Origin of the sequence: Chelatococcus sp. GCM10030263 (assembly GCF_042666455.1) — a bacterium.
In the GTDB taxonomy this organism is placed as follows: domain Bacteria; phylum Pseudomonadota; class Alphaproteobacteria; order Rhizobiales; family Beijerinckiaceae; genus Chelatococcus.
In genome coordinates, this window is sequence record NZ_JBHTDB010000002.1 from 907,343 (window position 1) to 962,972 (window position 55,630).

Here is a 55,630-nt window from a genome sequence, read left to right on the forward strand (position 1 = left end):
GGCCTGGAGAACATCACCGGCGGGCGGATGATGATCGGCAACCGTGTCATCAACGACGTGCCGCCGAAGGAGCGGGACATCGCCATGGTGTTCCAGAATTACGCGCTCTATCCGCACATGACGGTGGGCGCGAACATGGGCTTCTCTCTGAAGCTGCGGAGGGTGCCGAAGAGTGAGACCGAGGCCCGAGTGAAGCGGGCGGCGGAGATCCTCGACCTCTCGCATCTTCTGGAGCGGTTTCCGCGCCAGCTCTCCGGCGGCCAGCGCCAGCGCGTCGCCATGGGCCGGGCGATCGTGCGCGACCCGCAGGTGTTCCTGTTCGACGAGCCGCTCTCCAACCTCGACGCGAAGCTGCGCGTGCAGATGCGCACCGAGATCAAGGAGCTGCATCAGCGGCTGAAGACCACCACGGTCTACGTCACCCACGACCAGATCGAGGCCATGACCATGGCTGACAAGATCGTCGTCATGCATGACGGCGTGGTGGAGCAGATTGGCGCGCCGCTGGATCTTTACGACCGGCCCGCCAACCAGTTCGTCGCCGGCTTCATCGGCTCCCCCTCCATGAACTTCATCAAAGGGAAGATCGAGAGGGACGGCTTCAAGGCGGACAGCGGAATTGTCCTGCCCATGAAGACGGCGCCGGAGAGCGAGATCGGCAGGTCCGCCGTCTACGGCATCCGGCCGGAGCACTTCCGGGCGCGTGAGGGTGGTCTCGCCATGGAAGTGGCGGTGGTGGAGCCGACCGGCTCCGAGACCCTCGTCATCATGCGGTCGTCGGGGGAAGAAATGACCTGCGTGTTCCGCGAGCGCGTGCTTCCAAAGCCGGGTCAGATTATCGAGGTACAACCGGACACCGATCTGGTGCATCTCTTCGACATGAAGAGCGGGCAAAGATTGCATTTTTCATGAACGCGACCGCGCGTTCGCATCAGGGCGAACTATGACATCCAACGCTCCCGCCGACTCGGATTTCTATGCCGGGCAGGATCTGTTCGAAGGGCGCAGGCCGCGCTCGCTGACGTCCGCGATCTTCGACCGGCTGCGGACCGATATCCTCACCTGCCGGCTGACGCCGGGGGAGAAACTGCCCGTCGCCGCTCTCGCTCAAGCTTTTAATGTCAGCCTCGCGGCGGTGCGTGAGGCGCTCTCCCGCTTGGTTGCCGACGGCCTCGTGCTCGCGGAGGATCAGCGCGGCTTCCGGGTGAGCCCCATATCGGAGGCCGACCTCGAGGACCTGACCCGCACCCGGATCGAGATCGAGGCCCTGGCTCTGCGCAAGTCCCTGGAAGAGGGCGGCGACGCCTGGATCGCAGATGTGCGAAAGGCGTGGGACGACTTGCGCAACGTCGACTACATGGACCCCGCCGATCCGACACGTCACAACGAGAATTGGAACCTGCTGCATGACAGGTTCCACCGCACCCTGACCCAGGCCTGCGGCATGGTCTGGCTGCTCCGCTTCCGCGATTCCCTCCACGAGCAGAGCGAGCGTTACCGGCGTCTCGCGCGCCCCGCCGGCCTCTTCACGCGCGATCCCTATTCCGAGCACGAGAACATCGCCAAAGCCGTTTTCTGTCGTGATGTCGACACGGCGGCGCTCCTTCTGAAGGAGCATTTTACCAAGACCATGGAACTAGTCCGCGCAGCCGGAAAGGCAGAGAATTCAAGATTCCATCTCCCCGTAAATTCGGAATTGCCAGAAAGGAAGCGACGCAAACCGATGCGGGAATGATAGAAATACAGATTCTTAGTGTTAGCCGTGGAATTTTATAGCCGGACGATACAATAATATATATTCAACATCATATAATATCCTGTCCGTGTTGGATGGGATAATTTAATTCTTTCTAGAAGATGCTGTCCGGGCCTAAACTTACGTTGCTGTCCCGGTCGAGCTTCACATCCGCGTCGCACGTCTTTCCAAAAATGCATTTCCTCCTGGCGATGCCGGTGATCGGATGGATCGCGGGAACCAGAGTACTGATCATCCAGAAATTTCAACGAGAGACGAAATGAGAACTGACGTATTCTTGTAGCCGTGAACAGATTAAGAAGATGCTGACCGCACTTGACGAGTGCGGGTCCGCAAGACGTGCGTCGAAGCCTCTCGCAGCCGATCAATATCCTCGCTTCATATAAAGGGAGCGGCAAGCCTGTGTCAGCGATTGCCAGCATGTTTTCACAATCGTTCTTCCACGGAACCAAGGCCGATCTGAATCCCGGAGACCTGATCGTCGTGGGCTATCAGTCCAATTTTGCCGAAGCCAAGCCGCTATCTTGGGTATATTTTACCGGCACGCTGGATGCCGCGATCTGGGGCGCTGAGTTGGCCGTCGGCAGTGGGCGAGAACGGATTTATGTCGTGGAGCCAACCGGGCCGATCGAGGACGATCCCAACCTGACGGATAAAAAGTTTCCCGGAAACCCGACGCTGTCCTATCGCTCCCGCGACCCAGTGCGAGTCATCGCCGAAGTGACGAAGTGGCAAGGGCACCCGCCTGAACAGCTACAGCAAATGAAGGACGGTCTCGCCCGTTTGAAAGCGGAGGGTGCCAATATCATCGATTAACGTAATTGCAGAACGGCGGCTTCCTGCGTGAACCCCTCGCTACGCTCCACCGGTTTAAGTCATTTGCTCGTAGCTCTATTTAAGAGGGGTATTAAGGGGAATAGCTCAAACATAGCTGTCCGTTTCGTCGCTCTCCGCTCGCCAGACATCCTCGTATAGCGTCGGTGGCAGCATTCCGGCAGCGCGCCGTGCGACCCCTCATTATTCCACCGCCGCCCGCAGGGGGGTATCGTGTGGCCGAGCCTTGATGAAATCGATGAACGCCCGCAGCGGTGCGGGCGCGAGGCGATGGCCCGGATAATAGAGGAACGGCCCCGAGAATCGCTGCCACCACGGCTCGAGGACGCGCTCGAGCGCGCCGCGATCGAAATAGGGGCGGAGCCAATCCTCGAACAACGACACGATTCCGATGCCGGCGACGGCTGCTTCGACGACGAGGTCCGCGCCCCCGCCGGCCACCACGGTCAGCGGTGCCGGCGGATCGACCCGCACGACCTCGCCGTCGCGTTCGAACTCCCACGGCGCCATCGTGCGCTTCGCGAAGCGGGTGCGCAGGCACGCGTGGCCCAACAGATCGCGGGGGTGCTCCGGCCGGCCGTGGGTGTCGAGATAGGCCGGCGACGCGGCGGTCGCGAAACGCTGCTCGCGCGGCCCGATCGGCACTGCGATCATGTCCTGCTCCAGCCGCTCCTCGTAACGGATGCCTGCGTCGCAGCCGGCGGCAAGCACGTCAACGAAGCTTTCCTCGGTGATCACCTCCAGCCGGATATCGGGATAAGTGGCGAGGAAAGGCGGCACGATCGCGGGCAGCACCAGCCGAGCCGCACTGACTGGCACATTGAGCCTGAGGGTGCCCGCTGGCCTGTCACGGAAGCGATTGACCACGTCGAGGGCAGCTTCCATCTCGGTCAGGGCCGGGCCGAGCCGCTCCAAAAGGTCTTTGCCGACTTCGGTGGGGACGGTGCTGCGGGTCGTGCGGTTGAGCAGTCTGACCCCGAGTTGAGCTTCGAGCCGCCGCACCGCCTCGCTCAAGCCCGAGGCGCTCATGCCGCTCGCGCGCGCGCCCTCGCGAAATCCGCCGGCGCGCGCCACGGCTACGAAAGCATTGAGATCACTCAGTCGACTTGCGCTGTTCATGATGCCGCACAACCTGTACGGATTGTACTGGATTATCGCGCGCTCCGGCAACGCCTATCTGTGCTGCAGAGGAGATCGATCATGACCAATATCGACAAGTCCGGCACATTTATTCTCGGCGATCGCACCGTGAAGCGGCTCGGTTATGGAGCCATGCAACTGGCGGGGCCGGGGGTATTCGGCCCGCCCAAGGATCACGATGCTGCCTTGGCCGTGCTGCGCGCTGCGGTGGCGAGCGGCGTGAAACACATCGACACCAGCGACTTCTATGGGCCTCACGTCACTAACCGGCTGATCCACGAGGCGCTTGCGCCCTATCCCGACGATCTCGTCATCGTCACCAAAATCGGCGCCCGGCGCGGTGCCGACGCATCCTGGATCCCAGCCTTTTCAGCGGAAGAGCTGACCCAGGCGGTGCATGACAACCTGCGCAATCTCGGGCTCGATGCCCTGGAGGTGGTCAACCTCCGCATCATGTTCGGTGTGCACGGCCCCGCCGAAGGGTCGATCGAGGCGCCGCTCACCGTCCTGGCCGAGCTTCAGCGGCAGGGCTTGGTGCGTCATATCGGGCTGAGCAACGTCACCCCTACGCAGATCGCCGAAGGACGCAGGATCGCCAAGATCGTCTGCGTGCAGAACCAGTACAATCTGGCGCATCGGGCTGATGACGCCCTGATCGACGATCTCGCCCGCGACGGCATTGCCTATGTGCCGTTCTTTCCGCTCGGCGGCTTCAATCCGCTGCAGTCGTCCAGCTTATCCCACGTTGCCCAGCGCCTCGGGGCGACGCCGATGCAAGTCGCGCTCGCCTGGCTGCTTCGCCGCGCGCCCAACATCCTGTTGATCCCTGGCACCTCGTCCATTGGACATTTGCGCGAGAATCTCGCGGCGGTCGAACTCGATCTGCCGGACGAAGCGATTGCGGCGCTGGATGGCGTTTCGGCAAGCACCGTCTGATTGAGCCAGTCACCGCGTGCTCCCTGCACGCGGCCTCCGGCGATGCTGGTGTTCGACCATGTCGGTCCCACGTGCAACTGTTGCGCACCCTAGCGCTCGACTGATGGCATGCCGGCCGATCGACAGTGGCATCTCCCAGTCCTCCGGATGACCGGCCGATCAGAGTAGGTTACGCTGCGCCCGGCTCGGAGGCCCCATGATCACCCTTTATTCCTACCCTGAACTCTTCGGCGTCGCCGACAACAACGGCTACGGTCTCAAGGTATTTGCGTTCCTCAAACTGACCGGCGTGCCGTTCATCCATCAGCATGTCTTCGACGCTTCGGCGGCGCCGCGCGGGCAACTGCCCTATATCGTCGATGACGGAGAGACAATCGGCGACAGTGGCGCGATCATCGCGCATCTGATCGAAAGAAATGGTCTGTCGATCGACGCCGGGCTGATTCAGGCGCAGCGCGATACCGGCCATCTCATCACGCGCATGCTCGATGATCTCTACTGGGTCATGTCTTATTCGAGATGGAAGGACGAGCAATTCTGGCCGGCCTTCCGCGACGCCTTGCTGCGGCAGCATCCCAGTTTGACGGAAGAGAACCTGCGCAAGGCCAAAGAATTCAATTCTCAGCGCTATCACTACCAGGGCATTGGCCGCTTTGCCCCCGCAGCCGCCTATGCGCGCGGGACCGAGGATCTCCAGGTGCTAGCCAATCTCATCCCGGAGGACACGTTCCTGTATGGCCCGAAGCCGACCAGCATCGACGCGGCCATCTACGGCTTCATTGCCAATGTCTACTTCTACCCCATCGATACGCCGCTCAAACAATTCGTCACCTCGCACGCCAATCTCGTCCGTCATTGCCGTGCAATCCATGCCGCAATCGGAGGCTCTCACGCGGCAACCGCCTGAGAGCATGCGCGGGCCTTGCCAAGCCAACGGTACACGGCGACCCGCTTCGCGGCATGAGCCGCGCCGGTGCCGCCGTGTGCCGAGAGTGTTTCAAGCGCAGCTGATCAGCAGCGGCGGACTTGCCGGTAGACCACACGGCCGTTCGGGCGCACGATACGCTGGCGAACGGTCCGGCAGCCGCCGCGATAACCGCGATAGGCCCGGCCATAGGCAGGAACGCCGCAGCGCCGAACGGTGCGATAGACGACGCGGCCGTTCGGCCGGACGGTGCGAATGCGCCGGGTGACGCAAGCCGCCTCTTGGATCATGGGATTGGCATTGTGAAACTGCTGCCACTGAACGGGAGCGGCCTCAGCTTGCGGGGCATGGCCAAAGACGAGCAGGATCGCCGCGGCGATTGCCGCCAGGATGGGAAAACGCATCATAGGGTCCTTTCTAAGCTGACCTATGCCATAACGGCATACCGGCGAGTGCAGTTCCGGAACACGCCGATCTTCGTCAGCGAACTCCTGAGACACGCCCGACGCTAGGCGAAATGCGACGGCAGGGCGATAGCTCATTGTAAGCCACTCGCCTCCCTAGAGTTTCGGCGTTGCCGGCCGACGCGGAGGCAGGGCCAAGTCCGCGGCGATTCGATTGCGGTGGTGTATGCGACGGTCACAATAGCCGGGCGGACACAAAAAAAGCGGGGCGCCAGCGTGTAGGGGGTTAGTCGGCCTTGCATTCAGTGGCCGCTCGTGACCCGTTCGTCCAGGTTGCCAGAGTGCCCTTGCCGCGCAGCCCCGATTTCTGGTTCGTGTACCAGAAACCGTCCGCCGCCATTTGCTGCGTGAGCGTCGCCGCCCCGGCGGTGCCCTTCACGCTGACGCGCGCCATGTTGCGGGCAAAGTCGACATGGAGCTCCGTGCCGTCCCGGCAGGTATAGGTCGCGGTGACCGCGGCTGCCGGAGCCGTGGAGAGGCCGAGCACGACGGCGACGGCGGGTATGACAGCGTGCTTGTACATCGACTGGTCCTCTCGGCTTCACGTCCCTGATCTTTCTATCCCGAGCTGAGCCCGAGCGGGACGGAAGCGCAAGCCGGAATTCGCGAGCGGCGAGCCCGCGCCTGAACCACTGGTCTCAGGCGTCCTCGAAGAACTGCGACCGGCGCGTGTCGGCATAGGTCCGGAAGCCCTCGCTTGCATCGAGCCGCGCGATGATCTCGGCGTCGGGCGCGCGGGTGCCGTCGAGCGCCGTTACTACATTGGCCCTCAGCTGCTCGGCATTGTCCACGCCGACGATGATCGTATCCGGACGCTGGTGCACGACCCAGGCGAGCGCGGCGGCTGCCAGACGCGCCCGATCCGTCAGGCCGATGCTGTCGCCGATGGTGAAGAGCTCGCTCTTGAAGAAGACCTCGCGCGCAATGACGCCGAGCCCGAGCTCCCGTGCCCGTGGCACGACCGCGCGCAAGCCGGCCTGCTCGCCGAGACTGAGGTCGAGATTAACGGCGTCGAAGGCGCCGGAATTGAGCTCTGCGAGATAGAGCCTTTCGCCGGAAAAGGAATCGGCGACCGCAAAGCGGATCAGGCCCTCGCGTCGCAACCGCGCCAGGTTGTCGGCGAGACGCGGAAGATAATCGGGTGTCTCGTCGATGGAATGCTTCAGCAGACCGATGTTGAGAAAATCGATCGTCTCACGGCGAAGGAGCCCAAGCGAGCGGACTACCTCCGCGCGCATGAGCGCGAAATCGAGCATCTTGCGATTTCCGGGGTCGTAGCCGTAGCACATGCCCTCCGGTCGGGTTTGCACATAGACCGGAAAGGGCGGCGGCATCTCGGCCAGATTGCGGCCGAGCGCCTCCTTTTCCGAATCGATGGTGACATCGAAATAGTTGATGCCGAGATCGTAAGCCGCCTTCAGGACCTCGCGCCGCCGCGGACCGCCGAAGCCGGGCGCGATGAAGCCCGGCGTCACCGCCTTGGCCATGTCCTCGTTGAAGCCGCGCGAGCGGCCGTCGCCGAGATATTCATGGCCGCCGAGAGCGATCTGCGAGACCTCGATGCCGGTCTTGCCGAATGGAACGTAACGCATGAGTTCGGATCTCTCCTGAGCGCAAACAGTCCTTCGCTGCCGGGGCGCAAGGATTACGCAGACGAAGCGGTGGCGTCGGCCGCTACAGCGCCTCGCGCAGCAGGCGCCGATAGTCATCGGCATTGGCCGCCTTCGGATTGGTGGCGTTGGTATGATCCTTGGCTGCAAGCTCGGCGGTTCGGTCGAGCACGCCTTCGGTGACGCCCATGGCCGAGAGGCTCGCCGGCATGTCGAGCCGGCGGTTGAGGTCCTCGATGGTGCGGGCGAGGTCGGCATCCTCGGGCAAACCGAGCGCTGCGAGAATGCGCGGATATTTGTGGCCGACCGCATCGGCATTGAAGCGCAGCACCGTCGGCAGCAGCACCGCGTTCAAGGTGCCGTGGTGCAGCGACAAATTCTCCAGGCCACCGAGCGCATGGCTCATGGCATGGACGGCGCCGAGCCCCTTCTGGAAGGCGAGCGCGCCCTCGAGCGCCGCCATCATCATGTTCCAGCGCGCGCCGCGGTCCTGGCCGTCCTGGGTTGCGCGTTCGAGCGAGGCGCCACAACGCGCGAGCCCGTCGAGCGCGATGGCATCGGCCGGCGGATTGACGGCATTGGCGAGATAGGTCTCGACGCAATGGGTGAGCGCGTCCATGCCGGTGGCGGCGGTGAGCTTCGGCGGCAGGCCCAGCGTGAGCTCGGGATCGCAGATCGCCATTTTCGGGAAGAGATAGGGGCTGACGAGGCCGAGCTTGCGCCCGTCGTCGAGGATGACGATGGCCGCCCGGCCGACCTCGGCGCCGGTGCCCGCCGTCGTCGGCACGGCGATAACCGGCGGCATATCGGCCGTGATGCGCGCGATGCCGCCTTCGACGGCGGCATATTGGCCGAGCGGGCCGTCATGGGTCGCCATGAGCGCGCAGGCCTTGGCGAGATCGATAGGCGAGCCGCCGCCGATCGCCACGATGCCGTCGCATCGATTGTCGCGGAAGAGCTGCAGGGCCGCCCGCGCGGCGCGCTCGGTGGGGTTGGTTGGCGTGTCTTCGAAGATTGCCGCCGCCGGCATCTTCATGGCCGCCTCGGCCCGATCGACGAGGCCCACGGCACGCACGCCGCGATCGGTGACGATCATCGGCCTGGCGATGCCGAAGCTCTGCAGGGCGCCGGCCAGTTCCATGATCGCGCCGAAGTCGAATTTGACGGTCGTCAGATAGGATATGGTCGCCACAGCCATGCCGGTTTCCTCGTGAGTGAGCACGATCGGCTTGCCGACGATCGTGCTTCAAGTCGTGTTCTGGGGATATGCTGGCGATATCCCCGCCCGCCGAGATCCATAACTCACCCGCAAGGACGATGTAAGCGGGCAGAGGCCGGGCGTCCGAGCCGGCTCCGGCTAATTGGGTTGCGACGCCAGCCAGGCCCGATACATCGAAAGATGCGCTTCATCGGGCGGATAGCGGCCCCGGATGCCGCCGCCTTCCTCGACCTTTTGCCGTACCCATGCGTCGAGCCGTTCTTTTTCGAGCGCCTGCTCCACCACCTCGGCGACGAGATGGGAGGGAATGACGACAACACCGTCCTCGTCGGCGACGACGAAGTCGCCCGGGAAGACCACCGTGCCGCCGCAACTGATCGGCAGCTGTATGTCGATGGCCATCAGCGAAACGGGGCTCGGCGGTGCCGCAGGACCGGCGCAGAAGATCGGCAGCCCCATCATGCGCAACTCCTTGACGTCCCGCATGCCGCCATCCGCGACCACGCCCGCGATGCCGCGCTCGATGAGGCAGGCGGTGAGCACGTCGCCGATGCCGCCCACCGCACTATTGCCCTGCATGTCCATGACAAAGACATCGCCGGGGGCGATCTCTTCGGTTGCCTTGAGCATGACGCTGTTCGGATTACCGAGATCGGTGGCGACGTTGAGGTCCTCGCGCTGCGGCACATAGCGCAGCGTGAAGGCCGGGCCGGCAAAGCGGCAGTTGTCTTCCCTGAGGGGCCGTATATGGGAGATGGCGCGCGACCGCATTCCGTATTTCTTGTAGAGAATGCCGGAGACGGTCGCGCTTGGAACCTGCTTGAGCAGATCCAGCGTCTTCTGATCGAGAGTGGCCATTTGATATCGTCCTTTGCTCGACTGATCCGTCTGCGCGAATGCTCGCGGCGAGCTCGTCGCCACGGGCGTCCTGCGCGAAACGTGAATCCACAGAGCCTCGGGCTGCCGGAAGCAGCCGCGGGCAGGGGGCTGGCTTATTGACGCGACCGTCTAGCCTCGCCATAGGCGCCGGTGCCGACGTCGATCAGCTCGATGCGATAGCCATCCGGGTCGTCGACGAAGGCTATATGCAGCGTTCCGAATTTCACCGGCCCCGGCTCGCGGACGATTGTCACGCCGTCCGTCCGCAAGCGCTCGCAAACGCCTTTGATGTCGTGTACGCCGATCGCGAGATGGCCAAAGCCCGTGCCGCGTTCGTAGCTCTCCACGTCGTAATTATAGGTGAGCTCGATGATCGGATCGGTGAATTCGGACCCGTAGCCCACGAACACATTGGTATACTTGCCCTCGGGAACGTCTTCTCGCCGGAGAACCTTCATGCCGAAGTGGCGGCAGTAGAAGTCGATCGACCGTTCGAGATCGCCGACACGCACCATCACATGCATGAGCCTATAGCCGCGCGTAGCGGCATCGGACGTCGTCATTGCCAACCCCTTGAGTCGCGGGCAGACGGCATCGCCCGGCCGTCGCCGGACCGCCTCACCCCCTGAAACGAAAGCGTGATCCGCACACCTCCCGCTCGAGCCGCTGCGCGAGCCTCAGATCAGTTTATATTTGAACAGATCATTGGGGCTCGACTCTGTCGCGCTTGGGGAGTTCTGTCAATGAACTTCATCGCGGGAGACCGGCAAGAACGCATATCAGGTCTGCAGAGATCTCGGAAACATGAGCCAAATGTGAGCTTTGCTCTCCCGATTGCGACGTATTGACAGCTCATTCGGGAGTGGTCAGTATAGCAGTCAACAAAGCAAGACTGTTCACATATGAACAGATCGGCGGTGTGCCGGATGGGAGTGAGGCGTGGCGTCGATGCAGCACGTGCGAAGTCCGGGTGAAGACCGTTGCGCTTCGTTCTCGGCTGCGCGGGGCCTGCGTGCCGGGCTTGGTCGCCTTGGTTGTCGTTTCGCCAAGGCGAGGGTTGCGCTTCCATGGCCGCGGAACTGCTCGATAACAACCAACGGGAGGATACGCATGTCGAATGAAGGCGCGGCTTTTCGCCGATACAGTCTCCTGGCTGCGACAATCGCGGGTGGCCTGTTCATCGCCCATGCCGCTGTGGCAGCCGAAGTCAATTTCTGGGTGACGGAGCCCGGAAAGGAGCGGGCCATCAAGCTGGTCAAGGAGTTCGAGGCGGCGAATCCGGATATCAAGGTCAATCTGCAGAGCAATCCTTATGGAGGCCTGCAGGGCAAGGTTCACGTCGCATTGCGATCCGGTATTCCGCCTGACCTCGTCGAGGTGCAGACCTCCTGGCTCAGCCCTTATGTGGCGACGGGCAAGCTCGAGGACGTGACGGAGGTTATCACCAACAAGATTCCGGTGAGCGATTTCATCGAGGCGCCAATCAGGAACTCGACCTTCGACGGCAAGATCTATTCCCTGCCGTTTCAAGCCGAGTCGCTCGCCATGCTCTACCGCAAAGACCTCTACCGGGAGGCGGGGCTCGATCCGGAGAAGCCACCGGCCACATGGCCGGCCTTCATCGAAGCCGCCAAGAAGCTCACCCGCACACGCGCCAATGGCCAGGCGACCTTCGGCTACGGCATCGCCGGGGGTGGGCCCGAAGGAGAGGGCAATGTTCTCTATCGCGCGCTTCCCTATATGTGGATGAACGGCGGCGGTATTCTTTCCGACGACTACAAGAAGGTAGTCGTCAACAGCCCCGCGAGCGTTGCGGCTGTTGATTTCTACACGTCCATGTATACGACGCTGAAGGTCGCGCCGCCTTCGACCTTGGAAAACGACGGTCTGGCGCTGCGCCGCCTGTTCATGGCCGGGACCATCGCGCAATATCAGGGCACGCCGACCGAGATCGAGCGCCTCGACAAGGATGCGCCGGGGCTCGATTATGGCGTCGCCATCATGCCGCATCCCGAAGGAAAGCAGACGGCGGCGCTCCTCGGTGGCTGGGGCTTCATTCTGCCGAAGGAAGCGAAAAACAAGGAAGCCGCCAGGACGTTGCTGGCCTTCCTGGCAAATCCGGAAAGAATAGGCTTCTATACGCGCACCTTTCCGACGGTGAAGGCGGCGCTCGATCTTCCCCGCTTTGCCGATCCGCGCCTCACGGCGTTCAAGGAAATGCTGAACTACGCCCGTCCGCAGCCGCCGATAGACAGCTGGGCGCGCATCACCAGCATCTTCTATCGCAATATACAGGAGATCTTGGTCGGTGGATCCACGCCTCAGCAGGCGATGGATAAAGCCGCCGAGGATATTTCGGCGCTCGTCAAGTAATGGGCACGAAGGCGCTTTCCGCTGCTCCTGCCGACGTGCGGGCGCGTCCCCTCGCCAAGATCGTGAGGGCCCTGATGCTTCGAGCGCAGGGCTTTCTATTCGCGCTTCCCGCCCTTCTGCTCCTGGCGATCTTCATCGTCTATCCGATGATTTCGACCGTCCTGATGAGCGTGACGGATGCCAGTGGCGGTTTCACGGGACTCGAGAACTACACGTCGATGGTGACCTCCAGTACGACGTCGCGCGCCTTCACCAACACGATCTTCTATGTCGGGCTGTCGATCATCTTTCAGATGGCCCTCGGCACCGCAGTCGGTATCGTCCTGAATGAGACTTTCTGGGGGCGGGCGCTGGTGCGCTCGCTCATGCTCATCCCTTGGCTCATCCCCGGCATCGTCGCCGCCATGACCTGGGCCTGGATGTTCAACACCGATTTCGGGATCATCAATTATGCCCTGATGCAACTCGGGGTCATAGCCCACCCCGTGGGCTGGCTGACGAACCCGTCGACGGTGCTGCCGGCGCTCACGGCGGTCAATATCTGGAAGATGTTTCCCTTCGTCTCCATCATGGTTCTGGCCGGCCTGCAGGCCATTCCCGTTTCGCTCTATGAGGCGGCGCGCGTCGATGGCGCCAATTGGTGGCACGAGATCCGTTACATCACCCTGCCGGGCCTCAAGACGATCTTGAGTTCCATTACGTTGCTGCTGCTCATTGCCGGCGTGAATTCCATCACCATCATCTATGCGACGACGAAGGGAGGTCCCGCGGACCGCTCGCTGATCACCTCGATCCAGATCTATGTCGAGGCCTTCCAGCATTTTGATTTCAATCGGTCGAGCGCCCTGTCGGTTATGTTCTTTTTGATCACCACGGTGTTTATCGTGGCCTACATCCGCAATTCTTCGCGCCAGCAACTAGGATGACGACTATGAAGGCGGGCTCGCGCAGCATCTGGATCTACGGGCCGGTGGCGATCATCGTCTTCATCACGGTCTTCCCCTTCCTCTGGATGACGGTGTCGTCGTTCAAGCTGCAAGTCGAGCTCTATAGCCTGCCGCCGACATGGCTGCCGGAGATGCCGACATGGCAGAATTTCTCCAAGGTGCTCTTCGAATCGAACATCCCGCGCTACTTCGTCAACAGCTGTATCGTCTCGATCGGATCGACGGCGCTTGCCCTCGTCTTCGCCATTCCTGCCGCCTACGGCTTTGCCCGCTTTAGCTTCCGGGGAAAATCTCTGTGGCAGGTCTTCGTGCTCGTCTCTCATCTTCTGCCGACGGCGGCCTTGATCGTGCCGCTTTATGTGCTTCTCGGCGCGATCCAACAGCTGAACACGCTGGTCGGCCTCATTCTGGTTTATCTCGTGCTGACGTTACCCCTCAGCATCTGGATGCTGACGGGCTATTTCAAGAGCATCCCGGTCGAGCTCGAAGAGGCGGCGATCATCGACGGCGCTTCCCGCTTCGGCGTGCTCATGCGCATCATGTTGCCGCTGTCGCTGCCCGGCATCGTGGTGATCGTGCTTTACGCCTTTGTCGCCACCTGGAACGAGTTCATCTTCGCCTTGAGCTTCGCCACCGACGTGCGGGTGAAGACCCTGCCGATCGGGCTCGCCGAATTCTCGACGGAATACGACACGGACTGGGGGGCGATCATGGCGGCGTCGGTCATCATGACACTGCCGATTGCGGCGCTCTTCTTTGGACTGCAGCGGCTCTTCGTCGGCGGGTTGATGTCCGGTGCGATGAAGGGCTGACCCGCTTTCCAGCAGATTTCTCATCGGGGCTTGCGGCCCCGTCCACCGTCCTGGAGACCGAACGATGAAGATCTCGAAGCTGACGCCTTGGTTGGTGCGGGCGGAAGGCACCTACTGGGGGGAGTTTCTCTTCGTTCAGGTGGAGACGGACGAAGGCGTGACCGGCTGGGGCGAGGTGACATCCTCCTCGCATCTCGCCAACCGGGCGGTAGCCGGCATGATCCGCCAGCTCAACGATCTCCTCATTGGCGAAGATCCGTCCGAGATCGAGCGCCTCTGGCACAGGATCTTTCGCCAGTACACCTACATGGGCAGTCGCGGCGCCACGAGCCACAGCATCAGCGGCATCGACATCGCGCTGTGGGATATTCGCGGAAAGGTGCTCGGCCGGCCGGTCTATGACCTCCTCGGCGGCAAGCTGCGCGACGAGATCCTGCTTTACACCCACCCCGATCAGACGAAATTCACCGACAAGGAAGGCGTGGTCGCCGAGGTGACCGCGCTCGTCGAGTCCGGCCACACGGCGTTGAAGTTCGACCCCTTCCCGCATCTCGGCGGGCTGGCGCAGCGTCGGCGCGGCTATCTCGACGGCGAGCTTCCGCGCAAGGCCGAGCGCATGGCGGCCGAGCTCACGGCGCTCATTCGCGAGACGGTCGGGCCGGACGTCGAGATCCTGATCGACGCGCACGGCCGTTTCAATGTGCCGACCGCTATCCGCCTCTGCCGCACGCTGGAGGACGCCGGCGATATCGACTGGTTCGAGGAGCCGGTGCCGGTCGAGAGCTACCATGCGCTGAGGCAGGTGCGCGAGAAGGTCAATACGGCCATAGCCGTCGGCGAGCGCCTGCATACGCGCTGGGAATTCGTACAGATCTTCGAGAATGAGCTCGCCGATTACATCATGCCGGACGTCACCTGGACGGGCGGCATCACCGAATTCAAGAAGATCTCGACTATGGCGGAGGCTTATTACCTGCCGATTTCGCCCCATGACGCGGCCGGGCCGATCAATGTGGTCGCCGGCGCGCATGTCATGATGACCGTGCCCAATTTTTACCGGCTGGAAACAGCCCATTACGACCTTTCCAGCTACAACCGCTTCATTACGACGCCGCTCGACGACAAGGGCGACCAGCTCCGGCTTTCGGAGGCACCGGGGCTCGGCATCGAGATGGATATGGACTTTCTGCGCGGCAATGTCATAGACGGCTTCGGCGGCTGAGAGGCTGTCTGGGCCTATTCATCGTCTCGACGATTGTCGAGAAGGGGCTATTCCGCGGTGGCAATCGTAATGGTGGTAGACGGTAAGGACATGCCCCAGTCCGATCAGTTGGATGACAATCTCGAAAAAAACCGGGTGCCAGCCATCGATCGCATGATGGACATGCTCGAGCTGGTGGAGCGCCGGCTGGAGGGCGCAACTATCCGCGAACTCAGCGAGACCTTGGGCCTGCCTCGCTCCACGGTCTACCGTATCCTGAACACGCTGGAGCTGAGGGGCATGGTCCGCCGCAGCGTGGTCGGCACCTATATGCTGGGGCCGCGGCTTCTCGCCTTCGCGACCAATGTTGCCGACGCGGGCGGCTATGAGATCGCCGATATTGCCGCCTCGCATCTGGAGCAGCTGTCGGAGGCGACCGGCGAAGCGAGCAAGATCTCTGTCCGTGACGGCGATGGCGTCCTGGTCGTCGGCCGTGCGCGCGGGCCACGCGAATATAGCCTTTCCATCAAGGCGGGCCGCCGGTTGCCCTTCCACGCGGGTGCGGCGAGCAAGGTGCTGCTCGCGCATCTCGAAAAGGGTGAGATCGACCGGCTCATCGCTGGCGAACTCACGGCTTATACGACCCGCACCGTCACCGACCCGAAAAAGCTCGTGGCCGAACTGCGCAAGATCAGGCGCCAGGGCTGGGGCTTCGATAATGGCGAATATTCCAACGGCGTCTATGCCTATGCCGCGCCGGTGCGCAACCGGGTCGGTAAGGTCGTGGCGGCCGTCTCCGTGCCTTTCTTGAACGAACCGGACATGGAGCGCCGGGAGCGGCTAAGGCTCGCGGTCATCGCCGCAGCCGAGGCGATCTCCGCTGACCTCTGAGGACCGTCTCACGCCGCAGATGTGACTGCCGCCGGCTGGAACATTCGCTGGCGGGCTTGAGTTTCACCCCGGTCCAAGCGCGCCGGCGCCATTGCCGGCATTGCTGCGCTTCGGCCATCAGGGAGACCCACCATGCGATATCCACTGCTGATCGGAGCCGTGCTCGTTTTTGCCACCAGCGCGGCCTGGGCCCAGGACAGATCCCGCGACTATGATGATGACCATAACTCCGCCTGGAGCGATCGAGACTCCTCCGATCGCGGCTGGAGCGAAGGACGCGGTGACCGTATGGGCGATCGGATGGGATATGCTCATCGATATCACGATCGGCGTTCGGGAGCGGCCAGCTTCTATGTGCGCAGCGGCGACACCCGGCTCGCCGTGCGCTGCGATCAGCGGGAATCCATGCGCTCTTGCGTCGACACGGCCTTGATGGTCCTCGACCGTGTTCGCACACAGGCCGGCGCCGCGCCTTCCGCGGAGCCCGCAGCCCCGCCGGCAACCAGCCCGCCTGCGCAGCCGCGCTGAAGGGGGCGGGACGAGCCGATAAGGCGGATCAGTCAAAAAGAAAGGGGAGGCCTAAGCCTCCCCTTTGCCGTTCGGACAACTGAGACCCTCACACGGGGTCGTTGACATGGACCTGGATATGGTTCGCCAACAGTTGCACGCCGCTTTGGTCGTAGGCGGTCAAAACGATATCGAAATCGCCGCCGCCGTAGCCATAAGGCTGGATGCCGGCCATATGCGGGTCCGTGTCGATCGCGTCTTTCAGGAAGTCGAAGCCGAAATTGACTGAATTCTGTGAGACATGCGGGTTCAGGCCGTCCTCATCTGCGATGAGAGGGTCTGTACCCAGCAGCCAAGGCGTGCTGCCGGCCGCCCCGCCCAGGTCGAAGGTGAGATAGTCCGTTCCCTGCGTGGGGTCGACGTCGATCTTGAGCTGGAAGTGATAGTCGTCCAGCGTCTCGCTGCGACCGTTCAGCCCGGTGAGGGCTGCAAAGTCGAAATTCCATGCCGCGCGACCTAGGTTGTCACCGTGCATGCCGTGCACGCCATCCTGCTGGTGGCCTGCATCGACCGTATAACGCGTCACGCCGTTCTCATCTGTGACGCCGGGAACGACCTCGGCGCTCGTCCGGTAATGAACCTTCAAATCGAGCTCGATCCCGAGGCCGTCATGCCGCGCCACATCGTAATGGTCAGGCATGTTGCCGTCGCCGAAGAGCATTTCGCCGCCCGATGTACCCGATGGATCGACCGTCGCGCCATGGGTCAAGGAGACGTAGTCCGGCCGTGCGATGCCGTGATCCCAATCATAGGCTAGGACGGCGCGATGGGCCTGTACGTCGCTCGCAATCCCTGAATAGACCGGGCGGTTTTCAACCCAATCCGGCATCAGATCTCTCAGCTGAGCGGCCGTATCGGGGTCGAATTTGCGGATATCGATGCCGGCGTCACCGCCGTTCGCCAGCAGATTGTCGTGCAGCGACTGATCGCGGCCGGTGCCGAATTTGGCTGTGAATTCGGTCAGCGGTGCGCCGCCGTCTTCGAGGTAATGCGCATATTCGGCCGCCAGCTTGATGAAGGCGATATTGACAGCTTTCGCGGCCGCGCCGAGCGTGTCCTCGCCAAGGATGGCTTGGCCGAGATGGGTGCTGTCGCTATAGCCGTGGCCATTGGCGGTGTCGTTGTTAAAGAGGGCGAGATTGCCGTTCGGAAGCCCGGCCAGAAAGGTGTAGAGGTGATCGAGAGCCCCCCATTTGGCGATGATGGCATCGCCTTCGGTCCCGTTGACCTCGAGATGCACGCCCTCACCGATCGCGATCCCGGCCAGATCGACATTGGTGCTGGCACGGCCGCTGGCCGAGGCCTCGGTGAAGGTCACGCCGGTCAGATTGATCGTACCCTGGCCGGTGACCGCATGGAGCGGCAAGCCCGCGCCGAGGAGCTGGGCATCGACCTCGATGGCAGCCCCCGCGTCGAGATGAACCGTATGCACGCCCAATAAGTCGATCAGATTGAAGGTGCTGTGCCGGTTGTCCAGTGTCACGACGAGCTGCGGGCCATCGATTTGGAAGTGGTAGGCGCCGGCCATGGTGAAATGGAGGGTGCCGTTCTCCAATGTGGCGATCGGGGCGACCAGCGGAGCATGCGGCTGGTCGAGAATGCCGTCGGCCGCATCCTGGACGATGTCGCGGAGATTGGCCTCGCCGACCGTCTTGAACTCTTCGGATGTGAGGAAGGCCTTGGCGATCTGGTCTCCGGCGAGCTTGCCCGCGGCGAGTTGCTCGGTCCAGTACTGCAGTCCGCCCGCATCCGGCTCGCGCCCGAGAAGGTTCTGGTAGAAGAGCTTGACCAGCTCCTGCGGCGGCAGGTCGGGGCCGCTATCCGGATGTTGGATATGGAACTCGTCGGATCTGACGAAGGTCTTCACCAGCTCATCGAAGCTGATCTCGCCGCTGCGGTATCGCGCCGACCAATAGGTCAATCCCTCCGCGTCGGGTGCCCGGCCGAAGGCAGCCTGATAGAGCGCTACAAGCGGCAGGGTCAGGTCGTGCAGCTTGTGGTATTCATCGCTGTTCAGAAAGTCGGCTCTGATGTGGTCGAGCGGATTTCCGGATTGGTAGCGACCGATCCAATAGTCAACTTCGCTTTCAGAAGGCGTGCGAAGTAGAAGACTTTCATAAAAATCAATGACCTGCAATCTTGCACTATCTGACACCGTCAGCCCCCATCATATGCATGGACGCTTTCCGCGCCCGCCGCACCCTAGTTGCGTTAACGTGCAAATTCAACCGTGGTAGCGTATGTAATTAACCATACAACGTGTCGGTGAAAAAATTACCCGATGGATTTCCGGGGGATGGCAGCGTATATTACCTCACGCAACCCGACGGTTTGGTCCGTGTACAGAATTAACTATTCAAACTAGAGGGGTTTCGTCGGTCCGACGGCCTTCGGTTGCGGGAGTGGCCCATGGGGTTGGCCGGGTGAGGCTGAGAGGCCTCTCGTCCGCCTTCAGATGGCGCCGCTCGATGGTGCTGTTCCGGGAGGGGAAGCATGACGGACAAGCTCTTCGGGGGTGCGATCCCCGAAATCTACGATCGCCTCTTGGTCCCGCTCATCTTCGAGGTCTATGCGGCCGATCTCGCCGAACGCGTGGCCGCGCTGAAGCCGCAGCGCGTGTTGGAATTGGCCGCCGGGACGGGGGCGCTTTCACGCGCCATGGCGTTGCGGCTTTCGCCGGCCACGCGGATCCTTTCGACCGACCTCAACCAGCCCATGCTCGATCGCGCCGCCGCGCGCCAGAACGGCGATGGCCGCATCGCATGGCAGCAGGCCGATGCTCTTGCGCTGCCGCTCGAAGATCAAAGAATAGATCTCGTCGCCTGCCAGTTCGGCGTGATGTTCTTCCCCGACAAGGTGAAAGGCTATCGGGAGGCTTATCGGGTCTTGCGGCCCGGTGGTCATTACATCTTCAACGTCTGGGACCGGATCGAGGAGAACGACTTTCCCCGCTGCATTACTGCAGCCTTGCAGGCTGTCTTTCCGGACGATCCGCCGCGCTTCATGGCGGCAATCCCGCATGGCTATTTCGATACCGGCAGGATCCGGGACGAGTTGACAACCGCCGGCTTCACCGAGATCGCGACCGAGACGGTCGCTCACAAGAGCCGCGCGAAATCCGCCGATGACGTGGCGATCGCCTTCTGCCAGGGCACGCCGCTGCGCAACGAGATTCTGGCACGGGATCCTGATGGTCTCCACAGGGCGACGGAGGCTTCAGCCCAAGCGCTGCGGCGGGAATTTGGAAGCGGTGCGATCGAGGGCCGTATCAGCGCCCATGTGATTTCCGCCACCCGGCCGTAACATCGACGGATCGCTCGCCCGCGTCAGCAATGAATGACGGTTGCTGGAGGTCGGCGCGTGCGAAGGCGCCAGTGCCGATCCGACGCAGGGATCGGCACGCCTGGTCGTCATCCTCGGACGACCTCCGATACGTCTCGGGAATGAGCGGCTATTCGAGAGGCTCTTCCGGACCCCAGCCCATCCGGCCCGCATGCCCCTCGATTTCCTCGCGGACTGCGGTGAGCGCAGCTTGCAGCGTCGCGACCTCCCGAAGCATCTCCGGGTCGAGCGCGCCACCGCGCGCCGCGAGGGCTTCGACGGCCCTCAATCGCGCGGCTTCGAGTTCCGAACGAAGCTGGTGAACGGGCATGGATTGGGTCATCGGATGGCTCCTTTGGTCACTTTCGTCCTAACCCGACGGCGTCGCCTGCGGTTCCGGGTCGCTGGTCATCAGGCGGGAGCAGGGCGCACGGTCGCGACGACTTCGCCCCCCATTCTCGTGTCGCTATGTGGGATTGTGTGGGAGTTAGTGAGGTGTTATGTGTGGATATGGCGGTTCGAAGAAGCTGCATAATGAGGAGGAAACGCAATGTTGCGCCGCATTTTCCTGGGACTGATCGGTAGTTGCGCGCTCGGCCTCGCCGCCGGCCCCACTATCGCCCAAGACAAGGTCGTGACCATTCGGCTCGCGAGTGCTTTCGACCAGGGCACCGACATGATGCGAGCGGCCAAGCGCTTCGCCGATCTGGTGAACGAGCGCAGCAAAGGCGCGATCGACGTCAAGATCTTCGCCGGCGGCCAGATGGGCGGCGAGAAGGATAATCTCGAGGCTCTGAAGCTCGGCGAGATCGAGATGGCGGTGTTCGGAACCTATCCGATCGTCTCCCTCGCCCCGAAATACTCCTTCTTTGATGCGCCCTTCGTGTTCCGCGACAAGGACCATGTCTACAAGACTTGGGACGGCAAGCTCGGCAAGGAAGTGCGCGACATCTTTGCCAAATCGCACGGCATTCATACCGTCGGCATGATGGGCCGCGGCTATCGCCATCTCACCTCGAACACCCCGATCAACAGCGTCGACGATCTGAAGGGCATGAAGCTGCGCATGGGGCAGTCGAAACCCTTTATCGATGCCTTCACCGCGCTCGGTGCCGTCGTGGTGCCGATCGCCCTGCCGGAACTCTTCACGTCCTTGAAGCTCGGCGTCGTCCAGGGCTCCGATGGCCCCTACGACCAGATCTATACGTTCAAGCTGCAGGAGGCGCAGAAGTATATCGCCGTGACCGGCCATCTCTATGCCACCTCGCTCTGGCTGATGAACGACGACTTCTACGAAGGCCTCACGGAAGATCAGCGCAAGATCGTCGATGATGCGGCCAAGGAAGCGCTCGCTTACGGCGACGAACTGTCGGTTGCCAGCGAGGAGGCGCTTGCCGAGAAGCTCAAGGCGGCCGGCATGCAGTTCACCAAGCCGGACTATGCGCCGCTCATGGCGAAGGCCAAGCCCGCGCTCGACAAGCTCTTCGCCGAGCTCTGGTCGGTGACGAGCGCCGACGAGATCGCCCAGATCCGCTGATTGGCGCAAAGGCGAACGACATGGCCCTGTTCAACCGAACCTTGGACATCATCGCCGCGCTGCTCTTCGCGGCGGCCCTGGTATTGGTCAATCTGCAGATCGTCTGTCGTTTCGTTCTGTCGGTCTCGGTGCCCTGGACGGAGGAGGTGAGCCGGCTCGTCTTCATCTGGCTCGCCTTCCTGGGCGCCAGCATCGGCGTGCGCGAGGGCTCCCTCATCGTCATCGACACCCTGCCGGAGATCGTCGGTCGACGCTGGCAGACCGTGATGGCGCCGCTCATCCGGCTCGTCAGTCTCGCCATCATCCTATTCATGTTCGCGGCGAGCATCCCGCTCGTGCAGTCGGTCTGGCCGACGACGCTCGCCACGGTGGACTGGATCTCGAACGGCTGGGCCTATCTCGCCTTCACGGCGAGCTTCGCCATCATGGTGCTCTACAGCGCCGCGCCCTTGGTGAGCGATGCCAAGCGCCTCTTCGGCGGAGCGCGCTGATGGTCGGCCCCTATGTCGTTGTCCTGCTGGTGATGTTCATCGCGGCGGTCCCTGTCGCCTTTTCGCTCGCCGGCACCTCGATCATCATCACGCTCATCGAGCGCGGGGTCGGCTTCAACCCGGCCTTCATGGTGCAGAAGGCGGTCTCCGGCATCGATAACTTCATGCTCTTGTCGGTGCCCTTCTTCATCTATGCCGGCAAGGTCATGAATGTCGGGGGCGTCACTCACCGCATCTATGCCTTCGCGAAATCACTGGTGGGCTCGCTGCGCGGCGGGCTCGCCCAGGTCAACGTGGTCGCCAGCATCATCTTCGCCGGCATGACAGGCACGGCGGTGTCGGAGGCAGCGGGTCTCGGCACCGTCGTCATGAAGTCGATGCGCGAGGAGGGCTACAAGGAGGACTTTTCGGTCGCGGTCGTCGCGGCGTCCTCGACCATCGGGCCGATCATCCCGCCGAGCGTGCCGCTCGTCATTTATGCGCTCATGGCGAATGTCTCGGTCGGTGGCATGTTGATGGCGGGACTCATCCCCGGCCTCCTCATGGGCGGCGCGCTGATGCTCTGGATCGCCGTGCTCGCACGGCGCAAGGGCCTGCCGAGCGGCGCTCCCTTCAGCCTGCACACCGTGTGGTCCACCTTCAAGGACGGGTTCCTGCCGCTGATGACTCCCGTCCTGCTGATCGGCGGCATCGTCTCCGGCGTCTTTACGCCGACCGAGGCGGCTGCCATCGCGGCGCTTTATGCGACCTTTCTGTCGGTTGTCGTCTACCGGGCGGTGAGCCTGCGCGAACTCGCCGAGATTGCCCGCTCCACCGCGGTCGACACCGGCGTCATCATGCTCGTCGTCGCCATGGCGATGATCTACGGCTATCTCGTGACGCGCGCCGGCCTCACCGACGCCATGGTGCAGTGGATGGCCGGCATCTCGACCGATCCCATCGTCATCGGCCTCATCATCATCGGCTTCCTCTTGATCGTCGGCTGCTTCCTGGAGGCGACGGCGGCCATCATCATCCTGACGCCGGTGCTCCTGCCCGTCATGCAGGCGAGCGGTCTCGACCCCATGCACATGGGCGTGATCGTCGTGCTCACCATGATGATCGGCCTGCTCACACCGCCCTTCGGCATGGTGCTGTTCGTCTTGAGCAGGATCTCGGGTGTGTCCCTACACCGCATCGTGGTTGCGGTTCTGCCCTTCATCGTGCCGCTTCTCGTCGTCGACATCCTGCTTCTCTTTTTCCCCGTTCTGGTGCTGCTCCTGCCGCGCCTCGTGATGTGATTTCCCGAATTGTGATTTCCCATGGACAAACGATGACCCGTATCGCTCCGACGCTCCGCCCCCTCGCACCCGCCCTCGCCGCGGCGGAAAAGGGCGGCTATGCCCTCGGCTCCTTCGCGCCGCGCTACACGAGCATGATCCGCCCCGTGCTGCGCGGAGCAATGAAGACCCGCTCGCCGCTCATCGTGCAGATTTCCCAGCGCGAGCTTGAGCGCTACGGCGTTACGCCACGCCAGTTCGCCGACGCCTTTTTCGAGGCCGCGGAGAAGGAAGGGCTCGACGTGCCGGTGGTGCTCCATCTCGACCACACCTTCGAGCGGGAGGTCGTTGAAGCCGCGATGGATGCGGGCTTCACCTCCGTCATGATCGACCAGTCGGCGAAGCCGCTCGAGGAGAATATCGCGGTCACCGCCGAAATCGTGCGGGCGGCCCATGCACGCGGCATTTCCGTCGAGGCCGAACTCGGCAAGATCGGCACGACCGATTTCATCGAAACGGACAAGGACGAGGAGCATTTCACCGATCCGGAGGAAGCCAAGCGCTTCGTGGCGGAGACGGAGGTCGATGCCCTTGCGGTTGCGGTCGGTACGCTGCACGGCCATTACATCACACGCCAGCCGCGGGTGGATCTCGCACGGCTCGAGGCAATCCGCGCGCTGACCCCGGTGCATCTCGTCCTGCACGGCGGCTCGGGCGTGCCGCCGCATATGATCCACGCCGCCATCCGCATTCCCGGCGGCGGCGTCAGCAAGGTCAACATCGCGACCGATCTCGAACATGCGATGCTGACGGCGCTCGGCCGCACCGAACGGCTGACGGACGAAGCTTGCCGGTCCTTACCGGAGACCGAACTGAGGCTCGCCGCCGATGCGGTGGAGCGTACTGTGGCCGAGAAGATCGAGACCTATCTCCTGAGCGCCGGCCGAGCTTGAGCGGGGCACACGTTCGGCCGAAACTGATGGCGGACTTTCGAGGAGATTCGCCGACATGCTGAGCGCTGAGCGAAACCGCCTGTTGCGGCGCCGCCTGTTCGAGCGCGGCAGCATCCGGGTGTCCGAGGAGGCGCGCGCCTTCGGCGTCTCCGAGGAGACGATCCGCCGTGCCATCAAGCTGATGGCCGCCGAGGGCATCGCCGATCCCGTCTTCGGCGGCGCGGTGCTCAAGCCCTCGACGACGCTCGCGTCGCTCGGCATTCCGCCCGTCGACCAGCGCGGACAGGTCGAGGAGAAGGCGAAGGCCGCCATCGGCGCGGCGGCGGCGGCGCTTGTCGAGCCCGGCCAGGCGCTGATCATCGACGCGGGCACGACGACGCTCGCCTTCGCCCGTTGCCTGCGGCAGCACCGGCGCCTCACGATCATCACCAATTCGATCCCCGTCGCCCATCTTGCCGCTGACATTCCGGAATCGGTCACCTATGTCGTCGGTGGCAAGCTCGTGCCGGGCTCGCTCAGTATGATCGGCCCGCAAGCGCAGCGCGACCTCGCCCAGGTGAGCGTCGATTGGGCCTTCCTGGGTGCGGCGGCCATCGACGTCGACCGCGGCTTCACCAGCGCCGATCCCTACGAGGCGGAGGTCAAGCGTGCCATGATCGCTGCAGCGCGCCAGACGGTGATCCTGGCCGATGCCACCAAATTCGGGTCGCGCCGCTTCGCGACCTTCGCCGGCGCTGGCGACGTCGACCGGCTGGTGACGACGCCGAATGTGCCCGAGGAGGCGCGCAACTGGCTTGAGGCGACCGGCACCGTCGTCAGCATCGCAGCGCCCGCCCTGGAGGAGACCCTCGCATGAACGAACCGCGCATCGGCATCATTCATACCTCGCCCGCCACAGTCGATCTCTTCGGCCGGCTCTTGCGCGAGGCGCTGCCGTCCGTCCGCGTCGTCAATCTCCTCGACGATTCGATCCTGCCGGAGCTCGCCGCCAACGGCGGGGATCTGTCCACCGTCGTGCCGCGCTGGAGCGATTATGCCCGCATCGCTCGGGAGCGCGACGTCGACCTGATCTTGAACGCCTGTTCGTCGGTGGGTGAGGTCGGCGCCATGGTGGAGCCCACGGTCGGCATTCCGATCGTCCGCGTCGACACCGAAATGGCGCGGGAAGCCGTGCGGCGCGGCTCGCGCATCGCGGTGGTCGCGACGCTTGCCACGACGCTGCGCCCGACATCCGACCTCCTGGTAGAGACGGCCGAGGGCCTTGACCATGCCGTGACCATCGAGCGCGTGCTGGTCGACGGTGCCTATGAGGCGCTGATGCGAGGCGATCAGGCAGGCCATGACGACAAGATCCTCGCCGCCTTGAGCCATGCCGCCGAGACGAGTGACGCCGTGGTGCTGGCGCAGGCCTCCATGGCGCGCGTGGTGCCGCGGTTGCCGGCGGAGGCTCGGGGCAAGGTGCTGGCGAGCCCGCCTTTCGCGGTCAAAGAGGTGCTGAGCCGCTTGTCGCTGCGGCCTCAGGCCTGATCGTGGAATGGCGCCGGCGCGGCGCCCGAGTGGAAAAAGAAATGTCCGGCAAGCGTGTCGTTTCGGTCGGTATCGCCGTCCTGGACAAGATCTTCGGCGTGCCGGACATTCCCTCCCAGCCCATCAAGATCTTCGCAAAGTCCTACGGTGAGATCGGCGGTGGTCCGGCCGCGACCGGATCGGTTGCGATCGCCCGGCTCGGCGGGCGGGCCGAGCTCTGGGCGCGCGTCGGCGACGACGCCGTGGGCATGCGGATCATCGAGGAACTCGCCGAATGGGGCGTGAAGCCGCGCGTCCGGCGCGTGCCGAACGCGAAATCCTCCGTGTCCGGCGTTCTCATCGATGATCGCGGCGAGCGCCTCATCATTTCCTTCAGTGACGATGCCCTCGATCCCGATGCCTCCTGGCTTCCTCTCGGCGAGATCAGCCGGGCCGATGCCGTTCTCGCCGACACGCGTTGGCCGGATGGCGCGGAGGCGGTGCTCAAGGCCGCCCGGAATGCGGGCGTGCCTAGCGTGCTCGACGCCGATCTCGCCCCCGAGGAAGTCGCTCAGAGGCTGGCCCCTTTAGCCGACTATGTGATCTTCTCCGCGCCGGCCCTGGCGCGCTTCGCGGGCCGACCGGACGCTGCCGACCCGGCAGACGCTTTGGCGGTAGCACAAGGCCGCTGTTCCGGAACCGTCGGTGTCACAGTCGGTGCAGAGGGCTTTCGCTGGCTCGAAGCGGGCGAGCTGCGTCACGCGCCCGCACCAAGCGTCACCGTCATCGACACGCTCGGGGCGGGCGATGTCTTCCACGGCGCCTTTGCGCTGGCCATCGCCGAGGGCGCAAGCGTTGCTGAAGCGGCGCGTTTCGCCAATATGGCGGCCGCTTTGAAATGCACCCGGCCGGGTGGCCGCGCAGGTATCCCCGACCGCGCGGAGGTCGACCAGGCGCTCGGTTACTGACGATCGTCATCGTGATATTACATTTGTGTCATCGAAAATTCATATGTAAGCTGCATAGCCAAAGACAGGCGTGGGCCGCGCGGGCGGCACGCGCCGACCCGCGCCAACGCGGGCGAATCGAGGAGGTGCCCAATTGGCCCGTGTTCTGCAAATCTCGGACACGCATCTCAGTCCGACGAAGCGCCATTTCGTGGAGAACTGGGCGCCGCTCCGGGCTTTCATTGACGAGATGCGGCCGGATCTGATTATCCACACCGGCGACGTCACCGTCGACGGTGCGGATCAGGACGAGGACATCAGCCATTGCGCCGAGCTCCTCAGCGACCTTCCGGCGCCCGTGCTCGTCGTGCCCGGCAATCATGATGTCGGCGAACCCCTCCACCCGCATCAGCCCGTGAACGGCGAACGTCTCGCCCGCTGGCGCCGGCATTTCGGCGAGGATTTCTGGTCGCGCGACATCGAGGGCTGGCGCCTCATCGGTCTCAATTCCATGCTCTTCGGCAGCGGCGAAGCCGACGAGGCGCGCCAGTTCACCTGGCTCGAACAGGCGATGCGCGACGCCGGACCCCGCCAGCTCGCCTGGTTCCTGCACCGCCCGCTCTTCATCGGCGCGCCCGGTGAGGGCGATATGGGTTACTGGTCGGTGAGCCGGGAGCCGCGTGCGCGCCTCATGACGCTCCTGCGCCAGCATGCGGTGGCGCTCGTCGCAAGCGGCCATCTCCACAAGGCGCACGACGATCTGCGCGACGGCACCCGCTACATCTGGGGCCCGTCCTCCGGCTTTGTCGTCGGGCCGGCGCTGCAGCCGGAGATGGCCGGCACATGCCGGCTGGGCGCGGTCGTCTATGACTTCGACGGCAAGGGCATGACCGCCGAGATCAAGGACGTGGGCGGCCTGAAAACGCTCTGGATCGACGACGTCATCCATGAGGTTTATCCGCCGCGACAGGCGGCCTGATCGCGGCCTGATCGCGGCCTGCCGGGGCGAGGGGACCCTGGCTTGAGAGAAAGCGGGGGAGGCGGACGGCACGCGGTCCGTTCGCATAACCGTGGGCGGAGAGCGCCCGCCGGCGACGCGATTCAGCAATGGGACGTTGCAAACGATGTCAGCGGTCGACCTCACCTCCATCACCAAGTCCTTCGGCGCGACGAAGGTTCTGGGTGGCATCGACCTTGCGATCGCCGAGGGCGAGTTCCTGACGCTGGTCGGGCCTTCGGGTTGCGGCAAGTCCACGCTCATCCGCATCATCGCCGGGCTTGAAACCCAGGATGCCGGCTCCGTGGCCATCGGCGGCCGACCGGTCGATCATCTGCGTGCCCACGAGCGCCGTGTGGCCATGGTCTTCCAGAGCTACGCGCTCTATCCGCATATGACGGTGAGGCACAATATCGCCCTGCCGCTTATCATGGCGCGGCTCAATCTGGCCGAGCGGCTGCCGCTCGTGCGCCTGCTCTCTCCGCGCCGCCGGGCCGTCATGGCCCGCATTGAGGAGGAGGTGAACGCGGTCGCCAGCGGGTTGCAGCTCGGTCATCTGCTCGACCGCAAGCCCGCCCAGCTCTCCGGCGGCCAGCGGCAGCGTGTGGCGCTCGGGCGCGCCATGGTGCGCCACCCGGACGTCTTCCTGATGGACGAGCCGCTCTCGAACCTGGATGCGAAGCTGCGCGTCCATATGCGCAGTGAGCTCGCCGACCTGCACAAGCGCCTCGGCTCCACCTTCATCTATGTGACGCACGACCAGATCGAGGCCATGACGATGTCCGATCGCGTCGCCATGATGGACCAAGGCGAGATCCTGCAGCTCGGCACACCCTCGGAGCTCTATGAGGCGCCCACCAATATCAAGGTGGCGCAGTTTATAGGCAGTCCAGCCATCAACCTCCTGCCGGCACGCATCGGCCCGAGCGGCGCCGTTGAGCTCTTCGGCCGCACGATCGGCCTGGGCACTTCACTGCCGGCCGGCAGTGCCGTGACGCTCGGCCTTCGGCCGGAGGCCTTTTCGGTTCTGCAGAACGAAACGGGCGCGGCGAACCGGCCTTCTTTGCCGGTCAAGCTCCACCGCAAGGAAAATCTCGGATCCGAATATATCCTGCACTTCGATCTGCCCGGCCAGGAGCAGGCAACGATCATCATGCGCGCGCCGGCCGCAGTTGCCACCGGCCTCAACGAGGCGGAACTCGTCTTCCTCACCTTCGAGGCGGCGCAGTGCCACCTCTTCGATGCGGACGGCCGGCGCATCACCCCACGCGATGCCGGCCGCGTCGTGCTGCCGCTGAGGGCCTGACGTCATGAGCGCCGTCGCCGCCGCTTCAGCCCCGCTCCTTCACCGCCGCCGCCGGCAGGTCGTCATCGAGCGCCTCATCGGCTCGGGCTTTGCCCTGCCCGCCTTTGCGCTGCTCCTTCTCACCAATCTCATACCGCTGGCGATCCTCTGCTATCTCAGCTTCACCGACTATGAATTCGGCGGGCTCGAGGCGCATGTCGTCGGCCTCGCCAATTTCAAGGCGGCGCTGGCGGACCCCGTCATTCGTCGGTCCGTCGCCAATACGCTTCTCTACGTGGCGATCGTCCTGCCGGGAGCAGTCCTCGGCGGGCTCTTCATCGCCATCCTCGTGCATCGCCGTCGCCGGACGCGCTCCTTCTACGAGGTGATCTATTTCCTGCCGGTGACCTCGACGCTGATCGCCATGGCGACCGTCTGGCAGTTCCTGCTGCATCCGAGCCTCGGGCCGGTCAATGCCGTGCTGAAATGGATCGGCATCGGCGAGATCGCCTTCCTGAGCGAGCCCTCGACGGCGCTCCCGACGCTTGCCGTCATCGGCATCTGGCAGCTCGTCGGCTTCAACATGATCCTCTTTCTCGCCGGGCTGTCGGCCATCCCGCGCGATCTCTACGAAGCGGCCGAGATCGACGGCTGCGCCGGCGCGATCGACCGGTTTCTCACGATCACCTGGCCGTTGCTCGGGCCGACGACGATGTTCGTCATCGTCACCACCTCGATCACCGCCTTCAAGATCTTCGATACGGTCGCGGTCCTGACCCGCGGCGGCCCGATGGGGTCATCGGAAGTCCTTCTCTACAACATCTATCTCGAAGGCTTTCAATATTTCCACACCGGCTATGCCGCGGCGCTCACCTTCATCTTTCTGGCCTTCATTCTCGCCTTTTCGATCGTGCAGACATTCGCCCTCGATCGGAAGGTGCACTACTGATGGCGACAGCATCCATCCCCGTGACCCGCGCCGACCGGACGGCACCGCCGGCCGTTCTTCTCCGGCGGCTCACATCCTTCGCGCTCGTCCATCTCGTGCTTCTCGCGGGCGCGGTTTTCATGCTGCTGCCTTTCGTGTGGATGCTGATCACCTCGATCAAGCCGCCAAGCGAAATATTCAGCGCGACCATTTCGCTCTGGCCGAAGCAGTTCTACGCCGTCGAAAACTATAGCTTTGCGCTGAACAGCGCGCCGCTGCTGCGCTTCGCCCTGAACGGCGTCATACTTTGCGTCGGCATTCTCGTCGTCCAATTGCTCGTCGCGATTCCCTGCGCCTATGCGCTGGCGAAACTCCGGTTTCCCGGCAAGCGGCTTCTGTTCGTGCTCGTGCTGCTCGGCCTCTGCATCCCCGTGCAGGTGCCGGCCATGCCGCTCTATATCGCGCTCGCGGAGCTCGGCCTGCTCAATACCTACTTCTCGATGATGGTGCCGTTCTTCCTGTCGGTCTTCGCCATCTTTCTCTTCCGTCAGTTCTTCATGGGCTTCCCCGACGACATCATTCATGCGGCGCGGCTCGACGGCATGAGCGAGTTCGAGATCGTCTGGCGCATCGTGACGCCGAGCGCCACGCCCGCCATAGCCGCATTCGCCGTCTTCTCGACCGTGGCCCATTGGAACGACCTCTATTGGCCGTTGATCGTCATCTCGGACGCGAAGCTCGCGCCGCCGCCGCTCGGCATGATGTTCTTCGCCGATGCGGAGACCGGCTCCAACTACGGCGCCCTGACCGCCGCGGCGACCATTCTCACGGCGCCGCTCGTCATTACGTTTTTGTTCGCGCGACGGAGGTTCATCGAAGGCATCACGATGACCGGAGTGAAGTAGCTGCCAGCAACTGAGCCGGCAAAATAAGAGGTGATACAATGCGATCGATCTTCAAATGGATCGGGGCCGCTGCTGTCGCAGCCCTCGGTTCGACGGGAGCTTTTGCCCAACAGGTAACGCTCGACGTCTATTACGCCTTCCCCGCCTTCGCGAAATTCCATGAGCCGATCGCTCAGGAGTTCATGAAGCAGCATCCCGATATCAAGATCTCCTTCCGCGCGCCGGCGGCGAGCTATGACGAGGGCCACCAGACGATGCTGCGTCAGTCGGTCACCAACCAGCTGCCGGACGTCTATTATTCGGGTTATCATCTTCTGGCCGAGCTCGTGCACGCCCTGGAGAGGCGCGACCAGATCGTCGACCTCGGCCCGATGCTCGCGGCTGAGCCTGAGGACTGGCGCAAAGCCAATTACTCCGACGCCCTGCTCGCGCTCGGCCAGGTTGGCGGGAAGCAATATGGCCTTGCCTTCAATGCATCGACCCCGCTCATGTATTATAATGCCGACCTCGTGAAAAAGGCTGGCGGCGATCCCGACAAGATGCCGGACAACTGGACGGATATCATCGCGCTTGCCAAGAAGATCCATGCGGGCGATACCGCCGGGCTCGCCTATAACATCCACGACTGGCCGGACGACTGGCTGTGGCGCTCCATGATCCTGCAGGGCGGCGGCAGCATGCTCGATCAGAGCGGAACCAAGGTCGCCTTCGGCAATGAGGTCGGCGTCAAGGCTCTCAACTATCTGCGCCAGTTCGTCACCGAGACCGGCATGCCGCTGATCGACTGGGACCAATCGCGCCAGCAGTTCATCGCCGGCAAGATCGGCATCTTCTTCGACACGCCGGCGCGCCTGCGCCAGATGACGGACCTCATCGGCGACCGCTTCACGCTGAAGACGGCGCTCTTTCCGGTGGACGACAAGGCGGGCGGCAAGCTGCCGACCGGCGGCAATGCCGCCATCATCATGTCGAAGGATCCGGCGAAGCAGAAGGCCGCCTGGGAATTCCTCAAATTCGTGACCGGCCCGGAAGCGCAGAAGATCGTCGTCGAGACGGCCGGTTATCTGCCGACCAACCTGCGCGCCCCGGGACCCGAATTCCTGGGGCCGTTCTATGATGCCAATCCGAACTTCCGCACGATCAATGGTCAGATGGCGCGCTCGGCTCCCTGGCAAGGCTATCCCGGCGGCAATTCGGTACGCATCTGGCGCACCCAGCGCGAGATCATCAATGGCGTGATGCGCGGAGAAGTCGCGCCGCAGGCCGGGCTCGACCGGCTCGTTTCCGAGACCACCGCCTTGATGAAGTAGTGACTGCGTCACAACAAAGGGAGCGTGGGAGATCCCGCGCTCCCGAAGGTTTTCCCATGATCATCGCCCAGCTCAGCGACTTCCATGCGCGCCCGCGCGGCACCGCCGCCTATGGCGACGTCGACACCAATGCCATGATGCGCCGCGCTGTCGCGGCGCTTCTCGCCCTCGATCCCCTGCCGGACTGCGTGCTCGTCACCGGCGATCTCACCGACTGCGGCCTTCCCGAGGAATACGACCTCGTGCGCGAGGCGCTCGCCGATTTGCCCATGCCGGTCTTCCCCGTGCCCGGCAATCACGACCGCCGCGAGACTTTTGCCGCCGGGCTCGGCGGTCTCTGCTCAAAGCTGCCGGCCACGGGATTCCAGCACTATACGGTCGAGGACTATCCGGTCAGGCTCATCGGGCTCGACACGCTCGTTGCGGGCGAGCACGGCGGCGCCCTCTGCCCGGAACGCGAGGCCTGGCTGGCGGCGCGGCTCGGCGAGGGCGACGGCCGGCCGACGCTCATCTTCATGCACCATCCGCCCTTCCTCACCGGCATCGACGGCATGGACGTCATGCTCTGCACCGTCTCGCCGGAGCTGCCGGAACTGATCGCCCGGCATCCCGAGATCGAGCGCATCGTCTGCGGCCATTATCACAGGCCGATCGTCAGGCGCTGGGCCGGCACGCTCGGGTTCGTCGCACCCGGCACAGCCCATCAGGTGGCGCTCGATCTGCGCCCCGGCGTGGAGAACCGCTTCATCCTGGAGCCGCCCGGCTTTGCCCTCCATGTCTGGCGCGATGGTGTCGGGCTCGTGAGCCATTCCGTGCCGATCGGCGATTTCGGCCCGCGGCGCGATTTCGTGCTCGATCCCGCCTATCCCGGACAGCACGCGGATGCCTGACTTTGATGCTCTGATGACCGGGGCGGAGGCCGTTGCGCGCCGCGCCGCGGATCTCCTCGTCACCATGCAGCACACGCCGCTCGGCGTCTCGCGCAAGGAGCGGCACGACGTGGTGACGGATGCGGACCTCGCGTCCGAGCGCCTCGTCATCGCGGGCTTGCGCGCGCTGACCCCCGAGGCCGCCATCCTCTCCGAGGAGGCCGGCTTGAGCGGGCCGGCCGGTCCCTTCCGCTGGATCGTCGATCCGCTCGACGGCACGGTGAATTATGCCTGTGGTCTGCCCTGGTTCTCCGTCACCATGGCCTATCAGGAGCACGGGCGGACGATCCTCGGCATCACCCATGCGCCCCTCGCCGGCGTCCTCGCGCGCTATACCCGCGATGGATTGGCGAGCGTCAACGATGTGCCGGCGCAGGTGACGGGCACGCGCTCGCTCGCCGATGCGGTCGTATCGGTGGTGCTCACCTCGCATTTCTCGCCCGATGAGATCGCACGCACGACCGCTGTCGTGCGCCGCCTCGCCGAGGCCACGCGTGGCGTGCGTATCGTCGTTTCCGGTGGACTCGAACTGTCGCTCGTCGCCGCCGGGCGGCTCGATGCCTTCGTGTCGCTCAAGGCCGATGTGGTGTCGCACGCCGCCGCCATTCCGCTCGTCCGCGCCGCCGGGGGACAGGTGACGACGGTCGCCGGCCACGATGCGGGCGACGAGGACCTGGAAAAGATCGCCTCGAATGGCCTGATCCACGACGAACTCCTCGCCGCGATCAGGGCCGCCTGACGATGTCGAGCGCCGCCGCCGCGGTCTGTTCGTCGGTGACGAGCACCGCCGCGATGCGCGCCCGGAGCATGGCCGCGATGATCCGCGCCTTGTTGATGCCGCCGGAGGCGAGAACGACCGTTGGGATCTTCGCGAGCTCGTCGAGCGGCAGGGCGATCGCCCGCGCATTGATGGGATGCGCGATGGGGCGGCCGGACTGGTCGACGAACTGCCCGGTGATGTCGCCGACGGCCCCGGCGGCTTCGAGTTCCGCGATGTTGACGTCGCGTGGCAGCCCGTAGCGGACGAGCAACGAACGGTCGGTCAGGTCGCCGACGCTGAGCACGGCGACATCAGTCGCCCGGATGCGCGCGAAAGCCTCCTCGAACACGTCCTGGGCGACGATGGTGTCGCGCGATTGCGGCGTGCCGGCATAGATCGGCGCCGCCAGGTAGTGGCATTCGGCGTTCCAGCGGCGCGCCAGCTCGCTCGCGATCTCGAAAGTATTGAGCTCGATGCCGTAGGTGAGGCCGCCCATCATGGAGGTCACCCTCATGCCCGGCCGGCTGCCCGGCCGGACGTTGCGGATCGTCTCGCGCAGCGTGGCGCCCCAGCCGACGCCGAAGCCGCTGACCTCTTCCTCCTCCAGGAAGCGTGAGATGAATTCGCCGGTGGCGCGGCCGACGAGCGCCGGCACCAGCCCGTCGTCGGAAGGCGTCGGCACGACGACCGCCTCGCGCAGGCCGCAGGTGGCGACGAGCTCCTGTTCGAGCCGCACGCAGCTTTCGAGCCGCGACGTCAGCGTGATGCTGACGAGCCCGCTCGCCCGCGCTTCCATGAGGAGCCGGTTGGCGCGCAGGCGTGTCATCTTGAGGCGGTCGGCGATCTCGGCCTGCGTCAGGCCCTCCATATAGTAGAGCCAGGCGGCGCGAACCCGGATCTGCTCGTCGTCACTCGCCATCTGTGCGCTGCCCCCGCCTGCTGGCCACCGGCTATGGCAGGACTTGCTGGGAACGTACTTCCCCCCACAGCCGCCCGCCTTCGTGCTCGTTTTACATCGATCCGATCCACGGCGAAGTCAAAGTCGTGTCAGACCGAGCCGCGCACCATCGATCCCGCCGAGCCGACGCATGGTCAAGTTTAACGGTCGGGGGGAGAGCGCCGGCCGGAGCCGGAGCGGACCTGGCTCTCAGAGCGGCAGGATCATGATGAGTGCGCAGCTCATGGTCGCCAGCGCGAGGATCGACAGGCAAACCGCGGCGGTGGCGCGGCCGCCAACGCGGCGCAGATTGCCGAGGTCGACGCCGAGGCCGAGCGCCGCCATCGACAGCACCGTCAGCACCAGCGACACATGCTGAATGATCGGCAGGACGGCATCGGGAACGAGCCTGACCGAACGGGCGATGCTGAGCACCGCAAAGCCGATCACGAACCACGGAACAAGCTTGAAGAACGGCAGGCGTGCCGCCGCATCGGCGTTGCGGCTGCGCCCGGCCAGGGCGACGGCCATCACGAGCGGGCCGAGCATCAGCACACGCACCAGCTTCACGATGGTGCCGACCTGCGCGCTCAAGGCGCTGACCGGCACGGTCGCCGCAAGCACCTGGGGCACCGCATAGACCGTGAGCCCGGCGAGCGTGCCGTATTGGATCTCATTGATGCCGAGGAGCGGCACCGCAAGAGGCAGGGTGAGAATGACGATGACGCCGAGGATCGCCGTGAAGGCAATCGAGGAGGCGACATCGTCGCCGTCGGCGCGGACCACCGAGGCGACAGCCGCAATGGCGGAATTGCCGCAGATCGAATTGCCGCTCGCGATGAGGAGCGACATGGTCGGGGACAGCCCCAGAAGCCGGCTGATGCCGTAACTGATGACGAGGGAGGCGATCACGATGGCGACGATGCCGGCGAGCAGATAGGGCCCGGCGCCGGCAAGCGCTGCGGCGCTCAAGGACGCCCCGAGCAGCATGATGGCGATCTCGAGCAGGAATTTGGCGCTGAAGGCGATGCCGGGCGTCCATGCCTTGCCCGGCGACCACAGGTTGCGCACGATCGCGCCGAGGAGTATCGCAAGCACCAGCGCCTCGAGATAGGGATGGCCGGTGAATGCCCGCTCGCCGGCCTCGATGGCATAGGCGACCGCGCTGATGGCCGCACAGAGCGCGATACCCGGTGCCAGCCGGAAGAAGGGGGCCGAGCGGGATGATACGGACGGGTGGAGGATACGCGCGATCATGCTCGCTCAGATGCACCCGTTGCGCTATGGAATCAAATTCATAAAACTCCTGGACGCACGACTTTTAGTCATGGCTCTCAACCTTCACCTGCTGCGCATCTTCGCCACAGCCGCCCGCTACGCGAGCTTTTCCCGGGCGGCCGAGGCGCTGTTGATCAGCCAGTCGGCCGTCTCCAAGGGCGTGCGCGAGTTCGAGCGCCAGCTCGGCATGCAGTTGTTCGAGCGTGGCACCGGCAAGGTGGTGCTCACGGAGCCAGGCGAGATCCTGCTGCGCCATGCCGATCTCCTCTTTGCCGCCGAGCGCGGCGCCGAGGCGGAGCTGCAGAGCCTGCGCGGGCTCGCGCAAGGGCGGCTGCATGTCGGCGCGAGTACCACGATCGCGACGTATATCCTGCCGCCTCTGCTCGGCGCCTTTCACGAGGCCCATCCGGCTATCCACCTGCGTCTCACCAGCGCCAATACGCGCGATGTCGCCAATCTCCTGATCGCCAAGGCGATCGATCTCGCCTTCATCGAGGGGCCGATCGACATCCCCGGCCTGGCGCTCATTCCCTGGCGCCTCGATGAACTGGTCGTCGTCGCCGCGCCCTCGCATCCGCTCGCCGCGACCCGCTATGTGAGGCCGGCCGATCTCGCGCGCTACCGCCACATTATCCGGGAGCCGGGCTCGGGTACGCGCGAGGTGACGGAGGCCGCCCTGCGCGACCACGGCATCGTGCCGGCGGAGATCATGGAAGTCGGCAGCACCGAGGCGATCATGCATTGCGCCGCAGCCGGCCTCGGCATCGCGATCGTGTCCAAGGCCGCAGCCGCGGACAAGACCGCCCTCGGCAGCCTGAGCATCGTCCAGGTGAATGGGCTGACCATCGCTCGCTCGCTCTATCGTTTGACGGTCGCCGGCCGCAGCCTCAGCGCGGCGGCGCTGACCTTTGACGCTTTTGCCGAAAGGTCGGTCGAAGCCCAGAAAACACAATTTGATTATGTTATTTGATGAAAATAACTCGCATGTTATGTGTATCGCCTGATGGGCGGAGGCGTGCGGCATGCGGGCCGATATCTTGCGCGACTGGCGGCAGGCCTGGAAGTCTGCGCTGGAGAACACGACCACCGGCCGCGACGCGGCCGAGGACCGTTTCGCGGGCCGGCGCTTCACGATCATCGCCTGGACCGGCGACACGATGACCCTGCGCGACGAAGGCGGGCAGGTGGAAACCGTGACGCTCGCCTATGGCGCGAGGCAGACGATCGCCGAGGCCGTGGCGGAGCGCCGCGCCATGACGCCCGTGGGCCTCGCCGTGCTGCGTGAGCCATTCGAGGTCGAGGATCTCACCTTCTGGCGCTGGCGCGTGATCGCCGACGCCGCGTAGCTGCGATGCAAAGGCACGCTTCAAGCCGGCTTTGACGCCTTGATCAGCGCCGTTTCGAGATTGAAGCTGCCGTCCGCGCCGAGGTCGAAATAACGCGCCACATTCTCCGACATGGCCTGCTGCAGCGCGCGGATGGCATCGACCTGGACCTTCGGGGTGCGCATGCGCTCCACCCAGGAGGTGAATTCGAGCCGCACATGGTCGGTCGTGACCGCCTGCGGCTTCAGCCCCGCGGCGACGAGCGCGGCGGTCCATTCGGCGATCGAATAGTTGCGCACATGCGAGGGATCGCGCAGCAGCTCCAGCCCCTGCAGGTAGGTGTCGAACAAAGGCACGCCCGGCGAGATGCCGTCCACCACGCCGAAATGGCCGCCGGACTTCAGCACGCGCCGTATCTCGCGCAGGCCCGCCGGGAAGTCGCGCCAATGATGCGTGCTGTAGCGGCTGAGGACGCAGTCGAAGCTCTGATCGGCGAAGGGCAGTTCTTCGGCGACCCCCTGGCGGGTCACGATATTCGTCAGGCCGCGGTCGGCTGCGGCATTCGCCACCACCTCCAGCATGTCCGACGACAGGTCATAGGCGACGACTTCGGCCGCCCGCCGCGCCGCATGGAAGCTGACATGGCCCCCGCCGCAGCCGAGATCGAGCACGCGCGCCCCGGCCTTGTCGTCGATCATCTCGGCCAGCGTCTGGAGATCCGCACCCTGGGCATGCACCGCGCTCGTCAGATAGGCACTGGCGCGTGATCCGAACTGCTGGCCGACCAAGGCCTCGTGTGATTTTGCATCCGACATGTTGGTCTCTTCCGATTGATGCTCGTGAAAGCTGTAATTGGGCATATCACTGCTCAGATACCGGTTTAAGAGGGCAGAATTATCCTGGTATAAGAGCCACCATGATCACGGTGTCCACAGCCGAGCAGCGACGTGAGCTCGGCGAATTCCTGCGCGCCCATCGCGAGCGGCTGGCGCCCGCGGCGATCGGCTTGCCAGCTGGCACGCGGCGACGTACGCCCGGGCTTCGCCGGGAAGAGGTCGCCCAGCTCTGCGGGTTGAGCGCAACCTGGTACAGCTGGATCGAGCAGGGCCGGGACGTCTCCGTCTCGCCGGCCTCGCTCGCCCGATTGGCGGGCGCGCTGCGCCTGAGCCGCGCCGAGCGCGCCTATCTTTTCGCCCTGGCCGGCAAGCGCGACCCCGATCACGGCGAGAGCGAGGCCGACCCGTTGCCCGCAGCGGCCGTGGCCTGCGTCGAGTCGATCGGCTGCCCCGCTTATATTCTCGATCGCGGCTGGAATGCCCGCTGCTGGAACGGGGAGGCGGAACGCCTTTTCGTCGGTTGGCTCGACCAGCCGGGCGCCGCGAACCTGTTGCGCTTCATCTTCACGGCGCCGCCGGCGCGAGCGCTGATCTGCGATTGGGAGATGCGCGCGCGGCGCGTCGTTGCCGAATTTCGGGCGACCTACAGCGCCCATCTCAACGACCCCGCGCTTCGCCTGCTCATCGAGGAGATACGCCAGAAAAGCCGCGACTTTGCGCGGCTTTGGGAGGCGCATGACGTTCTCGGCCGCGAAGGCGGCGAGCGAACCTTCAATCACCCGACGCAAGGCTTTCTGCGCTATGAGCAGGTGACCTTCGATCTCGCCGGCTCGCCCGATTTCAAATTGACGATGCTCGTGCGGCGCGAGAGCGCGGACGTTCCGTAGAGCGCCTCATAATTCCATTTCGTCGGGCCGATCGCTGGTCGTCGTCGCCTTGCCAACGTCAATGGCGATGGTGATCACGCGGTGCACGGCATTCGTGGTCACCTCGTATTCGATCTTGTCCGGGCCGGTATAGCCGGCACGCGCCATATAGAAGAGCGCCTGGGCCGGCGTGCTGCCCTGGCATTTTCCCTGTTTGAGATTGGCCTTGCCGCGCCGCAGCAGCAGCGTGCCCTTGGCGGGCATCTGTCGAACCTTGATTTCGGCGAGCGGACCCGGCGTGCAATCCGGCTTGAGATTGATGTGAACGGCGACCCGCGCCGGTGTGCCGGCCTCGACCTTCAGGGTCTTGAAGAGCTGTTCCTGCGCCCATGCCGGCTGGAGGAGCCCAGCGAGAAGAAGGGTGCAGCCAATAATCCGCAGACGCATGGGACACCTCGACAGCCGACGGTCCGGACGAAGGGACGTTATGCCCGAACCGAGCTTGAGAGGTTACATGTCCATGGGCCAGATTAACAGCTTGGCCGTGACCGTCGGTGACGCTCAGGCGCAGGCTTGGAGCCGCTTATTCGATGGGCGCCTCAATCCCAATCGCACCGCCCGTCCGCCGCCTTGTATGAGGGCGGATCGCAGGGATTGAGATCCTGGGGGCAGAGCGGCCGGCATTGCTGCGGCGTGCGCCCATACTGACCGTTCGGGTCGCGGGTGATCGAGCCGGTGACGTCGGGCTCGTGCTGCAGCCGGCGGTGTCTCGATTCGAAGCTGGCGGCATCTGCCGCGCTCGATGCCAAAAGGCCAAAGATCATCGCGGCCTGTAAAGACCGGGTCCACATGGTGTTCTCCGTCCGCTGAGCCCCCAACGGCCCATGGAAGAACGCCCGCAATCCCACTGCGTTCCGAAGTGATGGTCCGAAGTGATGGTCCGAGCTGCGTTCGAAGCCCGCGACATTGGAGCGACGGTCTCTGCTCGTGTCGCGGATGCCTCTTGCGGCCTCTTCTGCGGATCGCTACAGCTTGGCCAGCGAGCGACCTGGAGCAGGGACGGTCTGCGCGGATGCGAGCATTCCTTCGATTCGTCGGTTTCATCGTGCTGACGGGCGGTTTCGTCGCCTTCGTCATCGATGGCGCTCGCGGCATCGCCAATAGCGAGTTCGTCTTCACGCCGCTCGCCGCGACCCTCGGCGGTTCGCTGCCTTCGCTTTTTCCGGGCCTGGCGCCCTGGCTCACCGACGCTCTGCCCGCCTCCGTTCGGATGCTGGCCGCGAGCAGCCTGCTCACCTGGCCGACATGGATCGTCGGCACCGTCGTCGGCATAGCGCTGCTTTGGCTCGGCCGGCGTCCTGTCGAACCCTTTCGGTTCAAACCTTTGAGATGATGCGTCTTTGAGGTGATGCTCCCGAGGTGCCGCGGTTGGCGGGCCTCGCCACCGGCGGCGCGCATCCCCATATTGGGGCCCTAGAGGTTGGGGGGGCATGAGGAGAAGCATCATGGGATTGTTCCGGAAATCCACGAATCTGCCCGGCCCCGGTGAGGCCCTTCCCGGCCGCCCCGAACCGATCCCGACGGCCGAGCGTCATTTCGTCAATGGCCATCCCCTCGCCGGGCCTTATCCCGAAGGCGCCAAGGACATCCTGTTCGGCATGGGGTGCTTCTGGGGCGCCGAGCGCAAGTTCTGGACGCTGCCCGGCGTCTATGTGACCGCGGTCGGTTATGCCGGCGGCGTCACGCCTAACCCGACCTATGAGGAGGTCTGCTCCGGGCAGACCGGTCATACGGAAATCGTCAAGGTGGTCTACGAGAAAGGCCTCGATCTGGCCGATCTGCTCAAGGTCTTCTGGGAGAACCACGATCCGACCCAGGGCATGCGCCAGGGCAACGATATCGGTTCGCAATATCGCTCGGCGATCTATGTGACCGGCGAGGCTGAGCGTGCGTTGGCGGAAGCCTCGCGCCGCACCTACGGCCAGGCGCTGGCGATCCGCGGCTATGGGCTGATCACCACCGAAATCGCCGACGCGCCGCCCTTCTATTATGCCGAGGACTATCACCAGCAGTATCTCGCCAAGAACCCGGCCGGCTATTGCGGGCTCGGCGGCACGGGCGTCAGCTGTGCCATCGGGACGGGCGTGGCGGCCTGAATCTCATAGCTCGCCAACCCCGCCGGTCCGGCAGAGGTCGGCTCGGGCATCATCTTGGCGTTGACGGACCGCATCGCCGCCGAGCGTCACTGAGCGAGTGACCCTACCGGGCAGTGGCGCTCGCGCCGGCGTCGATCACCGCGCGGCACTGGGCCGGCAGATCTGCCACCATCATCGGTGGTGCCGGTTTGTAATGCTTCGGCCGGCGCGCCTCCTCGCTGAACCACCAGTCGAGTTGCTTGCCGCAGCCGTCGCCTTTCGGTGGCGCGGCCTGGCGGCGGCAGGCCGTTTCGCCGCGCGGGCAGGTGAGCCGCACATGGAAATGGTAGTTGTGGCCATACATGGGGCGGATTTTGGCGAGCCAGCCGCGATCCGTCCCGGCTTGCTGGCAGAGCGCGCGCTTGATCGCCGGATTGACGAAGATGCGCTCCACCTGAGGGAAGGACGCTGCCGTCTTTAAAAGCGCCATGTGCTGTGGCGTCCAGCGGCGCGGGTCGACATCGTTCCAGTCGCTCGCCACGACATTCATCGAAGACACCTCCTCGCGGGCGCCGGCGCTCAGGCGGGTCTGTGGCATCGGCCGGAGCCAGATGTCGGCATCGAGGCCGATCTGGTGAGAGGCATGGCCGGTCAGCATCGGCCCGCCACGCGGCTGGCCCATGTCGCCGACGAGAATGCCGGGCCAGCCGGTGGCGGCGGGAACCTTGGCGGCAAAGGCTTCCATGAATCGGATGAGGGCCGGATGGCCCCAGTTGCGGTTGCGCGCGAGCCGCATCACCTGCCAGGTGGGCCCGTCCGGCGGCAGCATCACGCCGCCCGCCAGGCAGCCGCGCGAATAGAAGCCGTAGACATGGGCCTTGCCCGGCGAGGGCGTCTCGACGAGGCCGAAACGCCGCCGTGCGGCATCGGCAGGAAGACTGGAGAGCGCCGCCTTGCGTGCCGCCGCCTCTTGCGCGGCGTTCTCCTGGGCTTGGGCAGGGGTGAGAGCGAGGATGCTGGCGAGGAGCGGCAGCGCGAGAGCCATCAGCCTCGCCGTTTTCGATAGGGTCCAGCGAGGCCGTCGGAGGGCGTTCGTCATCGGATCTCCCTTGAGCTGCCGGCCGAATCACAGGGACGGGCGTGCCGCCCGGCGGCGCGGGCCCTTCACCTATCCGTTCCACGGAATCACGCCATGATCAAGAAAGTGTAAAGGATCAAAGGCTTGCCATCAGCAGACAAAAAGGCTCTGGCGCATGGGCTTTCCCGGAAGGCCCGCGGGCTCTATGACGGCATGGCGCCCCCCACCACGGGGGCGATCCCTTGTTCTCATAAAGGTTCTTGCCGCCGATGAGCTGGTCTGCCCAGCAGGACGATGCCATGAAGGCCGTCGCCGCCTGGCTCAAGCGCCGCGACAGCCAGATCTTTCGCCTGTTCGGCTATGCCGGCACGGGCAAGACGACGCTCGCCCGTCACATCGCCGAGGGCATCGAGGGCGATGTCGCCTTCGGCGCCTTCACCGGCAAGGCGGCCTCCGTGCTGCGCGCCAAGGGCTGCGAAGGCGCGACGACGATCCACAGCCTCATTTACCGCTCGCGCGGCACGAAGGAGGAAGGCCCCTCTTTCGTCATCAACCGCCAGAGCACCGCAGCAGATGCGGCGCTCATCATCATTGACGAATGCTCGATGGTCGACGAGGAGCTGGGCCGCGATCTCCTGTCCTTCGGCGTGCCCGTTCTCGTTCTCGGTGACCCGGCGCAGTTGCCTCCCGTAAAGGGCGGTGGCTTCTTCACCGAGGCCGAGCCCGACGTCATGCTGACCGAGGTGCACCGCCAGGCGCGCGACAACCCGATCGTCCATATGTCGATGGTGGTGCGCGAAGGCGGCACGCTCAGTCTCGGCCAATTCGGCGAAAGCCGTGTCATTGCGCGTCGAGACATCGATGCGCCGACCGTCATGCGCGCCGACCAGGTGCTGCTCGGGCTCAACAAGACGCGGCGGCTCTACAACGCGCGCATGCGCGCGCTTCTCGGCTTCCGCGATGCGATGCCGGCGGCCGGCGAAAAGCTTGTCTGCCTCAGGAACAACAAGACCAAGGGCTTGTTCAACGGCGGCACCTGGATCATCAAACAGGTCAAGGGCGAGCAGAAGGGGCTCGTCAAGATGGACGTGACGCCGGACGACGAGACGAGCCGGCGCGTCACCGAGGTCAGCGTGCCGCGAGATTTCTTCGAGGGCGAGGAGGAGAACGTGCCTTTCGCCATCCGCCGCAATGCCGACGAATTCACGTATGGTTATGCTCTTACCGTCCACAAGGCGCAGGGCTCGCAATGGGACGACGTGGTGCTGTTCGATGAGGCCTATGCCTTCCGCGAACACCGCAGCCGCTGGCTCTACACCGGCCTTACGCGCGCTGCCGAGCGCATAACCGTGGTCGTGTGATGGAAGCGCGCTCGGTGTGAGTTTTTCCTTTAGCCTTGCCTAAGCTACATGAGTAGCATTCAAATCCAGGCAGGCATAAACGGTCACCAGCCACCATCCTCACGCAGGATTGATAGGGTTGAGCGTCCGTAGCGTCTTCTGTGACTTGCAAAGGTGTGGCTCCGGCTTGCAAGGCTGCCGATAATTCCGTCACTCAGCTTTGAGAGCCGAAGGAGACCCGTTGATGGCCGTTGATAATCTGTCCAGGACCGATGTGACTTCGGGCGAGGAGCCGCGCCTCCTCATTCCCGCCCTCGGCGGTCTCTATGCGGCCTTGGCCAATCCGGCGGACGTGATTCTGCGGATCGCGGCGGGTTTTCCGCTCATCCTCCACGGCTACGGCAAGATCACCAATCCTTTCGGCGCCATCGAGATGGTCGAGCGCATCGGCTTTTATCCCGGCGTGTTCTGGTCACCGATGCTGGCGGTCGGGGAGTTCTTCAGCGGGATCCTGCTCACGCTCGGCTTTCTCACGCGGCCGGCGGCGGCGGTGGCCCTCGTCATCCTGCTCGTGACCGTTTATTTCCACTGGATCGTGGCGGGCCAGGGTTTCGCGGGATCCGAAAAATCGATCCTGTGGTCGGCGATCCTCTTCGCCATCCTCGTGCGTGGCGGCCGCGCACTGTCGGTGGACCGCGCCATCGGCCGGGAGGTCTAACGGTCACTTCGGGGCGGGCCGCTCAAGTCGGCTGTTGCCGACTTGAGCCATCGACTGCCCGTCACCCTCCGATATTGAACGCCGCGAGCGCCGCCATATTGACGATGTCGGTGTCCTTGGCGCCGAGCGGCACGATCTGCACGGCTTTGTCGAGACCGACGATCAGCGGCCCGATAACCGTCGAGCCGCCGAGCTCCTGCAACATCTTCGTGGAGATGGAGGCGGAGTGAAAGGCCGGCATCACCAGCACATTGGCGGGGCCGGTGAGGCGGCAGAACGGGTAGACCGACATCACGTCGCGATTGAGCGCGACATCGGCTGCCATCTCGCCGTCATATTCAAAGTCGCAATGCCGCTTGTCGAGAATGCGCACCGCCTCCTGCACGCGCTCCGAGCGCTCGCCCTTGGGGTGGCCGAAGGTGGAGAAGGCGAGCATCGCAACCCGCGGCTCATAGCCGAGCCGGCGTGCAACCCCGGCTGCCTCCACCGCGATATCGGCGAGCGCCTCGGCGTCCGGCATTTCCGTGATCGCCGTGTCGGCGACGAGCACCGTGCGGTCACGCGTCAGTGCGATCGAGACGCCGATGACGCGGTGGCCAGGTTTGACGTCGAGGACGCGACGCACGTCTTCCAACGCGATGGAATAGTTGCGTGTCACGCCGGTGACCATGGCATCGGCGTCGCCCATCGCCACCATGGCCGCGCCGAAATGGTTGCGGTCCTGGTTGATGAGGCGCTGGCAGTCGCGGAACAGATAGCCTTCGCGCTGCAGCCGCTCGTAGAGGAACTGCGCATAAAGGGCGTTGCGGTCCGACAGCCGCGCATTGTGGATCTCGATGCCCTCGCGGCCGTCGAGCTCGATGCCGGCAGCGATCGCGCTGTCGCGGACCCTCTCCTCCCGCCCGACGAGGATGGCGGTGCCGAGCCCCTGGTTGACGAAGGAGATCGCTGCGCGGATGACCTGTTCCTCCTCGCCCTCGGCGAAGACGACGCGCTTCGGTGCCCGGCGCACGCGCTCGAAGATGCGGTTCAAGGTGCCGGCGACCGGGTCGCGCCGCGCCGAGAGCTGCGCCTTGTAAGCGCGCATATCGACGATCGGTCGGCGCGTCACGCCCGTCCGCATGGCAGCTTCCGCGACCGCCGGCGGGATGACGTGGATGAGCCGTGGATCGAAGGGCACGGGAATGATGTATTCGCGGCCGAAGCGCGGGCGCGAGCCTTGATAGGCGGCGGCGACCTCGTCCGGCACGTCCTCGCGGGCGAGCGCGGCGAGCGCTTCGGCGGCCGCGATCTTCATCTCCATATTGATGGTGGTGGCTCGCACGTCGAGCGCCCCGCGGAAGATATAGGGGAAGCCGAGCACGTTGTTGACCTGATTGGGATAGTCCGACCGGCCGGTCGCCATGATGGCGTCGTCGCGAATGGCGGCCACTTCTTCCGGCGTGATCTCCGGATCGGGATTGGCCATGGCGAAGATGATGGGATTGGGCGCCATGCTCGCCACCATCTCCGGTGTGAGCGCGCCTTTCGCGGAGAGGCCGAAGATGGCATCGGCGCCGCGCATGGCATCCGCCAGCGTCCGGTCCGGCGTCTCGGCGGCATGCGCCGATTTCCACTGGTTCATGCCCTCGGTGCGGCCCCGGTAGATCACGCCCTTGGTGTCGCACAGAATGACGTTGTTGGGCGCAAAGCCCATGGCTTTCAGGAGCTCGATGCAGGCGATGCCGGCCGCACCCGCGCCGTTGACGACGAGCTTCGTCGTCTTGATGTCGCGTTTGGTGAGGTGGAGGGCGTTGATCAGGCCTGCGGCGGCGATGATCGCCGTGCCGTGCTGGTCGTCATGGAAGACCGGAATATCCATGAGTTCCCGAAGCTTCTCCTCGATGATGAAGCATTCGGGCGCCTTGATGTCCTCGAGATTGATGCCGCCGAAGGACGGGCCGAGATAGCGCACGCAGTTGACGAAGGTGTCGGCATCCTCCGTGTCCACTTCGAGGTCGATGGAATCGACGTCTGCGAATCGCTTGAAGAGGACGGCCTTGCCTTCCATGACGGGCTTGGAGGCGAGCGCGCCGAGATTGCCGAGGCCGAGAATGGCCGTGCCGTTGGAGATGACCGCGACGAGATTGCCGCGCGTCGTATAGTCGAAGGCGAGGCTCGGGTCTTCCGCGATGGCCTTCACCGGTACGGCGACGCCGGGCGAATAGGCCAGCGAGAGGTCGCGCTGGGTCGCCATGGGCTTGGTCGCCATCACCTCGAGCTTGCCCGGGCGCCCTTGGGAGTGGAACTGCAGCGCTTCCTGATCAGTGAAGGTGGGGCGTGCGCCGCGCTTCTTGCTGTCCATAACGACCTACCAACCTCTTCTTGACGCGTTTCCTCAACGGAGCGTGACCTTACGCAGGCTCTCCTCCGCGCTCAAGGCGGGTTCTCCACCGTTTCCTGCATAAGAGCCATGCCTTTGCGGTGAAAGCGGGCGGCGCCTTTGCTAGGCTCCAGACCATGAACGGGCCCTTCCATTCGAGCGCTGCGGCGCAGCCCATCTCCGAGCCGGACCTCGCGTCGGCGGGTGAGGCACGCATGACGCCGATGATGGCGCAGTATACCGAGATCAAGCTCGCCCATTCCGATTGTCTCCTGTTCTATCGTATGGGCGACTTCTACGAGCTCTTTTTCGACGATGCGGAGATCGCCTCACGCACCCTCGGCATCGTGCTGACGAAACGCGGCAAACACCTCGGCGAAGACATTCCGATGTGCGGCGTGCCGGTCGAGAAGGCGGAAGATTATCTTCACCGGCTCATCGCCGCGGGGCACCGCGTCGCGGTCTGCGAGCAGACGGAAGATCCGGCCGAGGCGAAGAAGCGCGGCGGCAAATCGGTGGTCAGGCGCGCCGTCGTGCGCCTCGTCACGCCGGGGACGATCACCGAGGACGGCCTGCTCGATCCCGCCCGCGCCAACCTCTTGGTCGCCGTCACGCGCCGGCGGCTGGGCGAGGGCGACTGGCTCTACGGCATCGCCGCCATCGATATCTCGACCGGGCGCTTTACCGTCTCCGAAACAGAAGCCGGCCAGCTGGCGAGCGATTTGGCGCGTCTCGAGCCGCGCGAGATCCTGGTGCCCGACACGCTCCTTGATGATCCCACGCTCGCAGCGCTTTGGCGGGATCTGCGCGCCGCCGTCACGCCCATGCCGCGTGACGGCCTCGATGCGGCAACCGCCGACCGCCGGCTGAAGGATTATTTCGGCGTTACCACGCTCGACGCCTTCGGCGCTTTTACCCGCACCGAGGTGGCCGCTGCCGCCATGGTGCTCGGCTATGTCGAGCGCACGCAACTCGGCTCGCGTCCGCCGCTGTCGCCGCCAGCGCGCGACGCCGCTGGCGGGACGCTCGCCATCGATGCGGCGACCCGCGCCAATCTCGAATTGACGCGCACGCTCGGCGGTGAGCGGGCAGGCAGCCTGCTTGCCGGCATCGACCGGACGGTCACGTCGGCGGGTGGGCGTCTTCTCGCCGAACGCCTCGCCGGGCCTTCGACCGACCTCGGCGTGATCCTCAAGCGGCAGGAGGCGGTCGACCATCTCGTTCGCCGGTCCTTTCTGCGCGAGGGGCTTCGCGCCTGCCTCCGCTCGGCGCCCGACATGGCCCGCGCGCTCGCGCGGCTGACGCTCGGCCGCGGTGGGCCGCGCGATCTGGCGGCGCTACGCGACGGGCTCGGCGCCGTGGCCTCCGTCGCCGGCCTTCTCGCAGAGCAGGACGGGGAGGAGGAGCCCGGCTTCGCGGACTCGCAGCGACCGGCAGAGCTCGCTGCGGCTGCCGATGCGCTGGTGGGCGTCGGGTCCGAGCTCGCGGCGCGCCTTTCCGCGGTTCTCGCCGACGAATTGCCGCTCATGAAGCGCGACGGCGGTTTCGTGCGCGCGGGCTACCTCGCTGCGCTCGACGAGGCACGGCTGCTGCAGGCCGATTCCCGCCGCTTCATCGCGGCCCTTCAGGCGCGTTACGTGGCGGAGACCGGCTGCCGTACGCTGAAGGTCAAGCACAACAACGTGCTCGGCTATTTCGTCGAGGTGCCGCAGGCGGCCGGCGAAGAGCTCCTCAAGCCGCCGCACAACGAGACCTTCGTGCATCGCCAGACCATGGCGGGCGCCATGCGCTTCTCGACAGTCGAGCTCGGCGAGCTCGAGGTCAAGATCGCCTCGGCGTCCGACCGCGCGGTTCGGCTCGAACTGGCGGTCTTCGACGAGCTCGTCGCGGAGGTCACAGCAGCGGCCGAGCCCATCAAGCGCGCCGCCGAGGCACTCGGCTTGGTCGATGTGACGGCGGCGCTGGCCGATCTCGCCGCCGATTTGGGCTGGACCCGGCCCGAGCTGGACGAGACCCTCTCCTTCCGCATCGAGGGCGGGCGCCATCCGGTGGTCGAGGCGGCGCTCAAGGCGAGCGGCGGCACCTTCGTCGCCAATGATTGCGACCTGTCGGCCAAGGCCGAGGATGCCGGCGCCATCACAATGGTCACCGGCCCGAATATGGCGGGCAAGTCCACCTATCTCCGCCAGAACGCGCTAATGGTGGTGCTCGCGCAGATGGGCGGCTTCGTGCCCGCACGCCGGGCGCATGTCGGCGTCGTCGACCGGCTGTTCTCGCGGGTCGGCGCGGCCGACGACCTCGCCCGCGGCCGCTCGACATTCATGGTCGAGATGATCGAGACGGCCGCGATCCTCAATCAGGCGGGCTCGCGCTCGCTCGTCATTCTCGACGAGATCGGGCGGGGCACCGCGACCTTCGACGGCTTGTCGATCGCCTGGGCGACGGTGGAGCATCTGGAAGCGGTCAACCGCTGCCGTGCGCTGTTCGCGACCCATTACCACGAGCTCACCGCGCTCGCCGACCGGCTCGAGCATGTCACCAACGCCACCATGCGGGTGACGGAATGGCAGGGCGATGTCGTCTTCCTGCACGAGGTCATCCCCGGTGCCGCCGACCGCAGCTACGGCATCCAGGTGGCGAAGCTGGCGGGCCTGCCGTCGGCCGTCATCGCCCGCGCCCGCGCCGTGCTCGACCAGCTGGAGAAGACCGAGCGGGAAACGCCGGTCGCGGCGCTGATCGATGATCTGCCCCTTTTTGCGGCCTCGCTCCGGCAAACCGAGGTTCTGCAACCGGCCGGCCCCGACCCGCTGCGCCAGGCGCTGGACGCCGTCAATCCGGACGAGATGACGCCGCGCGAGGCTTTGGACGCCCTCTATCGGCTCAAGGCTGCCGCGCAAGGCGCGTAACGCGTCGTCGACACATAGGCCTTGCGCGGGCCGGTGACGCGATGGATGAGCCAGAAGGCATTCTCCTGGACGACGCAGGTCGTCTCGTAGAGATCGTCACCGCAAAGGTGGCGCGAGACCGCCGACAGCGCGCCGTCGGGCCGTGCGGTCAGCGTGAACGCCTGGAACGGTCTGACCGGGACCTCGTCGAAGAGGATGGCGAAGCCGTTCGGCCGGCGCTCGTAGACATAGGACCGGTGGGCGGAAATGGGGGCGGCGCCGGGAAGCCGCAGAACGCCCTCCTCGCGGTAGGACAGCCGGTCGCGCGCAATAGCTGCGATGGTGGCGACCCCGTCCAGGGAGGCGTCGCGATCAATTGTTCGGTAGACGTTCCAGCTGCCGGGAAGCCGATCGAAAAAGGCGTGACGGAGGTCCGCTCGGAAGGCTGGATGTTCGGTCATCGCGGCTTCTCGTTGTCGCTGCGCTCTCGCCGGCGGGCTCCAGGATTGCCCATGTTTTAGCTCCGTCATCACCTGCGCTGATCCGTTCACTCCCTGTTCTTGCACGGGTGGCGGTGGCCCGCTACAGTCCCGGTGGGGGATGGGGTGACCGGCTATGGTGACGCGTGTCGCGACGGTAGCCTTCGAGGGGATCGAAGCAAGAGCTGTCGACGTCCAGGTGCAGATCGCGCCGGGCAATGTCGTTTTCACTCTCGTCGGCCTGCCCGACAAGGCGGTTGCGGAATCGCGCGAGCGGGTGCGGGCGGCGCTGATCGCCTCGGGGCTCGCTCTGCCGGCCAAGCGCATCACCGTCAATCTCGCGCCCGCCGATCTTCCCAAGGAAGGCTCTCACTACGATCTCCCCATCGCGCTCGGCATCATGGGCGCCATCGGCGCGATCCCCGAGGACGCGCTCGAAGGCTTCACGGTGCTGGGTGAGCTTGCGCTCGATGGCACCATCACCCCGGTCTCCGGCGTCCTGCCGGCGGCGATCGGCGCCAATGGCCGCGGTCAGGGGCTGATCTGTCCGGCGGCCTGCGGTGCGGAAGCGGCCTGGGCGAGCCGCGACAGCACGATCATCGCGCCGCGATCGCTCATCCAGCTCGCCAATCACTTCAAGGGCACGCAGGTGCTCGCCCGGCCGGAACCGGCAGTCGCAAAGCCGGCCGGTCCCTTGCCGGACCTGCGCGACATCAAGGGCCAGGAAACGGCCAAGCGCGCGCTCGAAATCGCCGCGGCCGGCGGCCACAACATGCTGATGAGCGGCCCGCCCGGCGCCGGCAAGTCCATGCTGGCGCAGCGGTTGCCCTCGATCCTGCCGCCGCTCGGCCCGCGCGAATTGCTCGAAGTGTCGATGATCCATTCGGTTGCCGGCCTTTTGGCGGATGGTGCGCTGACGGACCGGCGGCCTTTTCGCGCGCCGCACCATTCCGCCTCAATGGCAGCGCTCGTCGGCGGCGGCCTGCATGCACGGCCGGGCGAGGTTTCGCTGGCCCACAACGGCGTGCTCTTCCTCGATGAATTGCCTGAATTCCAGCCGCAGGTGCTGGACGGCCTGCGCCAGCCGCTTGAAACCGGCGAAGTGCTCATCTCGCGTGCCAATCACCGGGTGACCTATCCGGCGCGTTTCCAGCTTATCGCGGCGATGAACCCGTGCCGCTGCGGCCGGGCGACGGAGCCGGGCTATGCCTGCCGCCGGCAGCCGAACGAGCGCTGCATGGCCCAGTATCAGGCGCGCCTGTCGGGCCCGTTCATCGATCGCATCGACATTCTCATCGACGTGCCGGCGGTCACCGCCGCCGATCTCATCCTGCCGGCCTCGGCCGAGGGATCGGCGGAGGTGGCGCGGCGCGTCGCCGCAGCACGCGACATCCAGCGGGCCCGCTACGCGGCGCTCGGGCTCGAAACTGTCACGACAAATGCCGCCTGTCCGGCCGCTTTGCTCGACGAAGTGGCGCGCCCGGACGCACAGGGGCTCGCATTATTGCGTCAGGCTGCGGAGAGCATGCGTTTGACGGCGCGAGGCTATCACCGTGTTTTGAAACTGGCACGGACGCTCGCCGATCTCGACGGTGACGCATATTTGAGTCATGTTCACCTGGCGGAGGCACTATCTTACCGCTCGGCAATCGATCGTTTGCCCGTCGCAGCCTAGTTCGGCCGAGTGATCTTAAGTGGCGATTCAGCAAGTCTGACAAGCTATTATCAACATCGGCCGGCAATACTCCGCCGAATTCCCGCTGGAATACGGCTCAGTTATGGACAATGAGGCGCTCGTCTTTCTCGGACAAGGACCGTGGCTTTTCGCCGGCCTGGCGGTCATTGTGGCGATCTTGGCCGTGATGGCCTACCGCGGCCGCCGCTTGATGACGCATCGGTTGCGTGCAGCCGAGGCGGAGCGCGAGCGGCTCCTCGAGCGCAACCAGGCGCTCACCGCAAGCGAAGCGCGTTATCGCAGTCTCGCCGAGGTGCGCAGCGAATTCATCCTGCGCTCCGACGCGGATGGCTATGTCACTTATGCCAACGAGGCTCTGGCGCAGCTCATCGGCGTTTCCCGCAAAGCGCTCGAGGGCACGCATGCCAAGCTGCCCGTCAAGGAAGCGCTGCCGCCGCGCCTGACTGCCGCGGGCACGCAACAGATCGACGAGGCGCTGGAGATCGCGGACGGCAGTCTGCGCTGGATCTCCTGGGAAGAAAACGTCATCGAGACGGCCCGCGGTCGGGAATGGCAGCGCATCGGCCGCGACGTCACCGAACGGGTGACGGCCGAACGTGCCCTCGAAGAGGGCCGGCGCAAGGCGGAGGCGGCCAACGAGGCCAAGTCGCGCTTTCTCGCGACCGTCAGCCACGAGATCCGGACGCCCCTGAACGGCATTCTCGGCATGGCCGATCTGCTGGGCGAAACCCAGCTCGATCCCGAACAGGCGACCTATGTGCGGGCGATCCGCACATCGGGCGACGTCTTGCTCTCGCTGATCGACGAGATCCTCGATTTCTCCAAGATCGAGGCCGGCAAGCTCGAACTGGCGCAGGAGCCGTTCAACCTGCGGCTGCTCGTCGAAAGTGTCGTCGAGCTTCTCGCGCCGCGTGCCCAGGGCAAGGGCGTGGAAATCGCCGCCCTCATCGATGAGGAGGTGCCGACGGAGGTGCTCGGCGACGCCGATCGCCTGCGCCAGGTGCTCATGAACCTCGCCGGCAATGCAGTAAAATTCACGGAAGTCGGGGGCGTCGGCATTCGCGTCGAGACGACGGCGTCCGGCGCCTTGCGTTTCAGTGTCCAGGACACCGGGCCCGGCATTCCCGCGGCGCGGCTCGACGATATTTTCGGCGAGTTCGAGCAGGCCGACGAGCCGACGAGCCGCCGTCACGGCGGCACCGGGCTCGGGCTTGCCATTAGCCGCCGCATCAGCGACCGCATGGGCGGCAGGATCTTCGTCGAGAGCGAGGTAGGGCGCGGCTCCATCTTCAAGCTCGAGCTCAACCTGCCGACGGTCCCGGCTACGACCGAGAGCGAGCCGACCGACCGGCCCGATCTCACCGGCCGTCACATTCTCATCGCCGCTCAGTCGCCCTTCGAAGCGCCCTTCCTCGCTGCGCAGCTCGAAAAAGCCGGTGCGTCGCTCACGCTCGCGGCGAGCGAGGACGAAGCCGTCCGGGCTATGGAGGGCGGCGTCGACATCGTTCTCATAGACTGCGCGCTGGGTGACGAGGCGGCGCGACGGCTCGCGATCGCTGCCCGCAATGCTGGGGCCGCGCGGACGATCGTTCTGCTCTCGCCCTTCGAGCGACGCGACTTCGGCCTGCCTTCGGCCGCCGGCTTCAACGGCTTCCTGATCAAGCCCGTGCGGAGCCGCTCACTCTTCCAGCAGATCGAGGGCTGGACCGGTCCGGTCGCACAGGGGGGAAGCCCGGTCTTTGCCGCCGAGCGGGTGATGGCGCAGCTCGAAAGCCCGGTTGGTTCGGCCCGCGTGCTCCTCGCCGAAGACAATGAGATCAATGCGCTGCTGACCCTGAAGGCGCTCGAGCATTTCGGCGCCAAGGTCGACTGGGCGCGCGACGGGCGCCGGGCGCTCGCCTTCGCCAAGGGGGCGATCGCCGGCCGCGCCCCGAGCTACGACCTCGTTCTGCTCGACGTGCGCATGCCCGAGCTCGACGGGCTCGAGGTGGTGCGCCAGATCCGGGCGACCGAGGAAGATGCGGGCCAGGACCAGCGGCTGCGCGTCGTCATGCTCACCGCCAACGCCTTCGCCGAAGATCGTATGGCGGCGCATGAAGCAGGCGCCGACGGTTTTCTCGCCAAGCCCCTCGACCGCGCCAAGCTGCGTAGCTGGCTGCCGCAGGGAGAGCAGCGCGAGGCCGTTTGAGCGGTTCAGTGATTCGCGCCACCAGCCGCCGCTTTCCGGCTGGCCGGACCCAGGCCCGCAGTCCTGCCGCGCTCAAGCCGCATAGGTCAAAGCCGGCTTGACGCTACGCAAGCCTATAATCCGCCGGTGCATCGGCTTATAGAGAGGCGCTCGGCGCACTAATTCGGCGACGAATGCTTAACGACACGCGATTGTCACAACAGTATAGAAAGCATAGCATGCGCGACGTTGGACGGGGTGGGAAGCCGCCCCGACCGCAGCGCAGCACTGGGTGGCAAACGAGGATTTGTGGATGATCCAGGGTCCCCTGCAGTGGAAAAAGGCGCGTGCGGAAAAGGTGCCGGCCGGCGCTCTCGGCACGATCGCCGGAATGCTGCGGCCGGCGGCATGGGCCTCGGCGCCCTGGACCACCGGTCCCTGGACCCCAGCGAATTGGGGGGCGGGCGCCCGCTTGGTCTCCTCTTCGATTACGCTGGGCATGGACCCCGTCTTCGGGCGGCTGGGCTCGCTCGAAGTACGGTTGGCGACCACCAAGAAGGAGCTGAAACAGGCGCAGCGCCTGCGCTTTCAGGTCTTCTACGACGAGATGTCGGCCATTCCGAACGCCTCGTCGCTCATCGCCCGGCGCGACATGGACGAGTTCGACGCGATTTGCGACCATCTGCTCGTGCTCGATCATAATGCCCCGCGCCGGCCGTTCCGTGCAGCCGCGCCGAAGGTGGTCGGCACCTACCGTCTTCTCCGGCAGGAGGTCGCGGACCGAAATTTCGGCTTCTATACAGCCGCTGAGTTCGAGATCCTGAAGCTCACGGAAAGCAATCCGCATCTGCGCTTCCTGGAACTCGGCCGCTCCTGCGTGCTGAAGCCCTATCGTAACAAGCGCACAGTCGAGCTGTTGTGGCAGGGCATCTGGTCCTACGTGGTCCAACACCGCATCGATGTGATGTTCGGTTGCGCGAGCCTCGAAGGCACGGATCCGAACCGGCTCGCGCTGCCGCTCAGCTTCCTGCACCACCATGCCCTCTCGCCGGAGGAATGGCGCGTGCGGGCATTGCCCGAGCGCTTCGTGACCATGGACCGCATCCCGTCTGCGGCGGTCGATGCCAAGGCTGCACTCCACAGCCTGCCGCCGCTGATCAAGGGTTATCTCCGGCTCGGAGCGAGTTTCGGCGAGGGCGCCGTGGTCGATCCGCAGTTCGGCACCACGGACGTGCTGGTCATGCTGCCCGTCCCCTCCATTAATCCTCGCTACATCAGCCATTTCGGGCAGAGTGCCAACCGCCGCGCAGCGTGAAGGCCGGGCGCGTGGTCCTTAGGGAGCCCCGCGTCCTTCACCGGCATTCAAAAGGCCCTCGAGCCCTTCCCGATAGCTCGGATAGGCGAGCTCGAGGCCAAGATCGGCCTTCAGCCGGGCATTGCAAATCCGCTTGTTTTCCGTCCAGAAGCTCAGCCCCATCGGCGACAGCCCGGCCTCCTCAAGGCTCACCTCCGGCGGCGGCGGAAGCCCGAGGAGCCTTGCGGCATAGGCGATGACGTCCGACTGCGGTGCGGGCTCGTCATCGCAGACATTATAGACGCCGCCCCCGGCCGGGCTGTGCTCGGCACGCGCCGTCAGGACAGCCAGCGTCGCGGCGATATCCTCCACGTGAATGCGGTTGAACACCTGCCCCGGACGGGCGATACGCCGGGCGCGGCCGGCCGCGACCTCGACGAGGGCGTTGCGGCCGGGACCGTAAATGCCGGGAAGCCTCAGGATATCGAGCCGCTTGCCCGTTTCGCTCGCCAGCCGGCTCCAGCCCTTCTCGGCCGCAAGGCGCAGGAGCGA

General features: G+C 64.9%; 54 protein-coding genes (2 of these 54 cut by a window edge). 36 read left to right on the forward strand and 18 right to left on the reverse strand.

What is annotated here, in order from left to right:
- The 3 genes from ACFQU1_RS04125 to arr form a co-directional block, all read left to right on the forward strand.
- Positions 1-912: the 3' portion of an ABC transporter ATP-binding protein gene (locus ACFQU1_RS04125; protein WP_378129496.1), read on the forward strand. It extends 150 nt beyond the left edge of the window; only the last 912 of its 1,062 coding nucleotides appear in the window; the start codon falls outside the window, past its left edge; it ends in the stop codon at positions 910-912.
- 31 nt (positions 913-943) lie between these two features.
- Positions 944-1,735: a GntR family transcriptional regulator gene (locus ACFQU1_RS04130; protein ID WP_378129498.1), complete on the forward strand. Its 792-nt coding sequence runs from the start codon at positions 944-946 to the stop codon at positions 1,733-1,735.
- A gap of 423 nt (positions 1,736-2,158) precedes the next feature.
- Positions 2,159-2,572 (forward strand): NAD(+)--rifampin ADP-ribosyltransferase, encoded by a 414-nt coding sequence (gene arr / locus ACFQU1_RS04135; protein WP_378129500.1) that lies wholly within the window; start codon positions 2,159-2,161, stop codon positions 2,570-2,572.
- Positions 2,573-2,773: 201 nt separating this feature from the next.
- Here arr and ACFQU1_RS04140 read toward each other — a convergent pair whose 3' ends face one another.
- Positions 2,774-3,709 carry a LysR family transcriptional regulator gene (locus ACFQU1_RS04140; protein ID WP_378129770.1) on the reverse strand — a complete coding sequence of 312 codons (936 nt, stop codon included), beginning with the start codon at positions 3,707-3,709 and terminating at the stop codon, positions 2,774-2,776.
- Positions 3,710-3,790: 81 nt separating this feature from the next.
- Between ACFQU1_RS04140 and ACFQU1_RS04145 the strand changes: the two genes are divergently transcribed.
- Both ACFQU1_RS04145 and ACFQU1_RS04150 read left to right on the forward strand, forming a co-directional pair.
- On the forward strand, positions 3,791-4,666 hold the full coding sequence (locus tag ACFQU1_RS04145; RefSeq protein ID WP_378129502.1) for an aldo/keto reductase family oxidoreductase: 876 nt from the start codon (positions 3,791-3,793) through the stop codon (positions 4,664-4,666).
- A gap of 196 nt (positions 4,667-4,862) precedes the next feature.
- Entirely contained in the window at positions 4,863-5,573 is a 711-nt protein-coding gene (locus ACFQU1_RS04150; RefSeq protein WP_378129504.1) for a glutathione S-transferase family protein, read from the forward strand.
- 104 nt (positions 5,574-5,677) lie between these two features.
- On the opposite strand, the gene ACFQU1_RS04155 is transcribed toward ACFQU1_RS04150, so the two are convergent.
- From ACFQU1_RS04155 to gloA, 6 genes are all read right to left on the reverse strand, one after another.
- Entirely contained in the window at positions 5,678-5,995 is a 318-nt protein-coding gene (locus ACFQU1_RS04155; RefSeq protein WP_378129506.1) for a hypothetical protein, read from the reverse strand.
- A gap of 286 nt (positions 5,996-6,281) precedes the next feature.
- Entirely contained in the window at positions 6,282-6,578 is a 297-nt protein-coding gene (locus ACFQU1_RS04160; RefSeq protein WP_378129508.1) for an MliC family protein, read from the reverse strand.
- A gap of 115 nt (positions 6,579-6,693) precedes the next feature.
- Complete coding sequence (locus tag ACFQU1_RS04165) at positions 6,694-7,647, reverse strand: hypothetical protein (RefSeq protein ID WP_378129510.1); 954 nt, start codon at positions 7,645-7,647, stop codon at positions 6,694-6,696.
- Between the two features lie 82 nt (positions 7,648-7,729).
- Positions 7,730-8,857, reverse strand: coding sequence for an iron-containing alcohol dehydrogenase (locus tag ACFQU1_RS04170; RefSeq protein WP_378129772.1), 1,128 nt, complete (start codon positions 8,855-8,857; stop codon positions 7,730-7,732).
- 165 nt (positions 8,858-9,022) lie between these two features.
- Positions 9,023-9,742, reverse strand: a complete 720-nt coding sequence (locus ACFQU1_RS04175; protein WP_378129512.1) for a ribonuclease activity regulator RraA — start codon at positions 9,740-9,742, stop codon at positions 9,023-9,025.
- Between the two features lie 134 nt (positions 9,743-9,876).
- Positions 9,877-10,326, reverse strand: a complete 450-nt coding sequence (gene gloA, locus ACFQU1_RS04180) for a lactoylglutathione lyase (RefSeq protein ID WP_378129514.1) — start codon at positions 10,324-10,326, stop codon at positions 9,877-9,879.
- Positions 10,327-10,873: 547 nt separating this feature from the next.
- On the opposite strand from gloA, the gene ACFQU1_RS04185 reads away from it, so the two are divergent.
- From ACFQU1_RS04185 to ACFQU1_RS04205, 5 genes are all read left to right on the forward strand, one after another.
- On the forward strand, positions 10,874-12,136 hold the full coding sequence (locus ACFQU1_RS04185) for an ABC transporter substrate-binding protein (protein ID WP_378129517.1): 1,263 nt from the start codon (positions 10,874-10,876) through the stop codon (positions 12,134-12,136).
- A gap of 74 nt (positions 12,137-12,210) precedes the next feature.
- On the forward strand, positions 12,211-13,062 hold the full coding sequence (locus tag ACFQU1_RS04190) for a carbohydrate ABC transporter permease (RefSeq protein ID WP_378129519.1): 852 nt from the start codon (positions 12,211-12,213) through the stop codon (positions 13,060-13,062).
- A 5-nt stretch (positions 13,063-13,067) separates the two neighbouring features.
- Entirely contained in the window at positions 13,068-13,895 is an 828-nt protein-coding gene (locus ACFQU1_RS04195) for a carbohydrate ABC transporter permease (protein ID WP_378129521.1), read from the forward strand.
- 64 nt (positions 13,896-13,959) lie between these two features.
- On the forward strand, positions 13,960-15,117 hold the full coding sequence (locus ACFQU1_RS04200; RefSeq protein WP_378129523.1) for a mandelate racemase/muconate lactonizing enzyme family protein: 1,158 nt from the start codon (positions 13,960-13,962) through the stop codon (positions 15,115-15,117).
- A gap of 90 nt (positions 15,118-15,207) precedes the next feature.
- Positions 15,208-15,987: an IclR family transcriptional regulator gene (locus ACFQU1_RS04205; RefSeq protein ID WP_378129525.1), complete on the forward strand. Its 780-nt coding sequence runs from the start codon at positions 15,208-15,210 to the stop codon at positions 15,985-15,987.
- Positions 15,988-16,603: 616 nt separating this feature from the next.
- On the opposite strand, the gene ACFQU1_RS04210 is transcribed toward ACFQU1_RS04205, so the two are convergent.
- The gene (locus ACFQU1_RS04210) at positions 16,604-18,709 is read right to left on the reverse strand and encodes a DUF4214 domain-containing protein (protein WP_378129527.1); all 2,106 of its coding nucleotides are present in this window, start codon (positions 18,707-18,709) and stop codon (positions 16,604-16,606) included.
- A gap of 338 nt (positions 18,710-19,047) precedes the next feature.
- Between ACFQU1_RS04210 and ACFQU1_RS04215 the strand changes: the two genes are divergently transcribed.
- Positions 19,048-19,857, forward strand: coding sequence for a class I SAM-dependent methyltransferase (locus ACFQU1_RS04215; protein ID WP_378129529.1), 810 nt, complete (start codon positions 19,048-19,050; stop codon positions 19,855-19,857).
- A 148-nt stretch (positions 19,858-20,005) separates the two neighbouring features.
- Here ACFQU1_RS04215 and ACFQU1_RS04220 read toward each other — a convergent pair whose 3' ends face one another.
- Positions 20,006-20,218 (reverse strand): hypothetical protein, encoded by a 213-nt coding sequence (locus tag ACFQU1_RS04220; RefSeq protein WP_378129531.1) that lies wholly within the window; start codon positions 20,216-20,218, stop codon positions 20,006-20,008.
- Positions 20,219-20,425: 207 nt separating this feature from the next.
- Between ACFQU1_RS04220 and ACFQU1_RS04225 the strand changes: the two genes are divergently transcribed.
- The 14 genes from ACFQU1_RS04225 (at position 20,426) to ACFQU1_RS04290 (ending at position 33,661) form a co-directional block, all read left to right on the forward strand.
- On the forward strand, positions 20,426-21,412 hold the full coding sequence (locus ACFQU1_RS04225; protein ID WP_378129533.1) for a TRAP transporter substrate-binding protein: 987 nt from the start codon (positions 20,426-20,428) through the stop codon (positions 21,410-21,412).
- A 20-nt stretch (positions 21,413-21,432) separates the two neighbouring features.
- On the forward strand, positions 21,433-21,903 hold the full coding sequence (locus ACFQU1_RS04230) for a TRAP transporter small permease (RefSeq protein ID WP_378129535.1): 471 nt from the start codon (positions 21,433-21,435) through the stop codon (positions 21,901-21,903).
- The gene (locus ACFQU1_RS04235) at positions 21,903-23,183 is read left to right on the forward strand and encodes a TRAP transporter large permease (RefSeq protein ID WP_378129537.1); all 1,281 of its coding nucleotides are present in this window, start codon (positions 21,903-21,905) and stop codon (positions 23,181-23,183) included. Before ACFQU1_RS04230 ends, ACFQU1_RS04235 begins: the two co-directional genes overlap by 1 nt.
- Positions 23,184-23,215: 32 nt before the next feature.
- Positions 23,216-24,115, forward strand: a complete 900-nt coding sequence (locus tag ACFQU1_RS04240) for a ketose-bisphosphate aldolase (RefSeq protein WP_378129539.1) — start codon at positions 23,216-23,218, stop codon at positions 24,113-24,115.
- A gap of 55 nt (positions 24,116-24,170) precedes the next feature.
- A complete protein-coding gene (locus ACFQU1_RS04245; RefSeq protein ID WP_378129541.1) occupies positions 24,171-24,971 on the forward strand; it encodes a DeoR/GlpR family DNA-binding transcription regulator in 801 nt (266 codons plus the stop codon).
- Positions 24,968-25,642 carry an aspartate/glutamate racemase family protein gene (locus ACFQU1_RS04250; RefSeq protein ID WP_378129543.1) on the forward strand — a complete coding sequence of 225 codons (675 nt, stop codon included), beginning with the start codon at positions 24,968-24,970 and terminating at the stop codon, positions 25,640-25,642. The genes ACFQU1_RS04245 and ACFQU1_RS04250 overlap by 4 nt, the downstream gene beginning before the upstream one ends.
- Before the next feature lie 41 nt (positions 25,643-25,683).
- Positions 25,684-26,589, forward strand: coding sequence for a PfkB family carbohydrate kinase (locus tag ACFQU1_RS04255; protein WP_378129545.1), 906 nt, complete (start codon positions 25,684-25,686; stop codon positions 26,587-26,589).
- 133 nt (positions 26,590-26,722) lie between these two features.
- Entirely contained in the window at positions 26,723-27,547 is an 825-nt protein-coding gene (locus ACFQU1_RS04260) for a metallophosphoesterase family protein (protein WP_378129547.1), read from the forward strand.
- Positions 27,548-27,692: 145 nt separating this feature from the next.
- A complete protein-coding gene (locus ACFQU1_RS04265; RefSeq protein ID WP_378129549.1) occupies positions 27,693-28,871 on the forward strand; it encodes an ABC transporter ATP-binding protein in 1,179 nt (392 codons plus the stop codon).
- A 4-nt stretch (positions 28,872-28,875) separates the two neighbouring features.
- On the forward strand, positions 28,876-29,799 hold the full coding sequence (locus ACFQU1_RS04270; protein WP_378129551.1) for a carbohydrate ABC transporter permease: 924 nt from the start codon (positions 28,876-28,878) through the stop codon (positions 29,797-29,799).
- A 119-nt stretch (positions 29,800-29,918) separates the two neighbouring features.
- Positions 29,919-30,683, forward strand: coding sequence for a carbohydrate ABC transporter permease (locus tag ACFQU1_RS04275; RefSeq protein ID WP_378129774.1), 765 nt, complete (start codon positions 29,919-29,921; stop codon positions 30,681-30,683).
- 38 nt (positions 30,684-30,721) lie between these two features.
- Entirely contained in the window at positions 30,722-31,993 is a 1,272-nt protein-coding gene (locus tag ACFQU1_RS04280) for an ABC transporter substrate-binding protein (RefSeq protein ID WP_378129553.1), read from the forward strand.
- A 56-nt stretch (positions 31,994-32,049) separates the two neighbouring features.
- Positions 32,050-32,883, forward strand: coding sequence for a phosphodiesterase (locus ACFQU1_RS04285; RefSeq protein WP_378129556.1), 834 nt, complete (start codon positions 32,050-32,052; stop codon positions 32,881-32,883).
- A complete protein-coding gene (locus ACFQU1_RS04290) occupies positions 32,876-33,661 on the forward strand; it encodes an inositol monophosphatase family protein (protein WP_378129558.1) in 786 nt (261 codons plus the stop codon). Before ACFQU1_RS04285 ends, ACFQU1_RS04290 begins: the two co-directional genes overlap by 8 nt.
- Here the strand turns inward: ACFQU1_RS04290 and ACFQU1_RS04295 are convergent.
- Positions 33,648-34,601, reverse strand: a complete 954-nt coding sequence (locus ACFQU1_RS04295) for a sugar-binding transcriptional regulator (protein WP_378129560.1) — start codon at positions 34,599-34,601, stop codon at positions 33,648-33,650. The genes ACFQU1_RS04290 and ACFQU1_RS04295 overlap by 14 nt on opposite strands.
- Positions 34,602-34,829: 228 nt before the next feature.
- Positions 34,830-35,876, reverse strand: coding sequence for a YeiH family protein (locus ACFQU1_RS04300; RefSeq protein ID WP_378129562.1), 1,047 nt, complete (start codon positions 35,874-35,876; stop codon positions 34,830-34,832).
- 70 nt (positions 35,877-35,946) lie between these two features.
- Between ACFQU1_RS04300 and ACFQU1_RS04305 the strand changes: the two genes are divergently transcribed.
- Positions 35,947-36,867, forward strand: a complete 921-nt coding sequence (locus tag ACFQU1_RS04305) for a LysR substrate-binding domain-containing protein (RefSeq protein ID WP_378129564.1) — start codon at positions 35,947-35,949, stop codon at positions 36,865-36,867.
- A gap of 52 nt (positions 36,868-36,919) precedes the next feature.
- Entirely contained in the window at positions 36,920-37,243 is a 324-nt protein-coding gene (locus tag ACFQU1_RS04310; protein WP_378129566.1) for a hypothetical protein, read from the forward strand.
- A 20-nt stretch (positions 37,244-37,263) separates the two neighbouring features.
- Here ACFQU1_RS04310 and ACFQU1_RS04315 read toward each other — a convergent pair whose 3' ends face one another.
- Entirely contained in the window at positions 37,264-38,037 is a 774-nt protein-coding gene (locus ACFQU1_RS04315) for a methyltransferase domain-containing protein (protein WP_378129568.1), read from the reverse strand.
- 101 nt (positions 38,038-38,138) lie between these two features.
- Between ACFQU1_RS04315 and ACFQU1_RS04320 the strand changes: the two genes are divergently transcribed.
- On the forward strand, positions 38,139-38,945 hold the full coding sequence (locus ACFQU1_RS04320; RefSeq protein WP_378129570.1) for a helix-turn-helix transcriptional regulator: 807 nt from the start codon (positions 38,139-38,141) through the stop codon (positions 38,943-38,945).
- 6 nt (positions 38,946-38,951) lie between these two features.
- Here the strand turns inward: ACFQU1_RS04320 and ACFQU1_RS04325 are convergent, their stop codons facing one another.
- Together ACFQU1_RS04325 and ACFQU1_RS04330 are read right to left on the reverse strand one after the other, a co-directional pair.
- Entirely contained in the window at positions 38,952-39,371 is a 420-nt protein-coding gene (locus ACFQU1_RS04325; protein ID WP_378129572.1) for a hypothetical protein, read from the reverse strand.
- A 152-nt stretch (positions 39,372-39,523) separates the two neighbouring features.
- Positions 39,524-39,775 carry a hypothetical protein gene (locus ACFQU1_RS04330; RefSeq protein ID WP_378129574.1) on the reverse strand — a complete coding sequence of 84 codons (252 nt, stop codon included), beginning with the start codon at positions 39,773-39,775 and terminating at the stop codon, positions 39,524-39,526.
- Positions 39,776-39,996: 221 nt separating this feature from the next.
- Here ACFQU1_RS04330 and ACFQU1_RS04335 point away from each other — a divergent pair, with 221 nt between their 5' ends.
- Together ACFQU1_RS04335 and msrA are read left to right on the forward strand one after the other, a co-directional pair.
- Positions 39,997-40,317, forward strand: a complete 321-nt coding sequence (locus tag ACFQU1_RS04335) for a hypothetical protein (RefSeq protein ID WP_378129576.1) — start codon at positions 39,997-39,999, stop codon at positions 40,315-40,317.
- Positions 40,318-40,429: 112 nt separating this feature from the next.
- A complete protein-coding gene (msrA, locus tag ACFQU1_RS04340) occupies positions 40,430-41,080 on the forward strand; it encodes a peptide-methionine (S)-S-oxide reductase MsrA (protein WP_378129578.1) in 651 nt (216 codons plus the stop codon).
- A gap of 103 nt (positions 41,081-41,183) precedes the next feature.
- Here msrA and mepA read toward each other — a convergent pair whose 3' ends face one another.
- Positions 41,184-42,104, reverse strand: coding sequence for a penicillin-insensitive murein endopeptidase (gene mepA / locus ACFQU1_RS04345; protein ID WP_378129580.1), 921 nt, complete (start codon positions 42,102-42,104; stop codon positions 41,184-41,186).
- A gap of 302 nt (positions 42,105-42,406) precedes the next feature.
- Here mepA and ACFQU1_RS04350 point away from each other — a divergent pair, with 302 nt between their 5' ends.
- Both ACFQU1_RS04350 and ACFQU1_RS04355 read left to right on the forward strand, forming a co-directional pair.
- Entirely contained in the window at positions 42,407-43,498 is a 1,092-nt protein-coding gene (locus ACFQU1_RS04350; protein WP_378129582.1) for an ATP-dependent RecD-like DNA helicase, read from the forward strand.
- Between the two features lie 223 nt (positions 43,499-43,721).
- Positions 43,722-44,195, forward strand: coding sequence for a DoxX family protein (locus ACFQU1_RS04355; RefSeq protein ID WP_378129585.1), 474 nt, complete (start codon positions 43,722-43,724; stop codon positions 44,193-44,195).
- A gap of 61 nt (positions 44,196-44,256) precedes the next feature.
- On the opposite strand, the gene ACFQU1_RS04360 is transcribed toward ACFQU1_RS04355, so the two are convergent.
- Positions 44,257-46,539, reverse strand: a complete 2,283-nt coding sequence (locus tag ACFQU1_RS04360) for an NADP-dependent malic enzyme (protein ID WP_378129587.1) — start codon at positions 46,537-46,539, stop codon at positions 44,257-44,259.
- 155 nt (positions 46,540-46,694) lie between these two features.
- On the opposite strand from ACFQU1_RS04360, the gene mutS reads away from it, so the two are divergent.
- On the forward strand, positions 46,695-49,463 hold the full coding sequence (gene mutS, locus ACFQU1_RS04365) for a DNA mismatch repair protein MutS (RefSeq protein ID WP_378129589.1): 2,769 nt from the start codon (positions 46,695-46,697) through the stop codon (positions 49,461-49,463).
- Here mutS and ACFQU1_RS04370 read toward each other — a convergent pair.
- Positions 49,430-49,903, reverse strand: a complete 474-nt coding sequence (locus ACFQU1_RS04370; protein WP_378129591.1) for a DUF6314 family protein — start codon at positions 49,901-49,903, stop codon at positions 49,430-49,432. The genes mutS and ACFQU1_RS04370 overlap by 34 nt on opposite strands.
- A 154-nt stretch (positions 49,904-50,057) precedes the next feature.
- Here ACFQU1_RS04370 and ACFQU1_RS04375 point away from each other — a divergent pair, with 154 nt between their 5' ends.
- The 3 genes from ACFQU1_RS04375 (at position 50,058) to ACFQU1_RS04385 (ending at position 55,099) form a co-directional block, all read left to right on the forward strand.
- A complete protein-coding gene (locus tag ACFQU1_RS04375; protein WP_378129593.1) occupies positions 50,058-51,596 on the forward strand; it encodes a YifB family Mg chelatase-like AAA ATPase in 1,539 nt (512 codons plus the stop codon).
- A 103-nt stretch (positions 51,597-51,699) separates the two neighbouring features.
- Positions 51,700-53,805, forward strand: a complete 2,106-nt coding sequence (locus tag ACFQU1_RS04380; protein WP_378129595.1) for an ATP-binding protein — start codon at positions 51,700-51,702, stop codon at positions 53,803-53,805.
- 370 nt (positions 53,806-54,175) lie between these two features.
- Positions 54,176-55,099 (forward strand): GNAT family N-acetyltransferase, encoded by a 924-nt coding sequence (locus ACFQU1_RS04385; protein ID WP_378129776.1) that lies wholly within the window; start codon positions 54,176-54,178, stop codon positions 55,097-55,099.
- A gap of 18 nt (positions 55,100-55,117) precedes the next feature.
- Here ACFQU1_RS04385 and ACFQU1_RS04390 read toward each other — a convergent pair whose 3' ends face one another.
- A protein-coding gene (locus ACFQU1_RS04390) for an SDR family oxidoreductase (RefSeq protein WP_378129597.1) crosses the window boundary here: on the reverse strand, positions 55,118-55,630 show its 3' portion. The gene runs 396 nt beyond the window's last position; only the last 513 of its 909 coding nucleotides appear in the window; its start codon lies beyond the right edge, outside the window; it ends in the stop codon at positions 55,118-55,120.

Excerpts from the sequence above, each read along its gene's own strand:
- ACFQU1_RS04165 (WP_378129510.1), bottom strand. The coding sequence starts at position 7,647 with ATGCGTTACGTTCCATTCGGCAAGACCGGCATCGAGGTCTCGCAGATC.
- ACFQU1_RS04130 (WP_378129498.1), top strand. The coding sequence starts at position 944 with ATGACATCCAACGCTCCCGCCGACTCGGATTTCTATGCCGGGCAGGAT.
- ACFQU1_RS04200 (WP_378129523.1), top strand. The coding sequence starts at position 13,960 with ATGAAGATCTCGAAGCTGACGCCTTGGTTGGTGCGGGCGGAAGGCACC.
- ACFQU1_RS04215 (WP_378129529.1), top strand. The coding sequence starts at position 19,048 with ATGACGGACAAGCTCTTCGGGGGTGCGATCCCCGAAATCTACGATCGC.
- ACFQU1_RS04305 (WP_378129564.1), top strand. The coding sequence starts at position 35,947 with ATGGCTCTCAACCTTCACCTGCTGCGCATCTTCGCCACAGCCGCCCGC.
- ACFQU1_RS04235 (WP_378129537.1), top strand. The coding sequence starts at position 21,903 with ATGGTCGGCCCCTATGTCGTTGTCCTGCTGGTGATGTTCATCGCGGCG.
- ACFQU1_RS04295 (WP_378129560.1), bottom strand. The coding sequence starts at position 34,601 with ATGGCGAGTGACGACGAGCAGATCCGGGTTCGCGCCGCCTGGCTCTAC.
- ACFQU1_RS04150 (WP_378129504.1), top strand. The coding sequence starts at position 4,863 with ATGATCACCCTTTATTCCTACCCTGAACTCTTCGGCGTCGCCGACAAC.
- ACFQU1_RS04385 (WP_378129776.1), top strand. The coding sequence starts at position 54,176 with ATGCTGCGGCCGGCGGCATGGGCCTCGGCGCCCTGGACCACCGGTCCC.
- ACFQU1_RS04310 (WP_378129566.1), top strand. The coding sequence starts at position 36,920 with ATGCGGGCCGATATCTTGCGCGACTGGCGGCAGGCCTGGAAGTCTGCG.
- ACFQU1_RS04350 (WP_378129582.1), top strand. The coding sequence starts at position 42,407 with ATGAGCTGGTCTGCCCAGCAGGACGATGCCATGAAGGCCGTCGCCGCC.
- ACFQU1_RS04140 (WP_378129770.1), bottom strand. The coding sequence starts at position 3,709 with ATGAACAGCGCAAGTCGACTGAGTGATCTCAATGCTTTCGTAGCCGTG.
- ACFQU1_RS04275 (WP_378129774.1), top strand. The coding sequence starts at position 29,919 with ATGCTGCTGCCTTTCGTGTGGATGCTGATCACCTCGATCAAGCCGCCA.
- ACFQU1_RS04230 (WP_378129535.1), top strand. The coding sequence starts at position 21,433 with ATGGCCCTGTTCAACCGAACCTTGGACATCATCGCCGCGCTGCTCTTC.
- ACFQU1_RS04355 (WP_378129585.1), top strand. The coding sequence starts at position 43,722 with ATGGCCGTTGATAATCTGTCCAGGACCGATGTGACTTCGGGCGAGGAG.
- ACFQU1_RS04155 (WP_378129506.1), bottom strand. The coding sequence starts at position 5,995 with ATGCGTTTTCCCATCCTGGCGGCAATCGCCGCGGCGATCCTGCTCGTC.
- ACFQU1_RS04270 (WP_378129551.1), top strand. The coding sequence starts at position 28,876 with ATGAGCGCCGTCGCCGCCGCTTCAGCCCCGCTCCTTCACCGCCGCCGC.
- ACFQU1_RS04225 (WP_378129533.1), top strand. The coding sequence starts at position 20,426 with ATGTTGCGCCGCATTTTCCTGGGACTGATCGGTAGTTGCGCGCTCGGC.
- ACFQU1_RS04205 (WP_378129525.1), top strand. The coding sequence starts at position 15,208 with ATGCCCCAGTCCGATCAGTTGGATGACAATCTCGAAAAAAACCGGGTG.
- ACFQU1_RS04185 (WP_378129517.1), top strand. The coding sequence starts at position 10,874 with ATGTCGAATGAAGGCGCGGCTTTTCGCCGATACAGTCTCCTGGCTGCG.
- ACFQU1_RS04330 (WP_378129574.1), bottom strand. The coding sequence starts at position 39,775 with ATGTGGACCCGGTCTTTACAGGCCGCGATGATCTTTGGCCTTTTGGCA.
- ACFQU1_RS04250 (WP_378129543.1), top strand. The coding sequence starts at position 24,968 with ATGAACGAACCGCGCATCGGCATCATTCATACCTCGCCCGCCACAGTC.
- ACFQU1_RS04175 (WP_378129512.1), bottom strand. The coding sequence starts at position 9,742 with ATGGCCACTCTCGATCAGAAGACGCTGGATCTGCTCAAGCAGGTTCCA.
- ACFQU1_RS04240 (WP_378129539.1), top strand. The coding sequence starts at position 23,216 with ATGACCCGTATCGCTCCGACGCTCCGCCCCCTCGCACCCGCCCTCGCC.
- ACFQU1_RS04315 (WP_378129568.1), bottom strand. The coding sequence starts at position 38,037 with ATGTCGGATGCAAAATCACACGAGGCCTTGGTCGGCCAGCAGTTCGGA.
- ACFQU1_RS04325 (WP_378129572.1), bottom strand. The coding sequence starts at position 39,371 with ATGCGTCTGCGGATTATTGGCTGCACCCTTCTTCTCGCTGGGCTCCTC.
- ACFQU1_RS04300 (WP_378129562.1), bottom strand. The coding sequence starts at position 35,876 with ATGATCGCGCGTATCCTCCACCCGTCCGTATCATCCCGCTCGGCCCCC.
- ACFQU1_RS04160 (WP_378129508.1), bottom strand. The coding sequence starts at position 6,578 with ATGTACAAGCACGCTGTCATACCCGCCGTCGCCGTCGTGCTCGGCCTC.
- ACFQU1_RS04360 (WP_378129587.1), bottom strand. The coding sequence starts at position 46,539 with ATGGACAGCAAGAAGCGCGGCGCACGCCCCACCTTCACTGATCAGGAA.
- ACFQU1_RS04320 (WP_378129570.1), top strand. The coding sequence starts at position 38,139 with ATGATCACGGTGTCCACAGCCGAGCAGCGACGTGAGCTCGGCGAATTC.
- mepA (WP_378129580.1), bottom strand. The coding sequence starts at position 42,104 with ATGGCTCTCGCGCTGCCGCTCCTCGCCAGCATCCTCGCTCTCACCCCT.
- ACFQU1_RS04335 (WP_378129576.1), top strand. The coding sequence starts at position 39,997 with ATGCGAGCATTCCTTCGATTCGTCGGTTTCATCGTGCTGACGGGCGGT.
- ACFQU1_RS04290 (WP_378129558.1), top strand. The coding sequence starts at position 32,876 with ATGCCTGACTTTGATGCTCTGATGACCGGGGCGGAGGCCGTTGCGCGC.
- ACFQU1_RS04380 (WP_378129595.1), top strand. The coding sequence starts at position 51,700 with ATGGACAATGAGGCGCTCGTCTTTCTCGGACAAGGACCGTGGCTTTTC.
- gloA (WP_378129514.1), bottom strand. The coding sequence starts at position 10,326 with ATGACGACGTCCGATGCCGCTACGCGCGGCTATAGGCTCATGCATGTG.
- ACFQU1_RS04255 (WP_378129545.1), top strand. The coding sequence starts at position 25,684 with ATGTCCGGCAAGCGTGTCGTTTCGGTCGGTATCGCCGTCCTGGACAAG.
- mutS (WP_378129589.1), top strand. The coding sequence starts at position 46,695 with ATGAACGGGCCCTTCCATTCGAGCGCTGCGGCGCAGCCCATCTCCGAG.
- ACFQU1_RS04220 (WP_378129531.1), bottom strand. The coding sequence starts at position 20,218 with ATGACCCAATCCATGCCCGTTCACCAGCTTCGTTCGGAACTCGAAGCC.
- ACFQU1_RS04145 (WP_378129502.1), top strand. The coding sequence starts at position 3,791 with ATGACCAATATCGACAAGTCCGGCACATTTATTCTCGGCGATCGCACC.
- ACFQU1_RS04375 (WP_378129593.1), top strand. The coding sequence starts at position 50,058 with ATGGTGACGCGTGTCGCGACGGTAGCCTTCGAGGGGATCGAAGCAAGA.
- ACFQU1_RS04280 (WP_378129553.1), top strand. The coding sequence starts at position 30,722 with ATGCGATCGATCTTCAAATGGATCGGGGCCGCTGCTGTCGCAGCCCTC.
- ACFQU1_RS04190 (WP_378129519.1), top strand. The coding sequence starts at position 12,211 with ATGCTTCGAGCGCAGGGCTTTCTATTCGCGCTTCCCGCCCTTCTGCTC.
- ACFQU1_RS04245 (WP_378129541.1), top strand. The coding sequence starts at position 24,171 with ATGCTGAGCGCTGAGCGAAACCGCCTGTTGCGGCGCCGCCTGTTCGAG.
- ACFQU1_RS04285 (WP_378129556.1), top strand. The coding sequence starts at position 32,050 with ATGATCATCGCCCAGCTCAGCGACTTCCATGCGCGCCCGCGCGGCACC.
- msrA (WP_378129578.1), top strand. The coding sequence starts at position 40,430 with ATGGGATTGTTCCGGAAATCCACGAATCTGCCCGGCCCCGGTGAGGCC.
- ACFQU1_RS04370 (WP_378129591.1), bottom strand. The coding sequence starts at position 49,903 with ATGACCGAACATCCAGCCTTCCGAGCGGACCTCCGTCACGCCTTTTTC.
- ACFQU1_RS04195 (WP_378129521.1), top strand. The coding sequence starts at position 13,068 with ATGAAGGCGGGCTCGCGCAGCATCTGGATCTACGGGCCGGTGGCGATC.
- ACFQU1_RS04265 (WP_378129549.1), top strand. The coding sequence starts at position 27,693 with ATGTCAGCGGTCGACCTCACCTCCATCACCAAGTCCTTCGGCGCGACG.